This is a genomic window from Streptomyces roseolus (assembly GCF_014649855.1).
Lineage (GTDB): Bacteria > Actinomycetota > Actinomycetes > Streptomycetales > Streptomycetaceae > Streptomyces > Streptomyces roseolus.
Genome location: NZ_BMTV01000012.1, coordinates 1 through 55,124 on the forward strand (window position 1 = coordinate 1; position 55,124 = coordinate 55,124).

Annotated in this window: 54 protein-coding genes (1 of these 54 running past the window's edge); 23 read left to right on the forward strand and 31 right to left on the reverse strand. The window is 73.1% G+C overall.

All coding sequences use genetic code 11. From position 1 onward, the window contains the following. Positions 1–265: 265 nt before the first annotated feature. Together IE245_RS15980 and IE245_RS15985 are read right to left on the reverse strand one after the other, a co-directional pair. Positions 266–1,195: a DeoR/GlpR family DNA-binding transcription regulator gene (locus IE245_RS15980; RefSeq protein WP_229851323.1), complete on the reverse strand. Its 930-nt coding sequence runs from the start codon at positions 1,193–1,195 to the stop codon at positions 266–268. 225 nt (positions 1,196–1,420) lie between these two features. After that, positions 1,421–2,860 (reverse strand): NAD(P)H-quinone dehydrogenase, encoded by a 1,440-nt coding sequence (locus IE245_RS15985; RefSeq protein WP_189947908.1) that lies wholly within the window; start codon positions 2,858–2,860, stop codon positions 1,421–1,423. 230 nt (positions 2,861–3,090) lie between these two features. On the opposite strand from IE245_RS15985, the gene IE245_RS15990 reads away from it, so the two are divergent. The 3 genes from IE245_RS15990 (at position 3,091) to IE245_RS16000 (ending at position 6,622) form a co-directional block, all read left to right on the forward strand. Beyond that, positions 3,091–3,528 carry a gamma-glutamylcyclotransferase family protein gene (locus IE245_RS15990; RefSeq protein WP_189947910.1) on the forward strand — a complete coding sequence of 146 codons (438 nt, stop codon included), beginning with the start codon at positions 3,091–3,093 and terminating at the stop codon, positions 3,526–3,528. A gap of 163 nt (positions 3,529–3,691) precedes the next feature. Beyond that, positions 3,692–4,495: a purine-nucleoside phosphorylase gene (locus tag IE245_RS15995; protein WP_189947911.1), complete on the forward strand. Its 804-nt coding sequence runs from the start codon at positions 3,692–3,694 to the stop codon at positions 4,493–4,495. Between the two features lie 474 nt (positions 4,496–4,969). After that, positions 4,970–6,622 carry a phospho-sugar mutase gene (locus IE245_RS16000; RefSeq protein ID WP_189947913.1) on the forward strand — a complete coding sequence of 551 codons (1,653 nt, stop codon included), beginning with the start codon at positions 4,970–4,972 and terminating at the stop codon, positions 6,620–6,622. Between the two features lie 274 nt (positions 6,623–6,896). Here the strand turns inward: IE245_RS16000 and IE245_RS16005 are convergent, their stop codons facing one another. From IE245_RS16005 to IE245_RS16015, 3 genes are all read right to left on the reverse strand, one after another. Continuing rightward, positions 6,897–7,553 carry a PH domain-containing protein gene (locus IE245_RS16005; protein ID WP_189947915.1) on the reverse strand — a complete coding sequence of 219 codons (657 nt, stop codon included), beginning with the start codon at positions 7,551–7,553 and terminating at the stop codon, positions 6,897–6,899. A gap of 68 nt (positions 7,554–7,621) precedes the next feature. Continuing rightward, positions 7,622–8,242, reverse strand: coding sequence for a class F sortase (locus tag IE245_RS16010; RefSeq protein ID WP_189947917.1), 621 nt, complete (start codon positions 8,240–8,242; stop codon positions 7,622–7,624). 191 nt (positions 8,243–8,433) lie between these two features. Beyond that, positions 8,434–9,951 carry a hypothetical protein gene (locus tag IE245_RS16015; protein ID WP_189947919.1) on the reverse strand — a complete coding sequence of 506 codons (1,518 nt, stop codon included), beginning with the start codon at positions 9,949–9,951 and terminating at the stop codon, positions 8,434–8,436. A gap of 266 nt (positions 9,952–10,217) precedes the next feature. Between IE245_RS16015 and deoC the strand changes: the two genes are divergently transcribed. From deoC to IE245_RS16035, 4 genes are all read left to right on the forward strand, one after another. After that, a complete protein-coding gene (gene deoC / locus IE245_RS16020) occupies positions 10,218–11,177 on the forward strand; it encodes a deoxyribose-phosphate aldolase (protein WP_189947920.1) in 960 nt (319 codons plus the stop codon). Between the two features lie 5 nt (positions 11,178–11,182). After that, positions 11,183–12,619 carry an aldehyde dehydrogenase family protein gene (locus IE245_RS16025; RefSeq protein ID WP_189947922.1) on the forward strand — a complete coding sequence of 479 codons (1,437 nt, stop codon included), beginning with the start codon at positions 11,183–11,185 and terminating at the stop codon, positions 12,617–12,619. Further along, the gene (locus tag IE245_RS16030) at positions 12,612–13,502 is read left to right on the forward strand and encodes an aldehyde dehydrogenase family protein (protein WP_189947924.1); all 891 of its coding nucleotides are present in this window, start codon (positions 12,612–12,614) and stop codon (positions 13,500–13,502) included. The genes IE245_RS16025 and IE245_RS16030 overlap by 8 nt, the downstream gene beginning before the upstream one ends. A gap of 75 nt (positions 13,503–13,577) precedes the next feature. Further along, a complete protein-coding gene (locus IE245_RS16035; protein WP_189947926.1) occupies positions 13,578–14,978 on the forward strand; it encodes a TerD family protein in 1,401 nt (466 codons plus the stop codon). A 10-nt stretch (positions 14,979–14,988) separates the two neighbouring features. On the opposite strand, the gene IE245_RS16040 is transcribed toward IE245_RS16035, so the two are convergent. Further along, the gene (locus IE245_RS16040) at positions 14,989–15,393 is read right to left on the reverse strand and encodes a hypothetical protein (RefSeq protein WP_189947928.1); all 405 of its coding nucleotides are present in this window, start codon (positions 15,391–15,393) and stop codon (positions 14,989–14,991) included. Positions 15,394–15,445: 52 nt separating this feature from the next. Between IE245_RS16040 and IE245_RS16045 the strand changes: the two genes are divergently transcribed. After that, positions 15,446–16,147, forward strand: coding sequence for a uridine kinase family protein (locus IE245_RS16045; protein WP_189947930.1), 702 nt, complete (start codon positions 15,446–15,448; stop codon positions 16,145–16,147). Positions 16,148–16,265: 118 nt separating this feature from the next. Here the strand turns inward: IE245_RS16045 and IE245_RS16050 are convergent, their stop codons facing one another. After that, on the reverse strand, positions 16,266–16,982 hold the full coding sequence (locus tag IE245_RS16050) for a SigE family RNA polymerase sigma factor (RefSeq protein WP_189947932.1): 717 nt from the start codon (positions 16,980–16,982) through the stop codon (positions 16,266–16,268). A 171-nt stretch (positions 16,983–17,153) separates the two neighbouring features. Between IE245_RS16050 and afsQ1 the strand changes: the two genes are divergently transcribed. The 5 genes from afsQ1 (at position 17,154) to IE245_RS16075 (ending at position 20,871) form a co-directional block, all read left to right on the forward strand. Next, positions 17,154–17,831: a two-component system response regulator AfsQ1 gene (gene afsQ1 / locus IE245_RS16055; RefSeq protein WP_189947934.1), complete on the forward strand. Its 678-nt coding sequence runs from the start codon at positions 17,154–17,156 to the stop codon at positions 17,829–17,831. Then, positions 17,828–19,381, forward strand: coding sequence for an ATP-binding protein (locus IE245_RS16060; RefSeq protein WP_229851324.1), 1,554 nt, complete (start codon positions 17,828–17,830; stop codon positions 19,379–19,381). Before afsQ1 ends, IE245_RS16060 begins: the two co-directional genes overlap by 4 nt. Further along, positions 19,378–19,977, forward strand: coding sequence for a hypothetical protein (locus IE245_RS16065; RefSeq protein WP_189947938.1), 600 nt, complete (start codon positions 19,378–19,380; stop codon positions 19,975–19,977). Before IE245_RS16060 ends, IE245_RS16065 begins: the two co-directional genes overlap by 4 nt. Before the next feature lie 39 nt (positions 19,978–20,016). Next, positions 20,017–20,577, forward strand: a complete 561-nt coding sequence (locus IE245_RS16070; protein ID WP_189947940.1) for a VanZ family protein — start codon at positions 20,017–20,019, stop codon at positions 20,575–20,577. Between the two features lie 90 nt (positions 20,578–20,667). Then, the gene (locus IE245_RS16075) at positions 20,668–20,871 is read left to right on the forward strand and encodes a PspC domain-containing protein (protein ID WP_189947942.1); all 204 of its coding nucleotides are present in this window, start codon (positions 20,668–20,670) and stop codon (positions 20,869–20,871) included. Between the two features lie 81 nt (positions 20,872–20,952). Here IE245_RS16075 and IE245_RS16080 read toward each other — a convergent pair whose 3' ends face one another. Continuing rightward, a complete protein-coding gene (locus tag IE245_RS16080) occupies positions 20,953–21,327 on the reverse strand; it encodes a hypothetical protein (protein ID WP_189947945.1) in 375 nt (124 codons plus the stop codon). Positions 21,328–21,513: 186 nt separating this feature from the next. After that, on the reverse strand, positions 21,514–22,668 hold the full coding sequence (locus IE245_RS16085) for an adenosine deaminase (RefSeq protein WP_189947947.1): 1,155 nt from the start codon (positions 22,666–22,668) through the stop codon (positions 21,514–21,516). 105 nt (positions 22,669–22,773) lie between these two features. Here IE245_RS16085 and IE245_RS16090 point away from each other — a divergent pair, with 105 nt between their 5' ends. Both IE245_RS16090 and IE245_RS16095 read left to right on the forward strand, forming a co-directional pair. Continuing rightward, positions 22,774–23,571: a GNAT family N-acetyltransferase gene (locus IE245_RS16090; RefSeq protein WP_189947949.1), complete on the forward strand. Its 798-nt coding sequence runs from the start codon at positions 22,774–22,776 to the stop codon at positions 23,569–23,571. A gap of 88 nt (positions 23,572–23,659) precedes the next feature. Then, on the forward strand, positions 23,660–24,439 hold the full coding sequence (locus tag IE245_RS16095; RefSeq protein ID WP_189947952.1) for an alpha/beta hydrolase family protein: 780 nt from the start codon (positions 23,660–23,662) through the stop codon (positions 24,437–24,439). Here IE245_RS16095 and IE245_RS16100 read toward each other — a convergent pair. Beyond that, a complete protein-coding gene (locus tag IE245_RS16100; protein WP_189947954.1) occupies positions 24,425–25,414 on the reverse strand; it encodes a LysR family transcriptional regulator in 990 nt (329 codons plus the stop codon). The genes IE245_RS16095 and IE245_RS16100 overlap by 15 nt on opposite strands. A 62-nt stretch (positions 25,415–25,476) precedes the next feature. Between IE245_RS16100 and IE245_RS16105 the strand changes: the two genes are divergently transcribed. From IE245_RS16105 to IE245_RS16115, 3 genes are all read left to right on the forward strand, one after another. Next, the gene (locus IE245_RS16105) at positions 25,477–26,751 is read left to right on the forward strand and encodes an MFS transporter (protein WP_189947955.1); all 1,275 of its coding nucleotides are present in this window, start codon (positions 25,477–25,479) and stop codon (positions 26,749–26,751) included. Between the two features lie 101 nt (positions 26,752–26,852). Next, positions 26,853–27,560 carry a L,D-transpeptidase family protein gene (locus IE245_RS16110; RefSeq protein WP_189947958.1) on the forward strand — a complete coding sequence of 236 codons (708 nt, stop codon included), beginning with the start codon at positions 26,853–26,855 and terminating at the stop codon, positions 27,558–27,560. A gap of 82 nt (positions 27,561–27,642) precedes the next feature. Beyond that, a complete protein-coding gene (locus tag IE245_RS16115; protein ID WP_189947960.1) occupies positions 27,643–28,614 on the forward strand; it encodes a sigma-70 family RNA polymerase sigma factor in 972 nt (323 codons plus the stop codon). Here the strand turns inward: IE245_RS16115 and IE245_RS16120 are convergent. Further along, positions 28,611–28,910: an STAS domain-containing protein gene (locus IE245_RS16120; RefSeq protein ID WP_229851325.1), complete on the reverse strand. Its 300-nt coding sequence runs from the start codon at positions 28,908–28,910 to the stop codon at positions 28,611–28,613. The two genes, IE245_RS16115 and IE245_RS16120, sit on opposite strands and share 4 nt — an antisense overlap. An 18-nt stretch (positions 28,911–28,928) precedes the next feature. Here IE245_RS16120 and IE245_RS16125 point away from each other — a divergent pair, with 18 nt between their 5' ends. Then, positions 28,929–29,582, forward strand: coding sequence for an HAD family hydrolase (locus IE245_RS16125; protein WP_189947962.1), 654 nt, complete (start codon positions 28,929–28,931; stop codon positions 29,580–29,582). On the opposite strand, the gene IE245_RS16130 is transcribed toward IE245_RS16125, so the two are convergent. The 12 genes from IE245_RS16130 to IE245_RS16185 all read right to left on the reverse strand — a co-directional run bounded on the left by IE245_RS16130 (position 29,575) and on the right by IE245_RS16185 (position 43,048). Beyond that, on the reverse strand, positions 29,575–29,790 hold the full coding sequence (locus IE245_RS16130) for a hypothetical protein (protein WP_229851326.1): 216 nt from the start codon (positions 29,788–29,790) through the stop codon (positions 29,575–29,577). The genes IE245_RS16125 and IE245_RS16130 overlap by 8 nt on opposite strands. A 107-nt stretch (positions 29,791–29,897) precedes the next feature. After that, positions 29,898–31,175, reverse strand: a complete 1,278-nt coding sequence (locus IE245_RS16135) for a thymidine phosphorylase (RefSeq protein WP_189947964.1) — start codon at positions 31,173–31,175, stop codon at positions 29,898–29,900. Positions 31,176–31,259: 84 nt separating this feature from the next. After that, entirely contained in the window at positions 31,260–31,664 is a 405-nt protein-coding gene (locus tag IE245_RS16140) for a cytidine deaminase (protein WP_189947966.1), read from the reverse strand. Beyond that, positions 31,661–32,923: an ABC transporter permease gene (locus tag IE245_RS16145; RefSeq protein ID WP_189947968.1), complete on the reverse strand. Its 1,263-nt coding sequence runs from the start codon at positions 32,921–32,923 to the stop codon at positions 31,661–31,663. Before IE245_RS16145 ends, IE245_RS16140 begins: the two co-directional genes overlap by 4 nt. Next, positions 32,920–34,038: an ABC transporter permease gene (locus IE245_RS16150; protein ID WP_189947970.1), complete on the reverse strand. Its 1,119-nt coding sequence runs from the start codon at positions 34,036–34,038 to the stop codon at positions 32,920–32,922. Before IE245_RS16150 ends, IE245_RS16145 begins: the two co-directional genes overlap by 4 nt. Further along, positions 34,035–35,663 (reverse strand): ABC transporter ATP-binding protein, encoded by a 1,629-nt coding sequence (locus IE245_RS16155; RefSeq protein ID WP_373305336.1) that lies wholly within the window; start codon positions 35,661–35,663, stop codon positions 34,035–34,037. The genes IE245_RS16150 and IE245_RS16155 overlap by 4 nt, the downstream gene beginning before the upstream one ends. Positions 35,664–35,877: 214 nt before the next feature. Beyond that, on the reverse strand, positions 35,878–36,930 hold the full coding sequence (locus tag IE245_RS16160) for a BMP family lipoprotein (protein ID WP_189947972.1): 1,053 nt from the start codon (positions 36,928–36,930) through the stop codon (positions 35,878–35,880). A gap of 240 nt (positions 36,931–37,170) precedes the next feature. Then, on the reverse strand, positions 37,171–38,391 hold the full coding sequence (locus IE245_RS16165; protein ID WP_189947974.1) for an amidohydrolase: 1,221 nt from the start codon (positions 38,389–38,391) through the stop codon (positions 37,171–37,173). 116 nt (positions 38,392–38,507) lie between these two features. Then, positions 38,508–39,650 (reverse strand): hypothetical protein, encoded by a 1,143-nt coding sequence (locus tag IE245_RS16170; protein WP_189947976.1) that lies wholly within the window; start codon positions 39,648–39,650, stop codon positions 38,508–38,510. Beyond that, positions 39,647–40,540, reverse strand: coding sequence for an N-acetylneuraminate synthase family protein (locus IE245_RS16175; protein WP_189947978.1), 894 nt, complete (start codon positions 40,538–40,540; stop codon positions 39,647–39,649). Before IE245_RS16175 ends, IE245_RS16170 begins: the two co-directional genes overlap by 4 nt. 13 nt (positions 40,541–40,553) lie before the next feature. Further along, the gene (locus IE245_RS16180; protein WP_189947980.1) at positions 40,554–41,759 is read right to left on the reverse strand and encodes an acylneuraminate cytidylyltransferase; all 1,206 of its coding nucleotides are present in this window, start codon (positions 41,757–41,759) and stop codon (positions 40,554–40,556) included. Continuing rightward, on the reverse strand, positions 41,759–43,048 hold the full coding sequence (locus tag IE245_RS16185; RefSeq protein WP_189947982.1) for a DUF6716 putative glycosyltransferase: 1,290 nt from the start codon (positions 43,046–43,048) through the stop codon (positions 41,759–41,761). The genes IE245_RS16180 and IE245_RS16185 overlap by 1 nt, the downstream gene beginning before the upstream one ends. Before the next feature lie 219 nt (positions 43,049–43,267). Between IE245_RS16185 and IE245_RS16190 the strand changes: the two genes are divergently transcribed. Beyond that, positions 43,268–44,299 (forward strand): glycosyltransferase family 2 protein, encoded by a 1,032-nt coding sequence (locus IE245_RS16190; protein WP_189947985.1) that lies wholly within the window; start codon positions 43,268–43,270, stop codon positions 44,297–44,299. Next, a complete protein-coding gene (locus IE245_RS16195) occupies positions 44,296–45,621 on the forward strand; it encodes a polysialyltransferase family glycosyltransferase (RefSeq protein ID WP_189947987.1) in 1,326 nt (441 codons plus the stop codon). The genes IE245_RS16190 and IE245_RS16195 overlap by 4 nt, the downstream gene beginning before the upstream one ends. Positions 45,622–45,672: 51 nt before the next feature. Here the strand turns inward: IE245_RS16195 and IE245_RS16200 are convergent, their stop codons facing one another. The 4 genes from IE245_RS16200 to IE245_RS16215 form a co-directional block, all read right to left on the reverse strand. Further along, the gene (locus tag IE245_RS16200; protein WP_189947989.1) at positions 45,673–46,494 is read right to left on the reverse strand and encodes a MerR family transcriptional regulator; all 822 of its coding nucleotides are present in this window, start codon (positions 46,492–46,494) and stop codon (positions 45,673–45,675) included. A gap of 12 nt (positions 46,495–46,506) precedes the next feature. Next, complete coding sequence (locus tag IE245_RS16205; protein WP_229851327.1) at positions 46,507–47,832, reverse strand: RNA-guided endonuclease InsQ/TnpB family protein; 1,326 nt, start codon at positions 47,830–47,832, stop codon at positions 46,507–46,509. Positions 47,833–47,914: 82 nt separating this feature from the next. After that, on the reverse strand, positions 47,915–48,571 hold the full coding sequence (gene leuE / locus IE245_RS16210) for a leucine efflux protein LeuE (RefSeq protein ID WP_189947991.1): 657 nt from the start codon (positions 48,569–48,571) through the stop codon (positions 47,915–47,917). 58 nt (positions 48,572–48,629) lie between these two features. Further along, the gene (locus IE245_RS16215; protein ID WP_189947993.1) at positions 48,630–50,210 is read right to left on the reverse strand and encodes an acyl-CoA mutase large subunit family protein; all 1,581 of its coding nucleotides are present in this window, start codon (positions 50,208–50,210) and stop codon (positions 48,630–48,632) included. 200 nt (positions 50,211–50,410) lie between these two features. Here IE245_RS16215 and IE245_RS16220 point away from each other — a divergent pair, with 200 nt between their 5' ends. Further along, the gene (locus IE245_RS16220) at positions 50,411–51,286 is read left to right on the forward strand and encodes a L,D-transpeptidase family protein (protein ID WP_189947995.1); all 876 of its coding nucleotides are present in this window, start codon (positions 50,411–50,413) and stop codon (positions 51,284–51,286) included. A 156-nt stretch (positions 51,287–51,442) separates the two neighbouring features. Here IE245_RS16220 and IE245_RS16225 read toward each other — a convergent pair whose 3' ends face one another. Then, positions 51,443–52,528, reverse strand: a complete 1,086-nt coding sequence (locus IE245_RS16225) for a hypothetical protein (protein ID WP_189947997.1) — start codon at positions 52,526–52,528, stop codon at positions 51,443–51,445. Continuing rightward, positions 52,528–53,226 (reverse strand): RNA polymerase sigma factor, encoded by a 699-nt coding sequence (locus IE245_RS16230; protein ID WP_189947999.1) that lies wholly within the window; start codon positions 53,224–53,226, stop codon positions 52,528–52,530. Before IE245_RS16230 ends, IE245_RS16225 begins: the two co-directional genes overlap by 1 nt. A gap of 445 nt (positions 53,227–53,671) precedes the next feature. Between IE245_RS16230 and IE245_RS16235 the strand changes: the two genes are divergently transcribed. Next, positions 53,672–54,412: a Clp protease N-terminal domain-containing protein gene (locus IE245_RS16235; protein WP_189948001.1), complete on the forward strand. Its 741-nt coding sequence runs from the start codon at positions 53,672–53,674 to the stop codon at positions 54,410–54,412. 3 nt (positions 54,413–54,415) lie between these two features. On the opposite strand, the gene IE245_RS16240 is transcribed toward IE245_RS16235, so the two are convergent. Both IE245_RS16240 and IE245_RS16245 read right to left on the reverse strand, forming a co-directional pair. Next, positions 54,416–54,952, reverse strand: a complete 537-nt coding sequence (locus IE245_RS16240; protein WP_189948003.1) for a hypothetical protein — start codon at positions 54,950–54,952, stop codon at positions 54,416–54,418. 66 nt (positions 54,953–55,018) lie between these two features. Continuing rightward, positions 55,019–55,124, reverse strand: the 3' portion of a protein-coding gene (locus IE245_RS16245) for a DUF4328 domain-containing protein (RefSeq protein ID WP_189948005.1). It continues 527 nt past the right edge of the window; only the last 106 of its 633 coding nucleotides appear in the window; its start codon lies beyond the right edge, outside the window — the gene reads right to left on this strand; the stop codon is at positions 55,019–55,021.

Genomic DNA, 55,124 nt, shown 5'->3' on the forward strand with positions numbered 1-55,124 from the left:
CCATCACCGGACTCAACGCCGAGGTCGGCGCGTCCGTCACCTCCGGCGCCGGCATCTGCGACATCAAGGCCTGACGGTCCGAAGCAGACAGGGAAGGGCCCGCAGGCAGCCGCCTGCGGGCCCTTCGCCGTTCACGGCAGCCGGCTGTTCGCGGCAGGAGGGGCGGGGCGGCTCACTGCGTACGGGCACGCACCCGGGATCGTACGGTGCCGTGCCCGGCGTCGTACCGGATCGCGCCCGGCGTCGTACGGCGTCGTGCCCGGGTTCAGCGGCGGCGGAGGTCCGCGACGCGGGCCGTGCGCTCCATGGGTTCGGCGCCGAGGGCGCCGGGACCGGGGCCCCGGAACTGTCCGGCGGGCATCCGGCCGCCGCGCTGCACCGGCAGCGGCATCTCGCGGCGGCCCCGGACACCCGGCGGCAGCTGCTCGGCGGCGGGGGCGGCGCTCTGACCGGTGCCGGCCACGGCGATCTGCACGCCCTGGTCGGCGAGGGCCTGGAGTTCGGAGGCGGCGCGCTCGTCGTGCGGCGGCGGCTCGTCGGTGACCAGGCGGGTGATCACGTCCGTCGGCACCGTCTGGAACATGGTGTCGGTGCCGAGCTTGGTGTGGTCGGCGAGGACCACGACCTCGGCGGCCGCCTGCACCAGGGCCCGGTCCACGCTCGCGGAGAGCATGTTGGAGGTGGAGAGGCCGCGTTCGGCGGTGAGACCGCTGCCGGAGAGGAAGGCGCGGGAGACCCGCAGCCCCTGGAGCGACTGCTCGGCGCCGCTGCCCACGAGGGCGTAGTTGGAGCCGCGCAGGGTGCCGCCGGTCATGACGACCTCGACGCGGTTGGCGTGCGCCAGCGCCTGGGCGACGAGCAGCGAGTTGGTGACCACGGTCAGGCCGGGGACCCGGGCGAGCCGGCGGGCCAGCTCCTGGGTGGTGGTTCCGGCGCCGACGACGATGGCCTCGCCCTCTTCGACCAGACTCGCGGCGACGTCGGCGATGGCCGTCTTCTCCGCGGTCGCGAGATGGGATTTCTGCGGGAAGCCGGATTCTCGCGTGAATCCGCCCGGCAACACCGCACCGCCGTGCCGGCGGTCGAGGAGTCCTTCTGCCTCCAGGGCCCGTACGTCACGGCGCACGGTCACTTCGGAGGTCTGGACGACGCGGGCGAGCTCGCGGAGCGACACGGCCCCATTGGCTCGCACCATTTCGAGGATCAACTGGCGACGTTCTGCAGCGAACACGAAACTGACAGTAACGTGCACTGCCGCGGGTTTTCAGCACTATGCGCCGGATTGCGGAACATACACACAGGCGGGGCTCCCAAGTGGTATGGAGAGCCCCGCCTTTGATCGATCTATGCCCCGTCTTGCCGGGGGTTGTCCGAGTCGGCGAACCGTTCCCGCAGGCGGGGAGCGTGATCGCCGCCGGCCCTACGCCTCGCCCGAGGTCTTTCGGGTGTGCAACTGCCGTGCCACTTCCGCGATCGAGCCCGACAGGGAGGGGTACACGGTGAAAGCATTTGCGATCTGTTCGACCGTCAGATTGTTGTCGACCGCGATCGAGATGGGGTGGATCAGCTCGCTCGCCTTGGGGGCGACGACACAGCCGCCGACCACGATGCCGGTGCCGGGGCGGCAGAAGATCTTGACGAAGCCGTCCCGGATGCCCTGCATCTTGGCGCGCGGGTTGCGCAGCAGCGGCAGCTTGACGACCTTGGCGTCGATCTTGCCCGCCTCCACGTCGGCCTGGGTGTAGCCGACGGTGGCGATCTCGGGGTCGGTGAAGACGTTCGAGGAGACCGTCTTCAGGTTGAGCGGGGCCACCGCGTCGCCGAGGAAGTGGTACATCGCGATCCGGCCCTGCATGGCGGCGACCGAGGCGAGCGCGAAGACGCCGGTGACGTCGCCCGCCGCGTACACGCCGGGGGCGGTGGTGCGGGAGACCTTGTCGGTCCAGATGTGCCCGGAGTCCTTCAGCTTGACCCCGGCCTCCTCCAGGCCCATGCCGGCGGAGTTCGGGATCGCGCCGACGGCCATCAGGCAGTGGGTGCCGGAGATGACCCGGCCGTCCGAGAGGGTGACCTCGACCCGGTCGCCGACCCGCTTGGCGGACTCGGCGCGGGAGCGGGCCATGACGTTCATGCCGCGGCGGCGGAAGACGTCCTCCAGGACCGCGGCGGCGTCCGGGTCCTCGCCCGGGAGCACCCGGTCGCGGGAGGAGACCAGGGTGACGCGGGAGCCGAGGGCCTGGTAGGCGCCGGCGAACTCGGCGCCGGTCACGCCGGAACCGACCACGATGAGCTCCTCCGGGAGCTCCTTGAGGTCGTAGACCTGCGTCCAGTTCAGGATCCGCTCGCCGTCCGGCTTGGCGTCGGGCACCTCGCGCGGGTGACCGCCGGTGGCGATCAGCACCGCGTCGGCGGTCAGCGTCTCCTCGGTGCCGTCGGCGGCGGTGACGACCACCTGGCGGGAGCCGTCCATGGCCTGCCGGCCGGAGAGCCTGCCGCGGCCGCGCAGCACCCGGGCGCCCGCCCGGGTGACCGAGGCGGTGATGTCGTGCGACTGGGCGAGCGCCAGCCGCTTCACCCGTCGGTTGACCTTGCCGAGGTCCACGCCGACGACGCGGGCGGCCTGCTCGACGTGCGGGGTGTCGTCCGCGACGATGATGCCCAGCTCCTCGTAGGAGGAGTCGAAGGTGGTCATCACCTCGGCGGTGGCGATCAGGGTCTTGGAGGGGACGCAGTCGGTCAGGACGGACGCGCCGCCGAGGCCGTCGCAGTCGACGACGGTCACCTCCGCGCCGAGTTGGGCGCCCACCAGGGCCGCCTCGTATCCGCCGGGTCCGCCGCCGATGATCACGATCCGGGTCACTGGGATCTACGCCTCGCGTCTCGTTCTGCCGGGGGTGTGCGGCCCCCGTGGGGTGCAGTGCGTACGCCATTGTCCCGCACGCCTCAAGTGCGTACTCCATTGTCCCGTACGCCGCCCGGTCCCTCGCGCCGGGGGCGGAAAAAGCCCGTCCGGGGCGCCGCGGGAGCACCCGGGCGCCCGCCACCTCGGGTTTCGCCCTCCGCCCCCGCCCCTCCCGTACCCTCGGTCCCATGTCGCTCTACGCCGCGTACGCCGGCAACCTCGATCCGCGGCTGATGAGCCGCCGCGCCCCGCACTCACCGCTGCGCGGCACCGGCTGGCTGAACGGCTGGCGGCTCACCTTCGGCGGGGAGCAGATGGGCTGGGAGGGGGCGCTCGCCACCCTCGTGGAGGCCCCCCGCCAGCAGGTCTTCGTGGCGCTGTACGACATCGCCCCGATGGACCAGGACTCGATGGACCGCTGGGAGGGCGTCGGCCTCGACATCTACCGGCGGATGCGGGTGCGGGTGCACACCCTCGACGGCGAGGAGCCGGCCTGGGTGTACGTGCTCAACGCCTACGAGGGCGGGCTGCCGTCCGCGCGCTACCTCGGCGAGGTCGCCGACGCGGCGGAGTCGGCGGGCGCGCCGCACGACTACGTGATGGAGATCCGCAAGCGCCCCTGCTGAGGCGACCGGCCGGACGCGCGTTCGTCGGAAACGACAAGACAACGATCGCATGTCCGTCCGCGCCGTCATCTACGCGCGTAGGAATTCTCCGGCTAGGCTTCCTGGCGAATGAAATCCGTCCGGGGTGACCGTCCTCGGACCCCTCCCCGAGGCGAGAGAGCCAGTGAACGCTACTGCCACCCCGTACGAGGCCGCCGAGGCCGCAGCCGCGCGACTGCGCGAGCTGACCGGAGTCGAGAACCACGACGTCGCCCTGGTCATGGGCTCCGGCTGGGCGCCGGCCGTGGACGCCCTCGGCGCCCCCGAGGCCGAGTTCCCCGTGACCGAGCTCCCGGGCTTCCCGCCGCCGGCCGTCGAGGGCCACGGCGGCAAGGTCCGCTCGTACAAGATCGGCGAGAAGCGCGTCCTGGTCTTCCTCGGCCGCACCCACTTCTACGAGGGCCGCGGCGTCGCCTCCGTCGCCCACGGCGTCCGGACGGCCGTCGCCGCCGGCGTGAAGACCGTCGTGCTGACGAACGGCTGCGGCGGCCTGCGCGAGGGCATGCGCCCCGGCCAGCCGGTCCTCATCTCCGACCACATCAACCTGACGGCCGCGTCGCCGATCGTCGGCGCGAACTTCGTCGACCTGACGGACCTGTACTCGCCGCGGCTGCGCGCGCTGTGCAAGGAGGTCGACGAGACGCTGGAGGAGGGCGTGTACGTCCAGTTCCCCGGCCCCCACTACGAGACCCCCGCCGAGATCAACATGGTCCGCGTCATGGGCGGCGACCTCGTCGGCATGTCCACCGTCCTGGAGGCCATCGCCGCCCGTGAGGCCGGCGCGGAGGTCCTCGGCATCTCCCTGGTCACCAACCTCGCGGCGGGGCTGTCGGGCGAGCCGCTGAACCACGAGGAGGTCCTTCAGGCGGGGCGCGACTCGGCGGCCCGGATGGGCGAACTGCTGACGCGGGTCCTCGACCGGATCTGATCCCTCCCGGCGCTCCCCGCGACGACGGTCGGCCCCGGGGCCGCGCCGGTTCTCCGGGGCGCCGCGGCGGCCTCCGCCTCCGACCGTCGGGGCGTCCTCGCCGGGGGCGCCCGCGGGCCGGCCGGTGCGGCCCGCGGGCGCGGGCGTGCCGTGTGCGGGCGGGGCGGGCGAGGGCGGGGCCGTGTCGGGCGTGGGGCCGGGGCCGCTGCGCGGAGCCTCACCCCGCCCCGCCCCTTCCCGAGACCGGGGGCTCAGTCCCGATCCCAGGCCGTCCGGCGCTCGAGGGCCCGGCCGAAGGCCGCACGGGGTCCGGGGCGGAGCCCCGGTTACGGGAAGGGGCGGGGTGGGGAAGGCTCCGCGCAGCGGCCCGCCCCCCGCGCACCACCGACCCTCACCCGCACCCAGCCACCGCCCCGCACCACTCCCACCTCACCCCACCCCCACCCCCACCCGCTCTCCGAAAGGCGCATCACCGTGACGCAGGACGACCTCCTCGCCCGGGCCCAGGCGTGGCTCGCCGAGGACCCCGATCCCGAGACCCGTGAGGAGCTCGGCGCGCTCCTCGACCGGGGGGACACCGACGAGCTGGGGGTCCGGTTCGCCGGGACGCTGCAGTTCGGCACCGCGGGGCTCCGCGGGGAGCTGGGCGCCGGGCCCATGCGGATGAACCGGTCCGTGGTGATCCGCGCCGCCGCCGGGCTCGCCGCGTACCTGCGGAAGAAGGGGCAGGCCGGCGGCCTGGTCGTCATCGGGTACGACGCCCGCTACAAGTCCGAGGACTTCGCCCGGGACACCGCCGCCGTGATGACCGGCGCCGGGCTGCGCGCCGCGCTGCTGCCGCGCCCGCTGCCGACGCCCGTCCTCGCCTTCGCCATAAGGCACCTGGGCGCCGTCGCCGGCGTCGAGGTGACCGCGAGCCACAACCCGCCCCGCGACAACGGCTACAAGGTGTACCTCGGTGACGGCTCGCAGATCGTGCCGCCGGCCGACGCCGAGATCGCGGCCGAGATCGAGGCCGTACGGGCCCTGGCCGACGTGCCGCGCCCGGACGACGGGTGGGAGGTGCTCGGGGACGAGGTCCTGGAGGCCTATCTGGCGCGGACCGACGCCGTGCTGACGCCCGGGTCGCCGCGGAGCGTGCGGACCGTGTACACGGCCATGCACGGCGTCGGGAAGGACGTGCTCACCGCCGTCTTCGCCCGGCACGGCTTCCCGCCGCCGGCGCTCGTCGCCGCGCAGGCCGAGCCCGACCCGGCGTTCCCGACCGTGGCGTTCCCGAACCCGGAGGAGCCGGGGGCCATGGACCTGGCCTTCGAGGCGGCCCGGGCCGTGGACCCCGACATCGTCATCGCCAACGACCCGGACGCCGACCGCTGCGCCGTCGCCGTGCCGGACGCCTCCGTCGAGGGCGGCTGGCGGATGCTCCGCGGCGACGAGGTCGGCGCGCTGCTCGCCGCGCACCTCGTGCGCAAGGGGGCCCGGGGCGTCTTCGCGGAGTCGATCGTGTCGTCCTCGCTGCTGGGGCGGATCGCCGCGGCGGCCGGGGTCGGGTACGAGGAGACCCTGACGGGCTTCAAGTGGATCGCCCGCGTCGACGGGCTGCGGTACGGGTACGAGGAGGCGCTCGGCTACTGCGTGGACCCGGAGGGCGTCCGCGACAAGGACGGCATCACCGCGGCGCTGCTCGTCGCCGAGCTGGCCTCGGAGCTGAAGGAACGGGACCGGACGCTGACCGACCTGCTCGACGACCTGGCGGTCGCGCACGGGCTGCACGCCACGGACCAGCTGTCGGTGCGCGTGGAGGACCTGAGCGTCATCGCGAACGCGATGGCGACGCTGCGCGCGACCCCGCCGGCGCGGCTGGCCGGGCTCACCGTCGTCTCGGCGGAGGACCTGACCAAGGGCACGGAGTCGCTGCCGCCGACGGACGGCCTGCGCTACCACCTGGAGGGCGACTACAAGGCCCGGGTGATCGTCCGCCCCTCGGGCACGGAGCCCAAGCTGAAGTGCTACCTGGAGGTCGTGGTCCCGGTCGCCGACGCGAGCGGGCTCGCGTCGGCCCGCGCCACCGGCGCCGAGGTGCTGGGCGCGCTGAAGAAGGACCTGGCGGCGGCCGCGGGGCTGTAGCCGGACGGCGGAGGGCCGGTACGGGAAACCCGTACCGGCCCTCCGCCGTGTCGCCCTCCGCCGTGTCGCCGGCCGGAGCGGCCGTCGGCGTGGTCCGCGGTCTGCGACGCGCGTGCGCGGGACGGGCCACGCCCGTCGTCCCGGCACGGCCGCCGGACGGGAGCCGGTGGCGGGGCGGCGGAGGGGCCGCCATGGCCCTCGCCGCCGGCGGCCGCGGGGACCCGCGCTCCCGGCCGGGCCGGGGGCTCCTCACCCCGTCGGCGCCCCGGGGGGCTCAGCCGGTCGCGCCGAGCACCACGAGGAGGAGCAGGCCGACGGCGGCCGGCGCGATGATCTCGTACGCCCAGCGGACCGTCGGCGTGCCCTGCGCCCCGGCCCTGCCCTGGTGGCGCTCGGCCATCTCCCGCAGGTCGGCGACGTTCTGGTCGCCGGCCGCGACGCGCGCGGCGGAGTCCCGGACGTCGGCGGTCACGGAGGTGCGCCCGTGGGGGTCGTCCTGGGAGGCGCGGGCGGCCTGGCGCGCCGCCCTCTTCCGCTGGCGCAGCGAGACGGGCATGGCCCACAGCTGGTACTTGGCGCCCTCGTGCGTGAAGACCTCGCTGGAGTAACCGGCCCGGACGTCGGCGACGGCGGCCCAGGGCAGCACGATCGAGCGGAACGGGTTGCGGATCCGGAGCCGGTCCTCGTTGGCCTGGACGGCGGGCCGGAGCGTGAAGGCGGTGATCAGCGGCACGGCGAGCAGCAGTCCGGCCAGCGCCAGCCAGGGCGTCCGCCCCTCGCCGCGCACCAGCGCGTCGCCCGCGAAGACGAGTGCCAGGGCGAGCAGGAAGACGCCCCCCGCGATCCCGAAGTTGGAGCGGTAGACGCGATCGGGGGAGGTCGGCTCGGGGTTCGACCCGGAGTTCGGCTCGGAGGGCGTGGGGCTCGTCATGCCGCCGATTCTGCCTCAGGACCCCCCGTGGGACTCGGGCGCCCCGCAGGCCACCGCCGCCACGGGGGTCAGCCCCGTCGGACCTCGGCCAGGTCCGCGTACAGGATGATGTTGTCCGGCCGGTGGCCGTCGGCGAGTTCGCCGCCGCAGGTGATCAGGCGCAGCTCGGGCCCGCGGGTGTCGCCGTAGACCTTCCCGGTCGGGAAGGCGTCCTTGTCGACCTGCTCCAGCTCCCGGATCCGGAAGACGGCGACGCTGTCGTCGGCCCGGGTCACGGTGATCGTGTCGCCGACCCGGACCTTGGCGACGTCCTTCAGCACGGCGGGCCCGCGCTCGGTGTCGAAGTGCCCGATGAGGACGGCGGGGCCGGTCTGGCCGGGCGTGACGCCCTTGCCGTACCAGCCGATCCGCTCGGCCTGGGCGACCGACGGCACCTCGACGGTCCCGTCGGCGTTCAGCCCGAGCTCCGGGATCCCGCGCGCGTCCACGCCGGCCGACGGCAGTTCGACCCGCACGGGCAGCGAGCGGGCGAGCGGCTTCACGGGCGCGGCGGAGGGCGCCGGCGCGGCCGACTCCACGATCCGGGCGGGCGGGGTGACCGCGTCGGGCGCGCCCCCGGCCGAACAGCCGACGAGGGCGGCCGCGAGCAGGACGGCGGCGGTGGCGGTGGCGGTACGACGGCGGCGCATGCGAGGGCTCCCGGGAGGACGGGGTGCGGCCGGCCGCCGCGTGGGACGCGACGGCCGGCCGGGGGTGGGGTGGAACGCTCCTGGCTCGGGTCAAGGGGCGGGGAGCGGGGCACGACGGTACGGCTCCGCCGCGGGGCGACGGGACGTACGAGGGGGCGGCACGGGCCCGCGGGCGGCGGGCCCGTACGGGGTCAGCCGCGGACGGCGGCGGTGCGGCGGCGCATCGCCAGGAAGCCGAGCCCGGCGGCGGTCAGCGCGGCGGCACCGGCGCCGGCGGCGACCAGCGTGCCGGAGCCCTCCTCGGCGGCGAGCTCGGCGCCGGCCGCGACGCCGCCCCGCGGGACGACGGAGGTCTGGCCGCCCTGGGCGGAGTTCTGCGGCGCGGAGGCGGAGGGGGCCGGGGCGGCGGGCTCGTCGCAGCCCTCGGGCAGGGCGGGGAAGGCGTTGTAGCGGTAGGGCGAGGCGCCGTCGTGACGCTGGCCGAGGCGCGGGGCGGCGGTGTCCGCGCCGTCGATGCGCAGACCGTTGGCCGCGTCGACGGGGTGGGCGCGGTCGACCCGGGACACCACGTCGTGCCGGGGGTCCTTGAGCACGGCCCAGGGGCCCTTCTCCAGGTCGTTGGTCATGACGAGGAGCCAGTCCGTGCCGTAGGAGGAACGGATCTCCTGGGTGACGGTGCACTTCCCGATGACGTGCGGCCCGTCCACGACCTCCGCCGGCGGCGGGGTGACCGGCTGGGCGGCCACCGGCACGGGCGCGGCCTGCTTCGCGGAGCCCGGGATGTACGCGGCGAAGGTGCCGGGCGACTCCAGGACGACGACGGCCTTGCCGAAGAAGTAGACCTTGCGGTCCCCGGCGCGGAGGTAGATGAAGGTGTCGCCCGGGGCGGTGGCGGAGCGAAGGCCGTAGTGGCCGTCCTTCTCGTCGACCTCGACGAGCGTGCCGTCCGCGAGGCGGTAGCGGCCGGGCTTGGCGTCGGTGGCGTTGCCGATCCAGTTGTGGATCGAGCCGTCGGGGTTGAGGACGAGGTACTCGCCGTTGTCCTGGCCCGCGACGGCGCGGGTCACCGCGTGGAGCTCGCCGACCTGGCGGCCGTCGCGGAAGAGGACCGCGAAGTGGTTCTCCTCCTTGAGCTTGTAGATCCTGGCGACGGTGCCGGTGAGCAGCGTCTCGGTGCGGACCAGCGTGCCGTGCTCGGGGCCGGCCTCGACGGCGGTGACCTCGCCCTCGGCGTCCAGGGTCACGGCGTACCCGGCGAAGACCCCGGTGTCCGTGGCACCGTGGCCGCCGCCGGCCTTCAGCTCGCCCAGCACGCTGGTGCCGCGCAGGACGGTCGCGGTGAAGTACCGGTGCTGGGTGCCCTTGGCGTGGACCTTCGCCGTCAGACCGCCGTCGAGCTCCACGGTGCGGACCGGGGCGTCGGCGTCGGAAGCGGCCTCGGCGGCCGGGGCGGTGGTGGCAGGCGCCTCGGTGGCCGGGGCCTTGGTGGCCGGCGCGGTGGTGGCGGCAGCCGGCGCGGCGGTCTTCGCGGGGGCGGTCGCGGCGGCCTTCGCGGGCGTGGGCGCGGCGGCCTTCGCGGGAGCACTCGCGGCGGCCGTCGGCGCCGGGGCCGTACCGGCGGCGAAGGCGCTGCCCGCGGTGAGGACCGGAGCGGCGGCGACGCCGGCGACGAGCGCGGAGGCGAGGGCGGTGCGAAGAACGGTGCGCATAACGACTCCCGAGAAGGTTCGGTGGCGGACGAAGAAGAGCCGCATGCCTGGCTGATGTCTCGATCGGGGAGGGCCGGTGAGTTCTCGCTGGCTGCTGAGAAAGAATCTAGTGATCTTGTATGAGGGATCAGTCCGCTCCGTGTCACGGGCGCGTGACAGCCCCCGCGCACCCGACGGGCGTGACGGCGCGAGACGCACGACACCCCTCCCCCGGCGCCCTCCCCTGTACAGTTCGCTACGCGCGTAGATATGCTGGACTGGTGACCATGCCCACCACTGCATCCGCAGCAGCAGCTTTCGCCGACGTGACCGCGTCCGAGAGCACGCTGCGCCGCTTCCTCCACGGGCTGCCCGGCGTCGACGCCGTGGGCTTGGAGGCGCGCGCCGCGTCCCTCGGCACCCGCTCGATCAAGACCACGGCCAAGGCCTACGCCATCGACCTGGCCATCTCCATGATCGACCTGACGACGCTCGAAGGCGCGGACACCCCGGGCAAGGTCCGGGCCCTCGCCGCCAAGGCCGTCCACCCCGATCCGACCGACCGCACGACCCCGACGACCGCCGCCGTCTGCGTCTACCCCGACATGGTGGCCACCGCCAAGGCCGCCCTCGCGGGCTCGGACGTCAAGGTCGCCTCGGTCGCCACCGCCTTCCCGGCGGGCCGCGCCGCCCTCCCCGTGAAGCTGGCCGACACCGCCGACGCGATCGCCGCGGGCGCGGACGAGATCGACATGGTCATCGACCGCGGCGCCTTCCTCGCCGGCCGGTACCTGGAGGTCTTCGAGCAGATCGCCGCCGTCAAGGCGGAGTGCGGCGACAGGGCCCGCCTCAAGGTGATCTTCGAGACCGGCGAGCTGTCCACCTACGACAACATCCGCCGCGCCTCCTGGCTCGGCATGATGGCCGGCGCCGACTTCATCAAGACCTCGACCGGCAAGGTCGCGGTCAACGCCACCCCGGCGAACACCCTCCTCATGCTGGAGGCGGTGCGCGACTTCCGCGCCCAGACCGGCGTGCAGATCGGCGTGAAGCCGGCCGGCGGCATCCGCAACACCAAGGAAGCCATCAAGTTCCTGGTGCTGGTCAACGAGACCGCCGGCGCGGACTGGCTGGACAGCCACTGGTTCCGCTTCGGCGCCTCCAGCCTGCTCAACGACCTGCTGATGCAGCGCCAGAAGATGGCCACCGGCCACTACTCCGGCCCCGATTACGTGACGGTGGACTGATCGACATGACCTCCCCCTTCGAGTACGCCCCCGCGCCCGAGTCGCGCGCGGTCGTCGACATCGCCCCGAGCTACGGCCTGTTCATCGACGGCGAGTTCACCGACGCGGCCGACGGCAAGGTCTTCAAGACCGTCTCCCCCTCCACCGAGGAGGTCCTCTCCGAGATCGCCCAGGCGGGCGAGGCGGACGTGGACCGCGCGGTGAAGGCGGCCCGCCGGGCCTTCGAGAAGTGGTCCGCGCTGCCCGGCTCCGAGCGCGCCAAGTACCTCTTCCGGATCGCCCGGATCATCCAGGAGCGCAGCCGCGAGCTGGCCGTCCTGGAGACCCTGGACAACGGCAAGCCGATCAAGGAGACCCGCGACGCGGACCTCCCCCTGGTCGCCGCGCACTTCTTCTACTACGCGGGCTGGGCCGACAAGCTCGACCACGCGGGCTTCGGCGCGGACCCGCGCCCGCTCGGCGTGGCCGGCCAGGTCATCCCGTGGAACTTCCCGCTGCTCATGCTGGCGTGGAAGATCGCCCCGGCGCTCGCGACCGGCAACACGGTCGTCCTGAAGCCCGCCGAGACGACCCCGCTCTCCGCCCTGTTCTTCGCGGACGTCTGCCGCCAGGCCGGCCTGCCGAAGGGCGTCGTCAACATCCTCCCCGGGTACGGCGACACCGGCGCCGCCCTCGTCGCGCACCCCGACGTGAACAAGGTCGCCTTCACCGGCTCGACCGCCGTCGGCAAGCGGATCGCCCGCACGGTCGCCGGCACCGACAAGAAGCTCACCCTGGAGCTCGGCGGCAAGGGCGCCAACATCGTCTTCGACGACGCGCCGATCGACCAGGCCGTCGAGGGCATCGTCAACGGCATCTTCTTCAACCAGGGCCAGGTCTGCTGCGCGGGCTCCCGCCTCCTGGTCCAGGAGTCGATCCAGGACGAGCTCCTGGACAGCCTCAAGCGCCGCCTGTCGACGCTCCGCCTCGGCGACCCGCTCGACAAGAACACCGACATCGGCGCCATCAACTCCGAGGAGCAGCTGAGCCGCATCACCTCGCTGGTGGAGCAGGGCGAGGCGGAGGGCGCCGAGCGCTGGACCGCCGCCTGCGACCTCCCGGAGGCCGGCTACTGGTTCGCCCCGACGCTCTTCACGAACGTCACGCAGGCGCACACCATCGCCCGCGACGAGGTCTTCGGCCCGGTCCTCTCCGTCCTCACCTTCCGCACCCCGGACGAGGCCGTCGCCAAGGCCAACAACAGCCAGTACGGCCTCTCCGCCGGCATCTGGACGGAGAAGGGCTCCCGCATCCTGGCGGTCGCGAACAAGCTCCGCGCCGGTGTCGTCTGGGCCAACACGTTCAACAAGTTCGACCCGACCTCGCCCTTCGGCGGCTACAAGGAGTCGGGCTTCGGCCGCGAGGGCGGCCGCCACGGTCTGGAGGCCTACCTCGATGTCTGAGCAGACCCGACTCTCCGTCTTCAAGACCTACAAGCTGTACGTCGGGGGCAAGTTCCCCCGCTCCGAGAGCGGCCGGGTGTACGAGGTGACCGACTCCAAGGGCAACTGGCTGGCGAACGCCCCCCTCTCCTCCCGCAAGGACGCCCGCGACGCGGTCGTCGCCGCCCGCAAGGCGCAGGGCGGCTGGGCGGGCGCGACCGCGTACCTGCGCGGCCAGATCCTCTACCGCGTCGCCGAGATGCTGGAGGGCCGCCGGGACCAGTTCGTCCGGGAGGTCGCGGACGCCGAGGGCCTGTCGAAGTCGAAGGCGGCGGCCCAGGTGGACGCCGCGATCGACCGCTGGGTCTGGTACGCGGGCTGGACCGACAAGATCGCCCAGGTCGTCGGCGGCGCCAACCCGGTCGCGGGCCCCTTCTTCAACCTCTCCACCCCGGAGCCGACCGGCGTCGTCACCGTGATCGCCCCCCAGGAGTCGTCCTTCCTGGGCCTGGTCTCGGTGATCGCCCCGGTCATCGCGACCGGCAACACGGCCGTCGTCATCGCCTCGGAGAAGGCCCCGCTCCCCGCCCTCTCCCTGGGCGAGGTCCTGGCCACCTCCGACCTTCCCGGCGGCGTGGTCAACATCCTCTCCGGCAAGGCCTCCGAGATGGGCCCGCACCTCGCGGCCCACCTGGACGTCAACGCGATCGACCTGACGGGCGCGGACGCCGACCTGGCCCGCGACCTGGAGATCGCGGCGGCGGAGAACCTGAAGCGCGTCCTGCGCCCCCGCACCGAGGACTTCGCCGAGTCCCCCGGCACGGACCGCATGACCGCCTTCCTGGAGACGAAGACCGTCTGGCACCCCACGGGTTCGCTGGGCGCGAGCGGCTCCTCGTACTAGCACCGCTCCGCAAGGCCCCCGGGTTCCGCACCCGGGGGCCTTGCGCGTCCCCGCGATCGATCGCAAGATCCGGTCATGCTGAGGGGATTGATCAAGGGGGACAACGCCTTCGTCCCGACGGCCGCGCTGCGCGTCGCCGTCCGGGGCGGGGTGGACGTCGCGGCGCTGCTCGTGACGGAGCGGGGCAGGGTCCGCGGGGACGCCGACATCGTGTTCGACGGCGCGCCGGCGCACGTGTCGGGCGCGGTACGGCTGTCGCGCGGCGCGGACGGCGACGAGGAGGGCACGGTCCGGCTGGACGCCGACCTCACGGCCGTCGAGGAGGGGATCGCCCGCGTCCTCGTCGTCGCGTCGACGGAGGAGGGCACGCTGCGGGACGCGCGCGGCCTGGCGGTGGAGGTCTTCGGGCCGGACGGCGGGACGGTCGTGGCGTACGAGGTCACCGACGCGGGCTCCGAGACGGCGATGGTCGTCGCGGAGCTGTACCGCCGCTCGGGCGGCTGGAAGTTCCGCGCGGTCGGCCAGGGGTACGCGGACGGGCTGACGGGCCTCGCGGTGGACCACGGGGTGGACCCCGGCGAGGAGCCGCAGGAGGTCGTGGAACGGCCCCCGGCCCAGGCCGCCCAGGCCCCGGCGGAGGCCCCGGCGGAGGCCCCGGCCGAGGGCGCGCGCCTCACCCGGGACCAGCTCCTGGACATGACTCCGGAGCAGATCCGGGCCCTGGCGCAGGCCCGGACGCAGGCGCGGGCCCAGGAGCCCGGGACGGCGCCCGTCCCGCCCGTGCCGTCACCCGACCCGTCGGCCTGGGCGTGCGGGCCCGTCTTCGCGCCGAGGACCGTCACCGGCCGGCACAACGACGTGATCACCGTGAACGGCCTGCCGCCCGGTCCCGTCCTGGTCGAGCTGTCCGTGAAGGGCGACGGTTACACGGGGCTGTGGCCCCTCGACGACTCCAACGCCAAGGGGCGTTACCTCGTCAACAGCGGCGAGAAGGACTTCCGGGGCCGGGTGATCGCCACCGTCCCCGCGCACGGGCGGCTGCGCCTGCGGTTGGAGGCCGGCGGCTCCTGGGAGGTGCGGATCCTGCCCCTGGCGGAGGCCCGGCTCCTGTCGGAGGACCGGCTGGAGGGCTGGGGCCCCGACGTCCTGCTCCACACCCGGGGGACGGCCGACCTGACCTTCCGCTACAAGGGGAAGGACAACTTCATCGTCCACCTCCACCGGCTGGCGGGGCACACCGACCCGACCACGCTTCCGGATCCCGGAAGGGTCGCGGTCAACGAGATCGGAGCCCGCAAGGAGACCCTGCCGCTGCCGGAGGGCCCGCTCCTCGTCCGTCTGTCGGCCGCCGACGGCCTGTGGGACGCGCGCCTGAAGGACGTGCGTCCCCACAGCGGCGGCCGGGACGCCGGCGTCCCGGCGAAGCTGCCCGCGGCGCGCAGGGCGCGGGGCTGGCTGCGCCGGGCGAGGGACTGAGCCCGCCCGGCTACGGCAGCAGCTTCTGCGTCAGCGGACCGGCGACCGGCAGGTCCGCGACCGCGCCGCCCTGGGTGACGTGGTCGGTGACGAGGTGCGTGCCGACCGGCTTGAAGTCGGCGACCTGGGTGCCGATGCCGTTGGCGAGCGGGTCGACGCCGGTCTTGGCCAGGGGGTCCAGCTGGAGCCGGGTCAGCGGGCCGACCCCGTGGGTGACGCCGGACAGCGCGCCCGCCCCGGCCGCCGCGGCGTCCGTGCGGGTCAGCGAGTCCACCGGCAGCGGCACGGCGGCGCCCGGCACGGCCTGGGCGGCGGCGGCCGCCCCGAACACGGCGGCGCCGGCCGCGGTGACGCCGAGGCCTGCCTTGAACAGGAGGCCGCGACGGGGGTGCTTCGGCTCTGCGTGACGCGCCATGGAGTTCCTTCCGGGGGGTGAGCGGGCGGCCACCGACAGTAGTGGAGGTGTGATGCTCGATACCAACGGACCTCCTCGGTGGTCCCCTGGACGGGGTAATGCCTCACACTGGTGTCCCGTGAGTTCCCAACCGATCCCGACCCGGGTCGTCCTGCTCGCGGGCCCCTCCGGCTCCGGCAAGTCGTCCCTCGCCGCCGTCACCGGCCTCCCGGTCCTGCGCCTCGACGACTTCTACAAGGAGGCCGGCGACCCGTCGCTCCCGCTCGTCGAAGGAAGCGGTGACGTCGACTGGGACTCCCCCCGCTCCTGGGACGCGGACACCGCCGTCGCCGCGATCGTCGAGCTGTGCCGCACGGGCCGCACCGACGTCCCGGTGTACGACATCGCCAGCAGCTCCCGCACCGGCAGCGAACGCCTCGACATCGGACGGACCCCGCTCTTCGTCGCCGAGGGCATCTTCGCCGCCGAGATCGTCACCCGCTGCCGGGAGCTCGACGTGCTCGCCGACGCGCTCTGCCTGCGCGGCCGCCCGTCCACCACCTTTCGCCGCCGCCTCCTGCGCGATCTGCGGGAGGGCCGGAAGTCGGTGCCGATGCTGCTGCGCCGCGGCTGGCGCCTGATGCGCGCCGAGCGGGCCATCGTCGCCCGCCAGACCGCGCTCGGCGCCCACCCGTGCGCCAAGCCGGAGGCCCTCGGCCGCCTCGCCGCCGCGGCGGCGGGCCGTCACCGGACCCCGGCGGGCAGCACCACGTGACACGACGGAGCGGGCCGCACGAGACCCCCCGGACTCGTACGACCCGCTCCGCTTTCCTTCAGGCCCCTGTTTCCCCCCGCGGGGCCTCCCCCGTGCTTCCCCCGTGTCCCCCCGATCCTCAGGCGACCAACTCGCCGAAGGACTCCTCCTGGTCACGGCCGAAGCTCAGCACCTCGTCCTCGCGCAGCCGCCGCAGCGACCGCCAGATGCTCGACTTCACCGTGCCGACACTGATGTCCAGGATCTCCGCGATCTCCGGATCGGTCCGGCCCTCGTAGTAGCGGAGCACCAGCATGGTCCGCTGGAGCTCGGGCAGCCGGGCCAGCGCCTGCCACAGCACCGCGCGCAGCTCGGTGCCGCGCATCGCGTCCGTCTCGCCGACCGTCTCCGGCAGCTCCTCGGTCGGGTACTCGTTGACCTTGCGCCGGCGCCAGGCGCTGATGTGCAGGTTCGTCATCGTGCGACGCAGGTAGCCGCCGACGGCGGCCTTGTCGCTGATCCGGTCCCAGGCGCGGTACGTGGAGAACAGCGCGCTCTGGAGCAGGTCCTCGGCCTCGAAACGGTCACCGGTCAGGTGGTAGGCGGTGGCGTACAGGGAGGCCCGGCGCTCCTGGACGTAGGCCGTGAACTCGGCCTCCGACCCGGAACGCTCCCCCGTGGCCTCCCCGTACACCGCTCCCCCGTCAGCGACGGCGACCATGTACGGCGCCTTGCGCTGACGCCCGACGGTACGAACGCACCCCCGTCCGTTCACACCCCCGGACTTCTCGGTGCTCCGCACGTCGTGGAGACGCGTGACAACTGCGCTGTTGGTGGTGCCGTGCAGTGTGTTCATCTCGCGCCCCCCGTCGTTCGGAGTGAGTGTTTCGGTCCGTGTGCCAAGAAGCTTGCCCGGCGGACTTCATGGCGTTGTCCGCCGACTGTCACAGACGTGTCACAGGGGCGGCGACGGAAGCGCGCCTCCGGGCGGTCGAACTCGGACGGCACATGAGCCAGAATGACGTCCGTGCCTTTTCTGTTGCTGATCGAGGACGACGACGCCATCCGCACGGCCCTCGAACTCTCCCTGTCCCGGCAGGGCCACCGGGTGGCCACCGCCGCGTCGGGCGAGGACGGCCTGCAGTTGCTCAAGGAGCAGCGGCCCGACCTGATCGTGCTCGACGTCATGCTGCCCGGCATCGACGGCTTCGAGGTGTGCCGGCGGATCCGCCGCACCGACCAGCTGCCGATCATCCTGCTCACCGCGCGCAGCGATGACATCGACGTCGTCGTGGGCCTGGAGTCCGGCGCCGACGACTACGTCGTGAAGCCGGTGCAGGGGCGCGTCCTCGACGCCCGGATCCGGGCGGTGCTGCGGCGCGGCGAGCGGGAGTCGACGGATTCGGCGAGCTTCGGATCGCTGGTGATCGACCGGGCCGCGATGACGGTGACGAAGAACGGCCAGGACCTGCAGCTGACCCCGACCGAGCTGCGGCTGCTGCTCGAACTGAGCCGGCGGCCCGGACAGGCGCTGTCCCGGCAGCAGTTGCTGCGGCTGGTGTGGGAGCACGACTACCTGGGCGACTCGCGCCTGGTGGACGCGTGCGTGCAGCGGCTGCGGGCGAAGGTGGAGGACGTGCCGTCCTCGCCGACCCTGATCCGTACCGTGCGGGGCGTCGGTTACCGGCTGGACGTCCCTGCGTGACCCGGGGGAACAGGGGGGTCTTCGCGCGGCTGCGGCTGTCCAGCCTGCGCCTGCGGCTCGTCGTGGTGTTCGCGCTGGTGGCGCTGACGGCGGCGGTCTCGGCTTCGGGGATCGCGTACTGGCTGAACCGGGAGGCGGTCCTCGGGCGCACCCAGGACAGCGCGCTGAACGACTTCCGGCAGGAGATGCAGAACCGGGTGGCGACGCTGCCGCTGCGGCCGAACCAGGAGGACCTGCGGCGCACCGCCGAGGAGATGACGGCGGGCAGCGCCGGCTACCAGGTGCTGCTGCTCGGTGAGCGGGCCGTGGGCAAGCCGATCGTGGCCGCCTCGGACCCGGACGTGTTCACGCTGGCCGACGTGCCGGTGTCGCTGCGGGAGGCGGTGGACACCCGGCGGCCGGTGACGGACGCGAACCCGTATCCGTACCACCTGTTCTGGCAGCGGATCGAGCGGGGCGGGACGCCGTACCTGGTGGGCGGGACCCGGATCGACGGCGGCGGTCCCGCCGGTTACATGATCAAGTCGCTGGCGGCGGAGAAGGCGGACCTCGACTCGCTGGCGTGGTCGCTGGGGATCGCGACCGGCCTCGCGGTGATCGGTTCGGTGCTGCTCGCGCAGGTGGCGGCGACGACCGTGCTGCGGCCGGTGCGCAGGCTCGGCGAGGCGGCCCGGCAGCTCGGCGAGGGCAAGCTGGACACCCGGCTGCGGGTCTCCGGCGCGGACGAACTGTCCGATCTGTCGCGGACGTTCAACAGCGCGGCGGAGAACCTGCAGAAGAAGGTGGCGGACATGAGCGCCCGGGAGGAGTCCTCCCGGCGGTTCGTCGCCGACATGTCGCACGAGCTGCGGACGCCGCTGACCGCGCTGACGGCGGTGACGGAGGTCCTGGAGGACGAGCAGGACTCCCTGGACCCGATGATCGCCCCGGCGGTCGCCCTCGTGGTGTCCGAGACCCGGCGGCTCAACGACCTGGTGGAGAACCTGATGGAGGTGACCCGCTTCGACGCGGGCACCGCCCGGCTGGTCCTGGACGACGTGGACATCGCCGACCAGATCACCGCGTGCATCGACGCGCGGGCCTGGCTGGACGCGGTGGACCTGGACGCGGAGCGCGGCGTCGTCTGCCGGCTCGACCCGCGCCGGCTCGACGTGATCCTGGCGAACCTGATCGGGAACGCGCTGAAGCACGGCGGCTCCCCGGTGCGGGTCTCGGTCCGCACCGAGCCGGCCGCCGAGGGCGAGGAGGACCTGGTCATCGCGGTGCGCGACCACGGACCCGGCATCCCGGAGGAGGTGCTGCCGCACGTCTTCGACCGCTTCTACAAGGCGAGCGCGCAGCGGCCCCGCTCCGACGGCTCGGGCCTCGGTCTGTCGATCGCCATGGAGAACGCGCTGATCCACGGCGGGACGATCTCCGCCGCCAACTCGACGGACGGGGACGGCGCGGTGGACGGCGCGGTGTTCGTGCTGCGACTGCCCCGGGACGCGTCGGCGGTCGCCCGCGACCTGGGCACCGGCACCCGGCAGGGCGAAGGGGTGGACGCGTGAGGCTGCGTACGGTGGCGGTGGCGGCGCTCGCGGTGCTGGCGGTGCCGGCCACGGGCTGCGGGATCCGGACGACCTCGGTGCCGGTGGACGCGGGCGCGGCCCCGTCCCGGGTGCCGTGCAACGTGGCGGAGGCCGCGACGCCCGCGACGGGCGTGCCGGTGCGGGCGTTCCTGGTGTGCGGTTCGCAGCTGGAGCCGGTGGACCGCAGGTCGCCGCAGCCGGAGGACAAGGCGAGCGGCGATCCGGTGCGGACGGCGTCGGCACTGCTCGCGCAGCTCCTCGCGGAGCCCTCGGACGCCGAGCGGCAGGCCGGTTTCACCACGGCGGTACGGGCTCCGCTGAAGGTGGCGGGCGGCCGGGCCGGCGATCCGGCGGGCACGCTGCGGCTGAGCCGGCAGCCGGAGGACCTGGCGCCGGCGGCGCTGTCGCAGCTGGTGTGCACCTTCGCGGAGAGCTCGGCGGGCGCGGGCGGGCACACGGTGCTCCTCGCGGGCCCGGGGGCGTACCCGCCGAAGCGCTACCGCTGTACGACGGAGCTGCGGGAGCGGCCGGAGTCGGCCCCGCCGACGGCCCCCGCTCCGACGCCGGCGGGCTGAACCGGAACCGTTCGCGGCGCGGGCGGCGTCTAGGGGGGCGTGCAGCGTCAAGGTTCGGGCGGGAACGCCGCCGTGGTCGTCCGCGTGATCGGGTTCGTGCTCCTGGTCGCGCATCTGCTGCTCGTCGCCTGGGGCGGTCTGCTCCCACGGGACGTGGCCTGGGTGACCGCCCCGAACACGGTGCCGCTGGCCGGGCTCCGGGCCGATCTGGCCCTCGGGCCGGCCGAGGCGGCCCGGCTGATCGCCGAGGGACTGCTGCTGCTCGCCCCGCTGGGGGTGCTGCTCCCGATGTGCGAGGGGCGCCTCGACGTCTCGGGGTGGGGCTCGCTGGTCCGGACGACGGCGGCGGGGGCCCTGGTGTCGCTGGCCCTGGAGCTGTTGCAGACGGCGGTGCCGGGACAGGTCGTGGACGTGGACTCGGTGCTCCTGAACACGCTCGGGGTGGCCCTCGCGCATCTCCTGGTGGTGCCGGTGGCGCGGAGCCGGATGCGGCGTCGGCGGGCGGCCCGGGAGGCGCGTCCTCAGGGGCGTGTCGTGACCGGGAACGAGAGGGCTCAGGGTCGTACCCCGAGGATTCCCAGGGTTCCGATCGCCCGGTAGGCCGACGTCGAAGGGCGGGGCGGGGCGGCACCATGGAGTCATCGGGAGGCCCGACGGAGCGGCCGCCCGGATCCGACGAAGGAGCCCACCATGGCCGCACTTGTCCGCCCCCGTGAAGGCCGGATGATCGGCGGGGTGTGCGCGGCGCTCGCCCGGCGCTTCGGCACCTCCGCCCTGACGATGCGGGTGATCTTCCTGGCCTCGTGCCTGCTGCCCGGCCCGCAGTTCCTGCTCTACCTGGCGCTCTGGCTGCTGCTGCCGAGCGCGTCGCGGACGAAGGCGGCGGCCTGGTAGCCGTCACGACCCCGCCGCACGCCGAAGGGGCGCGGACCCGGTGGACCGGGTGCGCGCCCCTTCGGCATGGGGTGGTGCGGGTCAGCCGATCGGCAGGCCGCCGGCGCCGAGCGGGAGGCCGCCGAGCAGGCCGGTGACCTGGCCGAGCGGGGTGGCGCCGAGGGCGCCGGTGGCGGCGTCGGTCGGCAGGTTCTGGGTGGCCTGGCCGGCCGCCCCGGGGAGGGTCTTCACACCCTGGTCGAGGCCCTGGCCGAGGGCGCCCTGACCGGCGGCGAGGGACTCTCCGGCGCCGTCGGGGAGCTGGGTGAGGCCCTCGCCCAGCGGGGCGACCTGGCCCACGGTGGACAGGGCGTCCACGCCGTCCAGCGGGGCCGCGGAGGCCGTGCCGGCGGCGGCGGCGGCGAAAGCGGCGCCGAGGGCGGCGACACCGAGCTTCTTGGCGGCAGACTGCTTCATCTGAAAATCATCCTTGGCTTGGAGGGCGGAGCTTCGGGCCATCAGGAGAACGAATCCGGAATTGGGGAATCCGGACATGCAGAGCAGCTCCGCAAACTAACCGCCCCGCCTCCGCTCCGCAAACACCGGAAAGCCGCCGGGTGTCGTGCGCCCCGGCGGCCTCCGACCCCTCCCTCGCGCCTTCGCTCAGCCCTCCTGACCGGAAGAAGCGCTGGTCGTGGCGGTCTGCCGGAAAAGCCACTCGGATTTCAGTTCGGCATATCCGGGCTTGATCACGTCGTTGATCATGGCCAGTCGTTCATCGAAAGGAATGAACGCTGATTTCATCGCATTGACCGTGAACCACTGGATGTCGTCGAGCGTGTAGTCGAACGCGTCGACCAGGAGCTCGAATTCCCGGCTCATGCTGGTGCCGCTCATCAGCCGGTTGTCGGTGTTCACCGTCGCCCGGAAGTGGAGCCGGCGGAGCAGCCCGATGGGGTGCTCGGCGTACGAGGCGGCGGCGCCGGTCTGGAGGTTGGAGGTGGGGCACATCTCCAGCGGGATCCGCTTGTCGCGGACGTACGCGGCGAGCCGGCCGAGCCGCACCGAGCCGTCCTCGGCCACCTCGATGTCGTCGATGATCCGGACGCCGTGGCCGAGCCGGTCGGCGCCGCACCACTGGAGCGCCTGCCAGATCGAGGGCAGGCCGAAGGCCTCGCCGGCGTGGATGGTGAAGTGGTTGTTCTCCCGCTTCAGGTACTCGAAGGCGTCGAGGTGACGGGTGGGGGGATAACCGGCCTCGGCGCCCGCGATGTCGAAGCCGACGACGCCGTCGTCCCGGTAGCGGTTGGCGAGTTCGGCGATCTCCAGGGCGCGGGCCGCGTGCCGCATCGCGGTCAGCAGGGCGCCGACCCTGATCCGGTGCCCGGTCTCGCGGGCCCGCCGCTCGCCCTCGCGGAAGCCCTCGTTGACCGCCTCGACGACCTCCTCCAGGGTCAGGCCGGCCTCCAGGTGCTGCTCGGGGGCGTACCGCACCTCGGCGTAGACGACGCCGTCCTCGGCGAGGTCGACGGCGCACTCGGCGGCGACGCGGAAGAGCGCCTCGCGGGTCTGCATGACGGCGCAGGTGTGCGCGAAGGTCTCCAGGTACCGCTCCAGGGATCCGGAGTCGGCGGCCTCGCGGAACCAGACGCCGAGCTTGTCGGGTTCCGTCTCGGGCAGCTTCGAGTAGTCCTGCTCCCGGGCGAGTTCGATGATCGTGCCGGGGCGCAGTCCACCGTCGAGGTGGTCGTGGAGCAGCACCTTCGGGGCACGGCGGACCTGGTCCGCGGTGGGGACGTGGGATGTCTGGCTCGTCATTGCCGCACTCTAGCCCCTACGCGCGTAGAACGCGCCCCGTCGGCGCCGGGGACGACGCGGCTTTCCCGGGTGCGCGGCCGGACCCCGGCTGCCTACCCTGACCGCATGAGCACCGCGTCCGAACCCGCCGCGACCTCCTCCGCCGATCCCGCCGAACTCCGGCGCGTCCACGACTTCGTGTCCGCCTTCACCCGCCGACAGGCCGCCAGGACCGTCGACTTCCCCGGCGGCTTCGCCGCGCTCGACGACGCCTACGCCCACTCCCACGGCAACAACCACCTCCTCGTGGACGGCCCGACCGACCCCGGGGCCCTGCCCGGCCGCGCCGAGGAACTCCTCGCGCACCTTCCCCACCGGGCCGTGTACGTGCTCGACGGGCCCACCGCGGCCACCTGCGCGGAGCCGCTGGCCCGGGCCGGGTACACCCGCGCCACCGTCCTCCTCATGCGCCACGAGGGTCCGGTGCCGGAGCTCGGCGGGGCGCGCGAGGTGGACCTGCCGGCCCTGGAGGGCCCGGTCGCCGAGAGCTGGCGCCGCTTCCTGCCGGAGGCGGCGGACGAGGTGATCCGGCACCTGGTCGACCGCCGGGCCGCCCGCCTCCGGGGCGCGCCCGACGTCCGCTTCCTCGCCTCCCACGACGAGTGGGGCGAGGTGGCCGCCTGGGGCGACCTGTACCTGGACCCGGCCTCGGGGGTGGCCCAGATCGAGGACCTGGTGACGGCCGCCTCCCACCTGCGCCGGGGCCACGCCGGAGCGGTCCTGGACACGGCACTGCGCACGGCCGCGGCCGCCGGCTGCGGCACCGTCTTCCTCACCGCGCTCGCGGACGACTGGCCGCGGCACTGGTACGAGCGGCGGGGCTTCGTCCCCGTCGGCGCCGTGCACTGCTTCGAACGGGCATAGGCCGGAGGGAAGTTCGCCGCGGCGGCGATACGCAACAGAGACCGCGCGTACGACTGCCGTACACCTCGGCTTCTGAGACTGTTCTGTCATGGCGCAGTACGCACTCGTGGGGACTGCCGACGGCCGGAGACCCCGGCTCGGTCGGCCTGTCGGGGTTTCGCGGTCCGCGACGGCGGTGGGGGGCGTGGTGCTGCTCCTCCCCGACGGCGAGCCGGTGTCGGGCCGCCGGGCCTCGGTCCGGGCGCGCACGGCCGTGCTGCCGCTGGGGCGCGAACTCGCCCGCGCGGGACGGTCGGAGGGGCTGGTCGCGCAGGTGGTGCGTTACCGGGGGCGGGGCTGGAACGGCGCCGACGCGGAGCTCGCGGCGGACGCCTCCTGGGCGGTCGCCGAGGCGGTGCGCCGCTACGGCGACGTCCCCGTCTGCCTGATCGGCCACGGCATGGGCGCCCGGGCGGCGCTCCGGGCGGCCGGGCACCCGGCGGTCGGCGCGGTCCTGGCGCTCGCGCCCTGGCTGCCCGAGGACGACGTGGCCGCCGAACCCGAGCCCGTACGACAGCTGGTGGGGCGGCGGGTCCTCATCGTGCACGGCACCAACGACGCCCGCACCGACCCCGAACTCTCCTTCCGCTTCGCGGCCCGCGCCAAGAAGGCGAACCGCGAGACCTGCCGCTTCGAGGTGCACACGGACGGGCACGGGCTGCGCCAGTACGCCGACGAGGTGCGGGCGCTGGCCGCCGACTTCGTGCTCGGCGCGCTCTTCGCCCGCCCGGTCGCTCGGCCGCTCACGGACGCGATGGCGGCCCCGCCGCCGATCGGGCTCCGGATGCCGCTGGCGGCCGGCTTCGGCGCCGGTTCACGCCGGCGCTGACTCCTCCGGCGGCGGCTGGGACCCCTTCGGGAGGAGGTGGCCCCGACGGCTCAGGAGGAACTTCTTGAAGGCGGCCACCGGGGGCGTGTCCGGGTGGCCGTCCAGCCAGGCCACGCCGATCTCGCGGACCGCGCGCGGGGCGGTCACGGTCAGTTCCACGACGCCGGGGCGGGCCACGGCCGGCGGCGGCAGGAGCGCCACCCCGAGCCCGGCTGCGACCAGGCCGCGCAGGGTCTCGGCCTCCTCGCCCTCGAAGGCGACCCGGGGCGCGAAGCCGGCCTCCGCGCACAGGTCGTCGGTGATGCGGCGGAGCCCGTAGCCGGGTTCGAGGGTCACGAAGGTCTCCTCGGCGGCCTCGGCGAGCCGGATCCGGCGACGTCCGGCGAGCCGGTGGTCGTCGGGCACGACGAGCCGCAGCCGCTGCTCGTCCAGCCGGCGGCCGACCAGGTCGGGGGCGTCCGGCACCGGCGAGGTCAGACAGAGGTCGAGCTCGCCGGCGCGGAGCCGTTCGATCATCGCCTCCCCGTAGTTCTGGACGAGGGTGAAGCGGATCTTGGGGTGGTCCACCCGGAAGGCCCGGATCAGCGCCGGGACGGTCTCCGAGCCCATGGTGTGCAGGAAGCCGAAGGCGACCCGGCCCGCGGTGGGGTCCGCGTCGGCCCGTACGGTGTCGGCGGCCCGCTCGACCTCGGCGAGGGCCCGCTCGGCGGCGGTGAGGAAGCGGCGGCCGGCGGGGGTGAGCGCCACGGTCCGGCCGCGCCGGGCGAACAGCGCGACGCCCAGGTCCGCTTCGAGCCGGACCATCGCCCGCGACAGCGTCGACTGCGGCACGCCCAGCTCCGCCGCCGCCCGGGTCACGTGCTCGTGCCGGGCGACCGCGGCGAAGTACGCGAGCCGCGGAGCCAGTACCGGCCCCATGTCTTCTTCGTTACTGTTCGGTGACAGCCACGGCTGTGACCTGTACTCATGCGCCACGGGAACGATTACAGCAGATCCATGCATTGGACGCATGAAACCGGGCGACCTAGGTTCGGGGCATGCCTTCCGCCAGTACCAAGGCGGACGCCGCCACCCCCGCGTCCGCCGACACCGCAGCCGACACCCGTCTCGCCCCCGGCGCCCCCGGCCACCGCCGGATGAGCCTCGCGCTCTTCGCCGCCGGACTCGCCGCCTTCGCGCTCCTCTACTCCACCCAGGCCCTCCTCCCGGCGATCTCCGCCGAATTCGGCGCGACCGCCTCGGCCGCCTCCTGGACCGTCTCCGCCGCGACCGGCGCGCTCGCCCTGTGCGTGCTGCCGCTCAGCGCGCTGTCGGAGCGCTTCGGCCGGCGCACGATGATGACCGCCTCCCTGGCGGTCGCGGTCGGCGTGGCGCTCCTGGTGCCGTTCGCGCCGAGCCTGGAGGTGCTGATCGCGCTGCGGGCGCTGCAGGGCGCGGCGCTGGCCGGACTGCCGGCCTCGGCGATGGCGTACCTGGCCGAGGAGGTACGGCCCCGGGCGCTGATCGGCGCCATCGGCCTCTTCGTCGCGGGCAACTCGATCGGCGGCATGAGCGGCCGGATCGTCACCGGCTGGATCGCCCAGCTGTGGGGCTGGCGGGCGGGGCTCGCCGCGGTGGGCCTGACCTCGCTGCTGTGCGCGCTCGCCTTCCGGGCGCTGCTGCCGAAGGCCCGCCACTTCACCCCGGGCACGCTGAACCCGAAGGCGCTCGCGGCCACGGTGAAGGGGCACCTGGCGGACCCGCTGCTGATGCGCCTGTACGGCATCGGCGCGCTGTTCATGACGGTCTTCGGCGCCGTGTACACCGTGATCGGCTACCGGCTCGCGGAGGCGCCGTTCTCGCTGCCGCAGGGCGTGATCGGCTCGATCTTCCTGGTCTACCTGGTGGGCACGGTCTCCTCGGCGGCGGCCGGGAAGCTGGTCGGCCGGCTCGGCCGGCGCGGGGCCCTGTACCTGGCGGTCTCCACGACCGCGGCGGGGCTGCTGCTCTCGCTCTCCGGCTCCCTCGCGGCGGTCCTCGCGGGCCTGGTCCTCATCACGGCCGGCTTCTTCGCGGGCCACGCGGTGGCGTCCTCCGCGGTGAGCCGGACCGCGAGGACGGGCCGCGCGCAGGCCTCGGCGCTGTACCAGTCCGCGTACTACCTGGGCTCCAGCGCGGGCGGGACGCTCGGCGCGATCGCCTTCCACGCGGGCGGCTGGGCCGGGACCGTCGGCATCGGTCTGGTGGCGGTGCTCGGCGTCGTCTCGATCACCCTGTACGGCTCGCACAGCGCGCGCGTCGAGGCCCGCCGGATCCGTCCGGCAACGGCCTGAGCACGCCCGGGTGACCATACGGTCACGAGGCCGGTCGCGGTGCAACCACCGGGCTCCCCCGCCCGTCCCCCATGTCAGGACTCTAGGGGGAGTTGACGATCATGATCCGATTCGCGCACCGGGCGGGGAAGAGAGCCGGCATAGCCGCCGGCCTCACCTCGCTGCTCGTACCGGCCGCCCTCGTGCTGGGCGCCGCACCGGCCCAGGCCGCGTCGTGCAACGTGACGACGGGGCCGCACCAGAAGCAGGTCGAGAAGTTCCTCGGCCGCACCGTCGACGGGCGCCAGTCGGCCGCCGACTGCAAGGCGATCCAGGACTTCCAGCGCAAGCACGGCATCACCCCGACCATGGGGTACGCGGGCCCGCTGACCTGGCGCACCATGAACACGATGATCCAGCAGAAGGCGGCCGGGACCAACCCGAACAAGGACCGCAAGTGCCCGACGAACAAGGGCCGGATCGCCTGCGTGGACCTCACCCGCCAGCTCAGCTGGATCCAGGACGGCTCCCGCCTGAAGTACGGCCCGGTGCCGGTGCGCACCGGCAAGGACGGCACCGAGACGCGTACCGGCCTGAAGAAGGTCTACTGGCGGAACATCAACCACTGGTCGACGCTCTACAACGTCTCCATGCCGTACGCGCAGTTCTTCGACGGCGGCCAGGCCTTCCACTCGACGACCAAGTCGATGTGGAACCCGCCCGGCTCGGGCGGCTGCGTCAACATGCGCTCGGCCGACGCCAAGGCGTACTGGAACCTCCTGCGCAACGGCGACGACGTCTACGTCTACGGACGCAAGCCGGGAACCTGACCCCGGCTGTCGGTGCGCTGCGGTAGCTTCGCTCTCACCGGTGCCGAACGCCGGCGCCGGTGAGGGGTGAGTGGGGAACGCGATGGGCGAGACCGCCGTGGTGACGACCGATGAACTCGACAAGTACCGGCGCGAGCTGACCGGTTACTGCTACCGGATGCTGGGGTCCTCCTTCGAGGCGGAGGACGCGGTGCAGGACACGATGGTGCGGGCCTGGAAGGCGCTCGACTCCTTCGAGGGGCGCTCGTCCCTGCGGTCCTGGCTCTACCGGATCGCCACCAACGTCTGCCTCGACGCGCTGAACGCGGGGAACAAGCGGGCCAGGCCGATGGACCTCTCCGGGCCGACGCCGGTCGCGCAGGCGCAGCTCGTGAAGCAGCCGGAGATCACCTGGCTGGAGCCGATCCCGGACGGGCGCGTCCTGCCGACCGCCGGGGACCCGGCGGAGGCGGCGCTGCACCGGGAGACCGTGCGGCTCGCCTTCGTCGCCGCGCTCCAGCACCTGGCGCCCAAGCAGCGGGCCGTGCTGATCCTGCGCGAGGTGCTCGCGTGGAAGGCCGCCGAGGTCGCCGAACTGCTCGACACCTCGGTCGCCTCGGTGAACAGCGCGCTCCAGCGGGCCCGGGCGACCATCGCCGAGCAGGCCCCCGCCGAGTCCGACGCGGCGAACCCGCTCGACGAGGAGCAGCAGGCGCTCCTGGAGCGGTACGTGGCGGCGTTCGAGGGCTACGACATGCGGGCCCTGACCGCGCTCCTCCACGAGGACGCGACCATGACCATGCCGCCGTTCGACCTCTGGCTCCGGGGCCACGACGACATCGTGGGCTGGATGCTGGGCGTCGGCGACGTGTGCCGCGGCTCGAAGCTGGTCCCGACGGTCGCCAACGGCTCGCCGGCCTTCGCGCACTACCACCCGGACCCGGAGGGCGGTTACAGCCCGTGGGCGCTGATCGTCCTGGAGCTGCGGGACGGCAAGGTGGCCGGCATGGACTTCTTCCTGGACACCCCGCGCTGGTTCCCGCTCTTCGACCTGCCGGAGCGGCTGGAGGCCTAGAGGACCTCGTCCAGGCCGGTGAGGCGGAGCAGGGCCGTGAGGTCGGGGCCTGCTCCGTCGAAGGTGAGCCGGTGGCCGTGGCGGCGGGCGGTGAGCGCGAGGCGGGCCAGGGCGTCGACGGCCCCGAGCCCGCCCGCCTCGGCGTCGACCAGGCACCGCACGTCCCCGGGCGGGGCGGCGGCCAGGTCGGCGCAGAGCCGGGCGACCTCCTCGCGGGTGGGCGCGGCGGGCAGGGTCACGACGAGCGGCTGACTGGTGTCCACGAGGGGGTGACCGCCCGGGGGGCCGGAACTCATCGCGCTAGGCTCGCGATCATGACTTCTCACCCCGTCGAACTGGTGATCTTCGACTGTGACGGTGTTCTGGTGGACAGCGAGCGGCTCTACTGCCGGGTGGACCGGGAGGTCTTCGCGGAGCTGGGGGCCGAGTTCTCCGAGGCGGAGCTGGTGGAGCGCTTCGTGGGCTCCCCGCACGAGATCTGGACGGCGCTCGTGGAGGAGCGCCGGGGCCGCCCGCTGGAGCCGGGGTGGCAGGAGCCGTACCGCGTCCGGTACGAGACGGTGCTCGACGCCGAGCTGACGGCCGTCGAGGGCGTCACGGAGGTCCTGGACGCGCTGGCGGTGCCGTACTGCCTGGCCTCCAACGGCAGCCACGCCGAGATCCGCCGCAACCTCACCCGCACGGGCCTGCTCGACCGCTTCGAGGGCCGCGTCTTCTCCGCCCGCGACGTCGCCCGCGGCAAGCCCGCCCCGGACCTCTTCCTGCACGCCGCCGCCACGATGGGCGTCCCGCCGGAGCGGTGCGCGGTGGTGGAGGACAGCCCGTACGGCGTCCGCGCGGCGCGGGCGGCCGGCATGCGCGCGTACGGCTACACGGGCGGCCTGACCCCGGCCCACCGCCTGGAGGGCCCCGGCACGGTGGTCTTCGCGGACATGCGGGAGCTGACGGGGCTGCTGGGGGTCAGCTGACGGGGAACTCGGCGGTGTCGAGGGTGAGGCCGAAGGGGGCGGGGAGGTGGATCTTCCCGCCGAACGGGGCGGCGCTCAGGACCCGGTGGACGGAGTCCTTCGGCTCGCCGTAGAGGGTGACGGTGGGGCCGCCGGGGGCCCAGCGACGGACCAGGTCCTCCCAGCCGTTGCCCGCGTCGGCGTGGGGCTCGGCAGCGAGTGCGCTCATGGGGTGCTCCTCATTCGGTCGTCACCGATCCCAGCATGCCGAACGGGACCGGTGGGGGTCCACCGGTCCCGTTCGCCCGAAAGTGTCATCGGCACATGCCAGGGCCGTTACGCGATGCGGTCCAGGACGATCGGGGTCGGGGTGAAGTCGGTGCCGGCCGGGGCGATGTCCCAGGCGGCGTCCAGGGACTTCAGGGCGTAGTCGAACTTCTCCGGGGTGTCCGTGTGGAGGGTGAGGAGGGGCTGGCCCGCCGTCACCGTGTCGCCGGGCTTGGCGTGGAGCTCGACGCCCGCGCCGGCCTGCACCGGGTCCTCCTTGCGGGCGCGGCCGGCGCCGAGGCGCCAGGCGGCGATGCCGATGTCGTACGCGTCGAGGCGGGTGAGGACGCCGGAGGCGGGGGCCGTGACGACGTGCTGCTCGCGGGCGACCGGGAGGGCCGCGTCCGGGTCGCCGCCCTGGGCCGCGATCATCCGGCGCCAGACGTCCATCGCCGAACCGTCCTGGAGGGCCTTCGCCGGGTCGGCGTCCTTGATGCCGGCCGCGGCGAGCATCTCGGCGGCGAGGGCGACGGTCAGGTCGACGACGTCCTTCGGGCCGCCGCCCGCGAGGACCTCGACGGACTCGCGGACCTCCAGGGCGTTGCCGGCGGTGAGGCCGAGCGGGGTCGACATGTCGGTGAGGAGCGCGACCGTCTTCACGCCGCTGTCGGTGCCGAGCGCGACCATGGTGGAGGCCAGCTCGCGGGCGTCCTCGATGGTCTTCATGAAGGCGCCGGTGCCGACCTTGACGTCGAGGACGAGGGAGCCGGTGCCCTCGGCGATCTTCTTGGACATGATGGAGGAGGCGATGAGGGGGATCGCCTCGACGGTGCCCGTCACGTCGCGGAGCGCGTACAGCTTCTTGTCCGCGGGGGCCAGGCCGTCGCCGGCCGCGCAGATGACCGCGCCGGTGGTGTCGAGGACGTGGAGCATCTCCTCGTTGGAGAGCAGGGCGCGCCAGCCGGGGATGGACTCCAGCTTGTCGAGGGTGCCGCCGGTGTGGCCGAGGCCGCGGCCGGAGAGCTGCGGGACGGCCGCGCCGCAGGCGGCGACGAGCGGGGCGAGCGGGAGGGTGATCTTGTCGCCGACGCCGCCGGTGGAGTGCTTGTCGGCGGTCGGGCGGGAGAGCGCGTCGAAGTTCATGCGCTCGCCGGAGGCGATCATGGCCGCCGTCCAGCGGGCGATCTCGTCGCGGTTCATGCCGTTGAGCAGGATGGCCATCGCCAGGGCGGACATCTGCTCGTCGGCGACCGTGCCGCGGGTGTAGGCGTCGATGACCCAGTCGATCTGCTCGGGGCTCAGCTCGCCCTTGTCCCGCTTGGTGCGGATGACGGAGATGACGTCCATGTCGTGGTGCCTCTTTCTACGCGCATAGAGGGGGGAACGGGAGGAGCGGCCCTTCCATCGTGCCGGAAGGGCCGCTCCGGTGTGCTACTTCGCCAGGTGGTCGGGGCCGAAGGCCTGCGGCAGCATCTCCGCCAGGGTGAGGAACCCGGCGGGCGTCTCCAGGACGAGCTCGGGGCCGCCGAACTCGTACAGGAGCTGGCGGCACCGGCCGCAGGGGACGAGCGACTCGCCCCGGCCGTCCACGCACACGAAGTGGGTGAGCCGGCCGCCGCCGGTGGCCTGGAGCTGGGAGACCAGGCCGCACTCGGCGCAGAGGCCGAGCCCGAAGGAGGCGTTCTCGACGTTGCAGCCGGAGACCGTCCGGCCGTCGTCGACGAGGGCGGCCGCGCCGACCGGGTAGCCGGAGTACGGGGCGTACGCGCGGGCCATCGCCTCGCGCGCGGCGACCCGCAGGGCCTCCCAGTCGGGCTCGGTGGCGGGCGTCGTCACTTGCCCTGGCCCTTCCGGTAGGGCAGGCCGTCCGCCTTCGGCATCCTCAGCCGCTGCGCGGACAGGGCCAGCACGAGCAGGGTGGTGACGTACGGGGCGGCGTCGACGAACTGGCTCGGGACCTCGTCGGTGAGGGCGTACCAGAGGAAGAAGCCGACCGCGAAGACGGCGGAGAGCACGGCGGGCACGTACTTCTTCTTGTACAGCTGCCAGGCGGCGGCGAGCACGAGGAGGATCGCGACGAGCAGCAGCAGCGCGTGGACGTTCTCGGCGCCGCCGCGGATCTTGAGGCTGTCGGTGAAGCCGAAGAGGCCGGCGCCGAGCGCCATGCCGCCGGGCATCCAGTTGCCGAAGATCATCGCGGCGAGACCGATGTAGCCGCGGCCGCCGGTCTGGCCCTCCTGGTAGATGCCGGTGGCGACGATCGCGAGGAAGGCGCCGCCGAGGCCGGCGAGGGCACCGGAGGCGGTGACCGCGATGTACTTGTACTTGTAGACGTTGACGCCGAGGGACTCGGCGGCGACCGGGTTCTCACCGCAGGAGCGCAGCCGCAGGCCGAAGGCCGTGCGCCACAGCACCCACCAGGTGGCCGGGATCAGCAGGATCGCGACGACGGTGAGCAGCGACAGGTTCGTGACCAGACCGCCGAGGATGCCGGCGACGTCGGAGATCAGGAACCAGTGCTTCTGCTGGAGGTCCTGGAGCCAGTCCGAGAGCCCCGGGACGGTGATCTGGGTGATCTGGTCGATGCGCGGGGACTGCTTGGAGGAGCCGCCCTCGGCCTCGCCGAACGTGAAGTTCGACAGGTACATCGTGAAGCCGGCCGCGAGGATGTTGATCGCCACACCGGAGACGATGTGGTTCACGTTGAACGTGACCGTGATGACCGCGTGCAGCAGACCGCCGAGGGCGCCGCCGAGCAGACCGAAGAGGACGCCCACCCAGGGGCCCCACTGGTAGCCGGCCCAGGCGCCGAACCAGGTGCCGAGGATCAGCATGCCTTCGAGGCCGATGTTGACGACGCCCGCGCGCTCGGACCACAGGCCGCCGAGGCCGGCGAGGCCGATGGGGACGGCGAGCTGGAGCGCGCCGGAGACCTGGCCGACGGAGGTCAGGTCGTCGGCGCCGGAGATGACGCGGACGAGCGAGAAGAGGACGAGGCCGGCCGCGACGATCAGCAGGATCCACGGCCAGGTGAGCTTGCGGCGCCCGGTCTTCTTCGGTGCGGCGCTCGGCTTGGCGGCGGTGGCGGTGCTCATGCCGAGACCTCCTTGTCGGTCTTGAGGGCACCACCGGCGGCGAGCTCCTCGCCGACCTTCTGCTGCTGGCGGCGGGTGCCGTAACGGCGGACGAGTTCGTAGGAGACGACCACGGCGATCACGATGATGCCCTGCATGATCTGCGTGATCTCCTTCGGGTAGCCCGAGACGTCCAGGTTCGAGGACGCCTTGTCGAGGAACGCGAAGAGCAGGGCGGCGAAGAGGATGCCGACCGGGTGGTTGCGGCCGAGCAGCGCGATCGTGATCGCGGTGAAGCCGACGCCGACCGGGAAGGAGAGGCTGTACGTGTGGGTGTCGCCGAGCAGCGTCGGCATGCCGGAGAGGCCGGCGAGGGCGCCCGAGATGAGCATCGAGGTGAGGATCATCCGCTTGGCGTCGACGCCGCTGGCCTGGGCCGCCGACTCGCTCTCGCCGGTGGCGCGCAGGTCGAAGCCGAAGCGGGTGCGGTTGAGGACGAACCAGTAGACGACGCCGAGGGCGAGCGCGACGAAGGTGAAGCCGTAGATCACGCCGTTGCCCTGGCCCATGTCGATGCCGGGGAACCAGCCGGACTCGGCGATCTCACCGGTGGTGAGGTCGTTGGAGCCCTCCGGCTGGACGCCGAAGTTGGCCGGCAGGATCAGCCAGGCGATCAGGGAGGTCGCGATGGCGTTCAGCATGATCGTCGAGACGACCTCGGAGACGCCCCGGGTGGTCTTCAGGATGCCGGCGATGCCGGCCCAGAAGGCACCGGTCAGCATCGCGACGACCACGATCAGCAGGATGTGCAGCGGACCGGGCAGCTCGACGGCGGCGCCGACCACGGCCGAGACCATCGCGGCGAGGCGGTACTGGCCGTCGACGCCGATGTTGAAGAGGTTCATCCGGAAGCCGATGGCGACGGCCAGGGCTGCCAGGTAGTAGATCCCCGTCTGGTTGACGATCAGGACCTGGATGTCCGAGTACCCGGCGTTCTCGATCATCAGCTGGATCGGCTCGATCGGGTCGAGGCCCGTCGCGAGCAGCACCAGCATGGTGAGCACGAACGAGGAGACGAGCGCGAGCACCGGGCCGGCGGCCCCGATGATCAGCTTGTCCTTGTCGATCTTCATCATCGGGCGTCACCGTCTTCGGACTGCTCGGTCTGCTCGGGCTGCTCTTCGCCGCCCTCGAGGTGGCCGCTGGCCGCGCCGGTCATGGCGGAACCCAGCTGCTCGGGCGTGATGGTGGCGGGGTCCGCGTCCGCGACGAGCTTGCCGCGGTACATGACCCGGAGGGTGTCGGAGAGGCCGATCAGCTCGTCGAGGTCGGCCGAGATCAGCAGGACGGCCAGGCCCTCGCGGCGGGCGTCCCGGATCGCGTCCCAGATCTGCGCCTGCGCGCCGACGTCCACACCGCGGGTGGGGTGGGCGGCGATCAGGAACTTGGGGTTGTGGCTCATCTCGCGGCCGACGATCAGCTTCTGCTGGTTGCCACCGGAGAGGGAGGCCGCGGTCACGTCGATGCCCGGGGTGCGGACGTCGTACTCGCGGACGATCCGCTCGGTGTCCTGGCGGGCGGCCTTCGGGTCGAGGATGCCGCGCTTGGAGTTGGGCGCCTCGGTGACGTGGCCGAGGATGCGGTTCTCCCAGAGCGGGGCCTCCAGGAGCAGGCCGTGGCGGTGGCGGTCCTCGGGGATGTAGCCGATGCCGCCCTCGCGGCGCTTGCGCACCGGGAGCGCCGAGATGTCCTCGCCGTCCAGGCTGATGACGCCGCCGTCGGGCGAGCGCAGGCCCATCAGGGCCTCGATCAGCTCGGTCTGGCCGTTGCCCTCGACGCCCGCGATGCCGAGGATCTCGCCCTTGTGAATGGTGAGCGAGACGTCGTCGAGCAGCTTGCGGCCGGCCGCGACCTCCGTGACGACCGTCGTGCTCGACGGGTCGGCGGGAGCGGCGGTGGTCAGCGGGGCACCGGTGGAGCCGCCCTCCAGGAGGGTGAGGCCCTTCACCTCCAGCATGGCGACGTCCGTGACGGTCGACTCGCGGGTCTCCGGGGAGGGCAGCTCGCTGCCGACCATCAGCTCGGCGAGCTGCTTGGTGGTGGCGGTCTTGGGGTCGGCGGTGCCGACGGTGGTGCCGCGCCGGATGACGGTGATGTCGTCGGCGACCTTCAGGACCTCGCCCAGCTTGTGCGAGATGAAGATGACGGTCAGGCCCTCGGCCTTGAGCTCGCGCAGGTTGTCGAAGAGCGCGTCGACCTCCTGCGGGACGAGCACGGCGGTCGGCTCGTCGAGGATGAGGATCTTGGCGCCGCGGTAGAGCACCTTGAGGATCTCGACGCGCTGCCGGTCGGCGACGCCGAGGTCCTCGACGAGGGCGTCGGGGCGGACGCCGAGGCCGTACGCGTCGGAGATCTCCTGGATCTTCCGGCGGGCCTTGGCGCCGATCCCGTACAGCTTCTCGCCGCCGAGGACGACGTTCTCCAGGACGGTGAGGTTGTCGGCGAGCATGAAGTGCTGGTGCACCATGCCGATGCCGCGCGCGATGGCGTCACCGGGGCTGGAGAAGCTGACCTGCTCCCCGTCGATGGCGATGGTGCCCTCGTCCGGCTTCTGCATGCCGTAGAGGATCTTCATGAGGGTCGACTTGCCGGCGCCGTTCTCGCCGATCAGAGCATGGACCGTGCCCTTGCGGACGGTGATCGCGATGTCCTTGTTGGCGACGACGCCGGGGAAGCGCTTGGTGATGCCGTGGAGTTCCACGGCAGGGGGGCTGGACGCGTTGATGACGCACTCTCCTTGGCCGAAAGGAGTGGGAGCGGAGGGCAGGGCGGGGCGAAGCTATCGTGCCAGTGCGACATCTACACGCGTAGCGCTGCCGAAAAGTGAAAACCCGTACGGGAATGGGCCCGGGGCCCGGTCCTGGTGGGAGACCCACCGGGGCCGGGCCCGCGGACGACTGGTCGTGAGCCGCGCCTTACGGGGCGGTCTTGACCGTGATCTTGCCGTCGATGATGTCCTGCTTCGCCTTGTTGACCGCGGCGATGAGGTCGGTCATCTCCTTGTACTTCGGGTTGGAGTCGGAGAGGCCGACGCCGTCGGTGGCGAGGCCGTAGCGGACCTCACCGGTCTGCGGCTTGCCGTCCTTGACCGACTTGATCAGGTTGTAGACGGAGTCGGAGACGTCCTTGGTGACCGAGGTCAGGATCGAGTCCTTGTACGCGGCGAGACCGGCCTGGTTGTACTGGTCGGAGTCGACGCCGATGGACCACTTGCCGGCCTTGGAGGCGGCCTCGATCGCACCGGAGCCGGCGAGACCGGCGGCGGCGTAGATCACGTCGGCGCCCTTGTCCAGCTGGCCCTGGGCGGCGGCCTTGCCGAGGTCGGGCTTGGCGAAGCCGTCGAAGTTCGGCGGCTGGGTCAGGTACTGGGTGAGCACCTTCGCCTTGGGGTTGGTGTCCTTGACGCCCTGGACGTAGCCCGCCTCGAACTTCTTGATCAGCGGGACCTCGACACCGCCGATGAAGCCGACCGTGCCGGACTTGGACGCCTTGGCGGCGGCGACGCCGGCCAGGTAGGAGCCCTGCTCCTCGTTGAAGACGAGGTTGGCGACGTTCTCACCGGTCACCGAGGTGTCGTCGATGATGCCGAAGGTCGTCTTCGGGAACTGCGCGGCGACCTTCTTGATGGCCGGGGCGTAGGCGAAGCCGACGCCGATGACCGGGTTGTTGCCGGCGCGGGCCAGCGAGGTGAGGCGCTGCACCTTGTCGGCGTCGCCCTCACCGGACGACGGCTCGGCCTCGGCACCCTTGACGCCGAGGTCGTCCTCCGCCTTCTTCAGGCCCGCGTAGGCGGCGTCGTTGAAGGACTGGTCGCCGCGGCCGCCGATGTCGTACGCGATGGCGGCCTTGGCCGCCTTCGAGTCGGTGCCGGAGCCGCCGTCGGAGGAGGACTTGCCACAGGCGGTGGCGGAAAGCGCGAGCGCCGCGGAGGCGATGCCCACGGTGGTGATCCTGGTGATCCGGCGCAAGAGGAGGGTCCCTTCAAGACTGACCGAAAGCGCCTCTTCCGGCGCTGGCTTTGCGGCGATCGTAACGCGCGTAGATGTCAGTTAAAGACCCGTTCATGAGTCGTTACCGTATCGACGCGAACCCACGGATCACAGTACCCGTACACGCTTCGCGATCAAGGCGCAACCCCGTGTCATCAGCCGAGATGGGACGCCGCCCCCCCTCCCGGCGGGAGGGGGGCGGCGCGCGTCGGGCCGGTGTCAGCGCCCGCCGTCGGCGTCGATGAGGGCGGCGGCGGTGAAGAGTTCCACGGCGGTCCGGATGGACCGCTCGTCCACGTCGAAGTCGCCCGAGTGGAGGTCGCGGACGTGGGGGTCGCCGGGGGTGCGGACGCCGAGCCGGGCCATCGCTCCGGGCACGTGCTCCAGGTACCAGGAGAAGTCCTCGCCGCCCAGGCTCTGCTCGGTGTCCTCGACGGAGTCGAGGCCGCGGCGGGCGGTCATGGCGTCCCGGAGCAGCTCCACGATCACCGGGTCGTTGACGACCGGGGGGACGCCGCGGACGTAGTTCACGGTGGACTTGGCCCGGTGCAGGGCGGCGACCTCGTCGACGGCGGCGTGCACCAGGTCGGGCGCGTCGTGCCAGGCGGGCAGGTCGAGGCAGCGGACGGTGCCGGAGAGCTCGGCGTGCTGCGGGATGACGTTGGGCGCGTGGCCGGCCTCGATCCGGCCCCAGGTGACGGAGAGTCCGGAGCGGGCGTCGACCCGGCGGGCGAGGACGGCGGGCACGTCGGTGGCGATCCGGGCGGCGGCCGTCACCAGGTCGGTGGTGAGGTGCGGGCGGGCGGTGTGGCCGCCGGGGCCGTCGAGGGTGATCTCCAGCCGGTCGCAGGCCGAGGTGATGGGGCCGGTGCGGATGCCGATCTTCCCGGCGTCGACCTTCGGGTCGCAGTGGACGGCGATGATGCGGCCGACGCCGTCGAGGACGCCGGCCGCGACCGCGTCGGCCGCGCCGCCGGGCAGCACCTCCTCGGCGGGCTGGAAGATCAGCCGCACCGGGCGCGGCAGCCGTCCCTCGCGCGCCAGCTCGGCGAGGACGAGCCCGGCGCCGAGGACGGTGGTGGTGTGCACGTCGTGGCCGCAGGCGTGGGCCCGGTTGGGGACGGTGGAGCGGTACGCGACGGTCTTGACGTCCGGGATCGGCAGGGCGTCGAGGTCGGCGCGGACCGCGAGCATGGGGCGCCCGCCGTCCCAGGTGCCGATGTCACAGGTGAGTCCCGTGCCGCCCGGGAGCACGCGCGGCGCCAGGCCGGCCGCCTCCAGGCGGGCCTTGAGCGCGGCGGTGGTACGGAACTCCTGGTTGCCGAGCTCGGGGTGCATGTGCAAGTCCCTGCGGAAGGCGATCAGTTCGCCGCGCAGGGAGGAGGACAGCGTTCCGGGCAGGGTGACGGATCCGGGCTCACGGGACTTCAACTGGTTCACCCTTTGAAGCGTAGGCCCAACCGGTGATCAACTTCCCGTTGATCACGAAAAGTTCAGCCCGTTAGGGTAAAGAATCTCGGTTTACCGCGCATGGGACACACTCCGTATGGGTATGGTCACCCGAATTCGAGCCGGTCGACCGCGGAAGCGTTCCGCGGAGTGAGACGGTCCGCCCCCGACGCCGTGCCGGCGACGCCCGCGAGGAATCCCTGCGCGCGCGGCGAGGCGGTGGCCCTCAGCCACTCGGGCGCGATCTCGCAGACCGCGACCTTCACCCCGGTGCCCGCCAGGGCCAGCGGCAGGGTGTGCACCACGGTGGACGGGAAGCTGACGACGGTGGCGCCGATCGGGCCGCGCCGGGCGATCAGCTCGAGCGGCAGCTCGGGACGGACCACCTGGAGCCCGGCCTCGACCGCGATCCGGTGCAGCTTCTCCGGGGTCTCGCGGCGGTGCGCGAAGTAGCGGGTGGCGCCGTGGGCGCGGGCGAGCTCCCCGACGACCCGCAGATAGTGGTCCGCGTCGACCACGCCGGTCTCGACGAGCGAGGTGCCCACGAGGTCGGCGCCGCCGGTGAGCGGCGGCGGGCCGAAGCGCTCCCGCGTCCACGCGTAGGCGTTCTCGGTGACCTCGGTGCCGGGCGGCGCCTGCACCGGCAGCGAGGTGAAGATCTCGACGGTCCTGCCGGGGCCCGGGGCGAGCCGGCGCCGGGCCAGCGAGGTGACCGGGGCGAGCAGCAGCTCGCGCGGCCCCAGGTCGCCCTTGCGGTGCCAGCGGACCAGCCGCTCCCCGCCCGCGAGCTGGGCGGCGAACTCCATCGTCGCGGTGCCGTCGTCGACGACCGTGACGTGCCGGGGCCCGAAGAGCGTCAGCAGCAGCTGGACGTAGCGGGAGAAGGGATCGCCGACGATCACCCGCTCCGCGGCGCGCAGCGGCCCGCCCAGCTCCCGCAAGGTGCGCACCAGCGCGCCGCGGCCGGCCCGCGCCTCCTGCCAGTGCACCTCGAAGCCCTCGTCCCGGGCGAGCTGGGCCATCCGGCGCAGCTGGCCGCGTGACATGGGGTCGGTCGGCGAGAGGACGACGATCCGGAGGCCGTCGGGGGCGCCGGGGTCCGGCGCGGGCACGGGGGAGGCGGCCGGCGCCGGGGAAGGAGCGGGCGCGGGGGCGGCGGCCGGGGCGGGGCCCCGGCCGCGCGCGTGCGCCCACTCCAGGACGTTCAGGAGCTGGACGGGGCTCTCGACGAACGCCAGGCGGCCGGTCATGCGGAGACGGGCTCCATGACGCGGCGGAGCTTCTTCATCGGGCCGAGCTCCGACTCGTACACCTTCTTCACGCCGTCGCCGAGGGCGGTCTCGATGGTGCGGATGTCACGGACGAGGCGCTCCAGGCCCTGGGGCTCGACGGAGGCGGCCTGGTCCGAGCCCCACATGGCGCGGTCGAGGGTGATGTGGCGCTCGACGAAGGCGGCGCCGAGGGCGACGGCCGCGAGGGTGGTCTGGAGGCCGGTCTCGTGGCCGGAGTAGCCGATCGGGACGTTCGGGTACTCCTCCTGGAGCGTCTGGATGACGCGCAGGTTCAGCTCCTCGGCCTTGGCCGGGTAGGTGGAGGTGGCGTGGCAGAGCAGGATGTTGTCGCTGCCCAGGACCTCGACCGCGTGGCGGATCTGCTTCGGCGTCGACATGCCGGTGGAGAGGATGACGGTGCGGCCGGTGGCGCGCAGCTCGCGCAGCAGCTCGTCGTCGGTGAGGGAGGCGGAGGCCACCTTGTGGGCGGGGACGTCGAACTTCTCCAGGAAGGCGACGGCCTCGGTGTCCCACGGGGAGGCGAACCAGTCGATGCCGCGCTTCTTGCAGTGCTCGTCGATCTGGCGGTACTCGTCCTCGCCGAACTCCACGCGGTGGCGGTAGTCGATGTACGTCATCCGGCCCCAGGGGGTGTCGCGCTCGATGTCCCACTGGTCGCGCGGGGTGCAGATCTCCGGGGTGCGCTTCTGGAACTTGACGGCGTCGCAGCCGGCCTCGGCGGCCACGTCGATCAGCTTGAAGGCGTTCTCGAGGTCGCCGTTGTGGTTGATGCCGATCTCGCCGCAGATGTAGACGGGCTGACCGGGGCCGGCGGTCTTCGGGCCGAGGGTGCGCAGGCGGGTGCTCATGGTGGTGCTTCCTTCAGTTCGGGAGAGGGGTGGGGGTGTTCAGCTCGGGTCCGAGGAGCCAGGCGGCGATCTCGCGGATCGCTCCGAAGCCGCCCGGGGTGGCGGTGACCGCGCGGGCGGCCGCCCGGACGGAGTCGTGGGCGCTGCTCACCGCGACGGGCCAGCCGACGAGGTGGAAGCAGGGCAGGTCGTTGACGTCGTTGCCGGCGTAGAGGACGCGCGCGGGGTCGATGCCCTCGGCCTCGCACCACTCCTTGAGGGCGAGGTCCTTGCGGTCGATCCCGTGCAGGACGGGGATCTTCAGCTTCCGGGCGCGGGCGGCGACGACGGGGTTCTGCTCGGTGGAGAGGATGAGGACGGGCAGTCCGGCGCGGCGCAGGGCCGCGATGCCGAGGCCGTCGCCGCGGTGGGCGGAGACGAACTCCCGTCCCTCCGCGTCGAGGTGGACCCGGTCGTCGGTCTGGGTGCCGTCGAAGTCGAGGACGACCGCGTCGACGTCGGCGAAGGACGGGGTGGCCGGCTCGTCGAGGAGCGGGGCCAGGGCCTTGGCGCGGGCCAGGTCGTGCGGGTCGTCGATCTCCAGGACGCGGGCCGGGTCGGTGACGACGAGCGCGGTGCGGCCGAAGAAGCGGTGCCCGTGGGTACGGAACCCGGCCGCGTCCATCGCGTAGACGGCGCCGGTCTCCAGGTACTCGGCCTCGCGGTCCTGGCGGCGCGGGCGGTGCGCCTTGTCGTGGTTGACGCCCGTCGCGCCCTCCGCCGTCCCGCGCCACAGGAAGCCGTGCGAGGGGGCGGCGGTGAAGGCCGTGTCGGCCTCCCCGTCGACGATGCGGGCGACGGCCTCGGCGACCTCGGCGGAGGTCAGGAAGGGGCTGGTGCACTGGACGAGGAGGACCACGTCGGCGGTGCGGCCCGCGCCGGCCTCGAAGGCGTCCAGGGCGTGCAGGACGGCGGACTCGCTGGTGGCGGTGTCGCCGGCGAGGGCCGCGGGGCGCTGGACCGCCTCGGCGCCGAAGGAGCGGGCGGCGGCGGCGATGGCGTGGTCGTCGGTGGAGACGACGACGTCGGTGACGCCGACCGCGCCGAGGCAGGCCCGGACGGCCCGGCCGACCAGCGGGATCCCGGCGACCGGGGCGAGGTTCTTGGCGGGGACGCCCTTGGAGCCGCCCCGGGCGGGGATGACGGCGAGCACGGTGGGGCTCGGCTTCTTCTCGGGCATCACAGTTCTCCCAGGCGTCGGACGACGGGGGCCACGCGCTGCACGCCGTGGCGGTAGGCGCCGCGCGCCGCCTCGCGGACGATCCGGCGCAGGCCGCTGTCGCGGACCGGCGGCGCGGTGACGTCCAGGCGGTGGCGGGCGAGGATCCCGGGCAGGTAGCCGGGGGCCGTCTCCGCGGTGTAGTAGGGGCTGATCGGGGGCAGTTCGGGCAGCGCGAGGAGCTTCGCGACCCGCTCGCGGGCGGCGTCGAAGGCGGAGTCGTACCCGCCGTCGGAGGCGACGCCCTGCCGGGCCAGCCACTCCTCGTCCGGCTCGGGGGCGTGCCCCGCGTCGAGCCGGTCGAAGGAGGTGAGGAGGCCGGAGCCGATGAAGTGGTGGTTGCCGTTCACCTCGCGGACCCCGCAGTCGGTCAGGATCGCCGTGGGGATCCGGCGGTGCAGGGCCTCCAGGGCGGCCGTGGAGGAGACGGTGACCAGCAGGTCGGTGCGGTCCAGGACCTCGCCCATGTGCCCGTACACCAGGCGGAAGTTGGCGGGCGGGTCGAGGTCGCGCACCAGCCTCTGGTACGGGTGCTCCTCCAGGTGCGTGGTGTGCTCGCCGGGCTTGGAGCGGAGCTTGAGGAGGACCTCGCGCTCCGGGTGCAGCCGGGCGTGCCGGACCAGGCGCTCCAGGACGTACGCCCGCTCGTTCCGGGTGACCGGGACGGACGGCTGGGCGGCGAACACCAGGGTGTCGCGGCCCTCCTCGCGGCGGTGCGGGGCGCCGCCGAGGAACGGCAGGGCGGCCTCGACGACCGACCCGGCGTCCGCGCCGACCCCTTCGTACACGGCGCGGAAACGCTCCGCGTCGTGACGGGAGTTGGCGAGGACCACGTCGGCGCCGTGGCGGAGGAGGAGCCCGTCGGCCAGCTTCTCGTAGACGACCCCGACATAGCCGGTGACGATCACCGGCCGGCGGTCGAGACCGAGGTCGGCGAGGCCCTGGAGGACGGCCCGGACGGTGCCGCCGACCAGCGCGAGGACCACGACGTCGTACCGCTCGCCGCGCGCCTCCGCGTCCCGCACCTCGCGCAGGAACTCGGCGCCGGTCACCTCGCGCGGGACGGCCGTGGAGGCGCCCGTCTCGGCGAGCTGGCGGGCGGTGGGGGTGGCCCGGCCACGGAGCACGAACCCGGTGGGTTCGGTATCCGCCGCGGTGATGCGGCGCGCGGTGAGCGCACCCCATTTCCACCGGGTGTCGGAATCCGCGAGTACGGCGATCCGTACCGCTTCACTGGAACTTGCTGGCACGTCGAGGACGCTAGAAGTCCATTCCGGTCGGCGGCCCAACTGAGTCACAACAAACGGTGAACAGCACCTCTCCGTGAACTGAAGCGGCCCGGGATTCAGCCGTTGGACGGCCCGAAATCCCCTCGGGTAAAGGCGGTTAATCAGCCCGCCGCTTCGTGTTCACCGAAAATCCCCCGGCCGGTCGGCGGAGCGGCCGGGGCGGCGCCTAGCGTCGGCCGCGTGGTCAAGCTCTCCGTCGTCGTGCCGTTCTTCAACGTGCAGACATACGCCCCCGACACCCTCGCCAGTCTGCGCGCCAACGCCCGCGAGGACGTCGAGTTCCTCCTCGTCGACGACTGCTCGTCCGACGACACCCCCGACATCCTCGAACGGGCCGCCCGCACCCTGCCCGGCGCCGTCCTGATCCGGCACGAGCGGAACGAGGGCCTGGCGACCGCCCGCAACACCGGCCTGGACGCGGCCCGGGGCGAGTACCTCACCTTCCTCGACGGCGACGACTGGCTCTCCCCCGGCTACTACGGCCGGCTGCTCGCCGCCGCCGAGGGCCTCGGCTGCGACTTCCTGCGCACCGACCACACCTCCGTCACCGGCCGCGCCCGCTCGGTCCGCCGGGTGCCCGTGCCGCGCCGGGGCGAGGTCCTCGACCCGCGCGAGGCGATCCTCCCCGCCCACCGCACCACCTCCGTCGACTACCCCTTCGCCTGGGCCGGGGTCTACCACCGCCGGCTCCTCGACCGGGGCCTGCTGCACTTCCCGCACGGGCTGCGCACCGCGGAGGACCGGCCCTGGATCTGGCGGCTGCACCGCGAGGCGAAATCCTTCGCCGCCATCGGCGAACTCGGCGTCTTCTACCGGCGCGGAGTCACCACGTCCCTCACGCAGATCGGCGACGTCCGGCAATTGGATTTCATCCGTGCCTTCGACCAGGTCGTCGAGGAGACCGCCGAGGACAAGGACGCGGACCGCTTTCTCCCGAAAGCCGTCCGCACCTATTGCGCGGTCATCGCCCACCACGTCGGCTCCATCGAGAAGTTCGAGCCCGACGTGGCGAAGCAGCTGAAGGCGATGAGCGCGGGCGCGCTGCGCCGCATGCCGCAGGACGTCCTCGACGCGGCGCTGACCGCGATGGGCGGCGACCGGGCCGCCGTCCTGCGCAAGCTGCGCCGCCGGCGCCCCGCACCGCCGCCGCCGGCCCCGCCGGGCGGCCGGGGCCCCGCGGCCGGCCCGACCCCTTCGGAGGTGGCCGCGTGAGCACGGCCCGTACGACCCAGATCTTCGCCGCGTCCACCCTGTACGGCGCGGTCACCCTGGCCGCCGCCATAGACAGCGGCTGCTTCGGCTCCGCCGCCCGGCGGATCCTCCTCGTCACCCACAACGCGCCCATCCCGGAGACCACCCCCGCCTTCGTCGAGGCCGAGGGCTTCGCCCGGATCCGCGGCCGCTTCGACGAGGTGATCTCCTGGAACGAGACCATCTCCCCGCTCCACCCCGGCGGCTGGACCCCGCGCGGCCAGGACGTGCCGATGCTCCAGCGCCACCTCCACAAGCTGTGGCGGCTCGGCGACGACCGGATCGAGCTCGTCCTGGAGTCCATCCAGGTCACCCCGGCGCTCGCCGTCGCCACCCTCCTCCCGGAGGCGGCGATCACCGTCTACGCCGACGGCCTGATGAGCTACGGACCCACCCGCAACAAGATCGACCCGCTGATCGGCGGGCGCGCCGCCCGCCTCCTCCACCTCGACCTGGTGCCGGGCCTGCGGCCGCTGCTGCTCGGCGAGTTCGGCGCGGTGCCGGAGACCGTACCGGTGGAGGCCTTCACCAAGGCCGTCGAGGAGCTCGCCGGCACCGACGCGCCCACCGGCGACGGCGAGGGGCCCGCCCTCCTCCTCGGCCAGTACCTCGCGGCCATCAACCTGATGACGGCCGCCGAGGAGGAGGAGCTGCACCTGGGCATGGTGCGCGGCGCGATCGCCCGCGGCCACCGGCGCCTCGTCTTCAAGCCGCACCCCAACGCCCCCGACTCCTGGACGGCCTCGCTCACGGAGGAGGCGGCGCGGCTCGGCGCCGCGCTGGCCGTCGAGACCCGCCCGGTGCTCGCCGAGGTGCTCTACCGCGAGCTGCGGCCCGCGCTGGTCGTCGGCTGCTTCTCCACGGCGCTGATGACCGCCCGCACCTTCTACGGCCTGCCGGTCGCCCGGGTCGGCACCCGGGAGCTGCTCCAGCGGCTCACCCCGTTCCAGAACAGCAACCGGATCCCGCTGACGGTCGTCGACGCGGTCCTGCCGCCGCTGCTGCCGGGCCCGGACGACGAGGAGCCGGTGACGGACCCCGCCCGCCTCGACGACCTGGTCGCCGCCGTCGGCTTCGCGATGCAGCCGAACATAAGGGCCGACCTGCGGGAGGCGGCGGTGCGCCACCTGTCCGGGCCGTACGCCGAGCGCACCCGGCACCACTTCACCCGCCGCCGGCTCACCGTCCTGGACCTCCCGGGAGGCCTCCCGGTCCCCCGCCACCCGAAGGTCCGCCGGCTGGCCCGCCGGGCCCTGCGGCTGCGCAAGGCCCTGAAGAAGTAGGCGTACGAGACCGGCCCGGGACCTGTGCGGAGGTCCCGGGCCCCGCCGCCGTCAGGAGCGGTGGATCGGCTCCTGGATCTCGGTGACCCAGCCGGCCGGGTCCTCCGGACACTCCAGGTACAGCTCGCGGGCGTAGCCGGCGGAGGCGTACCCGTGGGTGTCGATCCAGGCTGCGAGGGCCTGCGCGGTCGGCAGGACGTCGTCCATGGAACCGCGGTGCACGACGGTCGCGGCCTCCTCGAACCCCTCCAGCACGTGCACGAGCACGCCCTCCGCCTCGGTGCCCTCCGGCACGGTCGTGCCGGCGTGCACGACGACCGAACCGTCGCCCTTCCCGGCGTCCTCGTAGTAGGCGATCCCCGGCCCGAACCCGGTGACCCCGGCCGCTTCGAGCCGGCCGCACAGCTCCTCGTACAGCGGCCCGATGACGGGCCCGATGGCCCCCGGCTCGAAGCCGGCGGCCGACGCGCTCAGCTCGGCGATCCGGACGGCCGGGATCTTCTTGACGACGACGTCCTGCGTGGACATGCGTCCCTCGCTCTCGATGGCTCGGAGCCGCGCCCCGACCTGGGCGAGCCGGGCCCGCGCCGCCTCCAGGGCCGCTTCCAGCTCGGTCCGGCGCAGCCGCAGCATCCCCCGCAGCTCGTCCGCGCCGATCTCGTCGTCGAGGATGGCCCCCACCTGTTCCAGGGTGAAGCCGAGCTCCTTGAGCGCGATGACGCGGTTGAGCCGCGCGAGCTGGCCTGCCGTATAGAAGCGGTAGCCGCTGTGCGGGTCGACGTGGGCCGGGCGCAGCAGTCCGATGCTGTCGTAGTGACGCAGCATCCGGACCGACACGCGCCCGTGCCGGGCGAAGTCTCCGATGGCAAACATGACGCCCCCTACTCAAGACTCTGACACGGAGAGAGAGTCAAACGCAGAGCTCGCTGCCGCAGACATCCGGTCCGGTCTCGACCTCACACCGTTTGAATGCTCCCATCCCTGCTCAGGGAGAGGATTCCTGGCTCGGGTCGCCTCCTGGAGCCGCGCTCCAGGAGGTCTCACGCCCTCGGCACCAGCCGGGTCCAGACCTGCCCGGACGAGCATCACGCGGGCGGAGTTCTTGTCCCTCGGGGACTTCGCTCCGCACGCGTTGCACGTATACGTACGTTCCGACAGCGGCAGAGCGTGCTTGGCTCTCGCTCCGCACCGCGCGCAGTCCATGGTGGTGTGGGCCGGGTGCACAAGGCGGATGTCCCGCCCGTGTTTGCGGCCCATCTCGATCAAGGCACTCTTGGTCGCGCCGATCGCCGCGTCAGCGGCCTTCCGCGCCATCGTCGTCCTGGCGAGGAACCGGGGACGGAAGTCCTCCACCGCGACGATGTCATGGTCGCGCACGACCTTCTTGGCCCACTTACGGCCCGTGTCCACACGCTGCCTGGCGACCTTCTGGTACGCCTTCGCCCGCAGCCGCTTCGCCGCCCGATACCCCTTCGAAGCCGCCTTCCCCCGCTCGGGCCTGCGGCGAGCCATCATCCGGTCGTACCGGGACAAACGCTCCTTCGCCTTCCGGCCGAACTCCGGGTGCGGAAGGTCGTGGGCATCGCTCGTGGTGGTGGCGATCTCCGTCACGCCCCAGTCGATCCCGAGCACCGCCCCGGTCTCGGGCAGGGGCTGGGCCGTGACAGGAACCACGAAGGAGGCGTACCAGTGCCCGACGGCGTCGCGGTGAACACGTACGGACGTCGGGTCGGCAGGCAACGCCCGTGACCACACCACCGACAATACGATCCCGCCCGCGAGGTGAAGTCGTCCGTCCTTCAGACGGAATCCGTTCCGCGTGTAGTTGAGCGTCGGATCGGCCCCACGCTTCGTCTTGTACGTAGGGAGTCCTGCCCGCCGCCGAACGGGCAGGCGGTCCTTGATGTCCTGCAACGCCTTCGTGCGGGCCCTGCCGAAGTCGCGGATGAGTTGTTGCTGTGGCACCGACGATCCCTGGGCGAGCCAGGGGGTGATGGCCCGCGCCTCGGTGAGCATCCGGTCCAGCCTGGCCGGTCCACACTTCTCACCTGCGGCATGCGCCTTCTTCGACCGCGCGACGCACTCGTTCCAGATCCACCGGCATCGATCCCACTCCCCGAGCAGCGCGGCCAGCCCCGTGGACGACAGACGAAGCCGGTACGAGTACCGGGCATACGCCGTGCCACCGGCTGCTGCGGAGGAGATCGCCATGATGCGACGGTATTACCGACTTCGGCCGTTCCTTCGAGTATCCAGAGGCTTCACACGAACGGGCGAACGGACGACGTCAAAGTCAGGCGGCGCTGCTCAGGGAGAGCTTCACGGCGAAGCCGAGGAAGAGGGCGCCGGCGGCGGAGGTGGCGCCGGCGGAGAGGCGCTTGCGGCGGCGGAAGGCGGCGGAGAGGCGGGTACCGCCGAAGATCAGGGTCGTCAGGTAGAGGAAGCTGCCGAGCTGGAGCAGGGTGCCGAGGACCAGGAAGGAGAGCGCCGGGTAGGCGTAGGAGGGGTCCACGAACTGCACGAAGAAGGAGATCAGGAAGAGGATCGCCTTCGGGTTGAAGAGGCTGATGATCAGCGCCCGGCGGTAGGGGTGCTCGGACGGGCCCGTCTCCGGCGCGCCGGCGGCCTCCGCGACCGTCTCGTGGCGGGTGCGCCACAGGGCGAGGGCGGCGCGGAGCATCCCGTACGCCATCCAGGCCAGGTAGCCGGCGCCCGCGTACTTGACGACGGTGAAGAGCAGCGGGGTGGTCTGGAGCAGGGAGGCCGCGCCGAGGGCGGCCAGGGTCATCAGGATCGTGTCGCCGGTGAAGACGCCGGCGGCGGCCTTGTATCCGGTCCGGGTGCCCTTGCGGGCGGCGACGGACAGCACGTACAGCGAGTTCGGCCCCGGGAGGAGGATGATGAGGACGAGCCCGGCGAGATAGGTCGGCAGATCGGTGACACCCAGCATGAAGCGGAGTGTCGCACACCGGTACGACACTCCGCTTCAAGTTTCAACGAGCGGACGTTCAGAAGACGTCACTGGGCGTGTAGGTGCCCCAGACCTCGCGGAGGGCGTCGCAGACCTCGCCGACGGTGGCGCGGGCCCTGAGGGCGTCCTTCATCGGGTAGAGGACGTTGTCGGTGCCCTCGGCGGCCTTCTTCAGGGCGGTGAGGGCGGCGTCGACGGCCGCCTGGTCGCGCTCGGCGCGCAGCTTGGCGAGGCGGTCGGCCTGCTGGGCCTCGATGGCCGGGTCGACGCGCAGGGGCTCGTAGGGCTCCTCGACGTCGATCGTGTAGCGGTTGACGCCGACGACGACCCGCTCGCCGGAGTCGGTCTCCTGCGCGATCCGGTACGCCGAGCGCTCGATCTCGTTCTTCTGGAAGCCGCGCTCGATGGCGTTGACCGCGCCGCCCAGCTCCTCGACCTTCGCCATCAGTTCGAGGGTGGCGGCCTCGACGTCGTCGGTCATCTTCTCGACCACGTACGAGCCGGCGAAGGGGTCGACCGTGGCCGTCACGTCGGTCTCGTAGGCGAGGACCTGCTGGGTGCGCAGCGCCAGGCGGGCGGACTTGTCCGTCGGCAGCGCGATGGCCTCGTCGAAGGAGTTGGTGTGCAGCGACTGCGTGCCGCCGAGGACGGCCGCCAGGCCCTGGACGGCGACGCGCACGAGGTTGACCTCGGGCTGCTGGGCCGTCAGCTGCACGCCGGCGGTCTGGGTGTGGAAGCGGAGCATCAGCGACTTGGGGTTCTTCGCGCCGAACTCCTCCTTCATCACGCGCGCCCAGATCCGGCGGGCGGCGCGGAACTTCGCGACCTCCTCCAGGATCGTCGTGCGGGCCACGAAGAAGAAGGAGAGCCGGGGGGCGAAGTCGTCGACGTCCATGCCGGCCGCGACGGCGGTGCGGACGTACTCGATGCCGTCGGCGAGGGTGAACGCGATCTCCTGCGCGGGCGAGGCGCCGGCCTCGGCCATGTGGTAGCCGGAGATCGAGATCGTGTTCCACTTCGGGATCTCGGCCCTGCAGTACTTGAAGATGTCCGCGATCAGGCGGAGGGACGGCTTCGGGGGGAAGATGTACGTCCCCCGCGCGATGTACTCCTTCAGCACGTCGTTCTGGATCGTGCCGGTGAGCTTCTCGGCCGGGACGCCCTGCTCCTCGCCGACCAGCTGGTACATCAGCAGGAGGAGGGCGGCGGGGGCGTTGATCGTCATCGACGTGGAGACCTTGTCGAGCGGGATGCCGTCGAAGAGGACCCGCATGTCGTCGATGGAGTCGATCGCCACGCCGACCTTGCCGACTTCGCCGCTGGCGATCGCCGCGTCGGAGTCGTGGCCCATCTGGGTGGGCAGGTCGAAGGCGACCGACAGGCCCATCGTGCCGTTGTCGATCAGCTGCTTGTAGCGGGCGTTGGACTCCACGGCGGTGCCGAAGCCGGCGTACTGCCGCATCGTCCACGGCCGTCCGGTGTACATCGACGGGTAGACGCCTCGCGTGAAGGGGTACGCACCCGGTTCGCCCAGCTTCTCCGCCGGGTCCCAGCCCTCCAGGGCGTCCGGGCCGTAGACCGGCTCGATGGGCAGTCCCGACTCCGACTCGCGTGCCATGTGCTGTGCCTCCCGTTTGATGTGCTGCCGCGCTCCTGTACCGACCCTCGCGACGGACTGTAGCGGCGGCTGCGCGGTCCGGTGGAGGTCAGCAGGCTGGGACCTTCCTCACAACATCAGCGCTTCGCCCGGCCGGGCGCGCAACCGCGGGCGGGCGGGAAGCATCCCTATGGGCACAGTCGAGTTCCCGGGGGGCCACCATGAAGCGTTCGTCCGTCATACGCAGAGCCGTGCTCGCGACCGCCGCCGTCGCGCTCGTCGCCACGGGCTGTACGGCCCAGGCGGCCGGGCCGGGAAGCGGGGGTCGGACCGGGACTCCGACGCCGTCGGCGACGGGCGCCCCGGTGACCGCGGCGCCCTCGCCCTCGTCCGCACCGGCGCCCGGCGGTTCCGCGTCCGGCGGGTCCGACGCGAAGCCGTCGTCGCCCGCGCCCACGGCCGCCGTGAAGGTCCTCATGAAGGACGGCGACGAGAACGAGCAGGTGCGGGAGCTCCAGGCGCGGCTGCGGCAGCTCGACCACTTCGACCGGGCACCCACGGGCTTCTACGGTTCGATCACGGGGAAGGCGGTCTCGGCCTTCCAGAAGAAGCGGGGGCTGCCCGCGACGGGCTCGGTGGACGAGACGACCTGGCAGCGGCTGCTCGGCCTGTCGCGGAAGCCGACGGCGGACGAGCTGAAGCCGTCGACCACCAACGAGCTGGACACGCCGGCCGCGGCCTGCATGAAGGGCCGGGTGCTCTGCATCAGCAAGGAGAGCCGGACGCTGGCCTGGATGATCGACGGCCGGGTGGTGTCGTCGATGGACGTGCGCTTCGGCTCGGAGAACACGCCGACGCGCGAGGGCACCTTCGCGGTCGGCTGGAAGGCGAAGGACTGGACGTCGACGATCTACCACACGCCCATGCCGTACGCGATGTTCTTCAGCGGCGGCCAGGCGGTGCACTACTCGTCGGACTTCGCGGCCCGCGGCTACGGCGGGGCCTCGCACGGCTGCGTGAACGTCCGGGACCGGGCGAAGATCGCGGCCCTCTTCGACCAGGTGAAGGTCGGCGACAAGGTCGTCGTCCACTGGTAGCGGACGGGAAGGGGAGAAGGGGCGCGGGTGGGGCCGGGGGAACGTGCCCCACCCGCGCCGGGTGCGCGGAGCCGTAGGTACGGGGGGAACCCCGGCTCTCTGCGCGGCCGATGACCAGTCGGCTCACTCAGTACTGCGCCGACGGGCCCGAAAGTGTCACACCCGTGTCGCCGGGGCTCCCGCGAGAGCTCCGGCCGGGGCGGTCGCGAGGACCTTCGCACCCTTCGTGACCTGCGGTTTCGACTGTCCCTGCGACGTCGTCCGGTCCTTCTGCTCCGCCCGCTGCTTGGCCCTGGGCCGGTCCTTCGGGTCGGGCCGGTCCGTGCCGCCGCCGCTCCTGCCGCGCTTGCGGCTGGGGTCGGAGGGGGTGGGGACGGTGCCGCGGCCGATGTCGGTGCCGGTGTCCCGGCTCCCCTCGTCGCCGTCCTTGTCCCGTTCGCCGCTCCCCTCCTTCTTCCCCTCCTTCTCCTTCTCCGCGGCGGAGCCGAGGAGGGCGTCGCAGTAGGCGCGCAGGGACTGGCCGGTGCGCAGGGCGGCGGCGAGCCGCTGGCGGCCGGCCTCGTCGAGGCGGCCGGCGCGGTAGTCGCCGCAGGCCTTGGTCCTGGCCTCGCGGGTGTCGGCGTCCCGGCCCCCCGTGTCGTCGTCCTCGTCGCGGCCGGTGCGCTTGCCGGAGGGGGTGGTGCCGGGGCGGGGGGTCGCGAGGGCGCCGTCCCGGGATCCGGCCGTGGGGGTGGTGCCGGGGGCGGGCGGGGTGGGCCGGTCCGGGTCGCCGCTCCGGGACGGGTCGGGGTGGCGCCGGACCCCGGCGGTGGGTCCGCCCGGGTCGCCGGTCGGGACCGCGGGGTCGGTGGCGGCGGCCGTACGGGACGGTTCCCGGTCGACCAGCGGGAGGACCCCGGTGCCGGCGGCGACGGCGACCCCGCCGACGGTGACGGCGGCGAGCGCGGCGGCGAGCCCGTACCGCAGGGAGCGTCCCCAGCGGCGGGCCGCCCCGGGCGCGGCCGTGCGGGCGGCGGTGGCGGCGCGGGCGGTGGCGGCGGTGCGGAAGGCGACGAGGGCGGCCTCCTCCCCGGCGAGCGGTTCGCCGGGGGCCGGGGCGGCGGGGGCGCGGACCGTGTCGAGGGCGTCGGCGAGGGCGGCGGCGCCGGTGCGGGCGGCCGGGTCCGCGGGGTCGACGGGCTCGCCCCGGAGCAGCCGCTCCGCGGCGTCGGGATCGAGCCACTGGTACCGCTCGTCGGCCATCACATGTCCTTCTGCGTACGCGGACGCCAATGCGTCACACCGCCGGGGGCTATGAACCCGGGATTCCGGCCGCGTTGGGGGGGTACTCCGTCGAGGCCGGGCGCCCCGTCGCCGGCTTCTCCGTCCGGGTCCGCTCCGGCCGCGGCCGCGTCGACGCCGAGGAGTTCGGCGAGCTTCTTCAGTCCGCGGTGCGCGGCGGTGCGGACGGCGCCGGGGCGCTTGCCGAGGGCCTCGGCGGCGGACTTGGCGTCGAGGCCGACGACGACGCGCAGGACGACGGCCTCGGCCTGGTCCTGCGGGAGGCGGGCGATGAGCCGCATGGTGTCGCCGGTGGAGAGTGCCTCCAGGGCCTCGCCGGCGGTGTCGGCGTCGGCGGGCTTGTCGGTCAGTTCGGTCTCGTCGCCGCCGGAGGCGGGGCGGCGGCCGCGCATCCGGATGTGGTCGAGGGCGCGGTTGCGGGCGATCCGGGCCGCCCAGCCGCGGAAGCGGTCCGCGTCGCCGCCGAAGCGGTCGAGGTCACGGGCGATCTGGAGCCAGGCCTCCGAGGCGACGTCCTCGGCGTCGGCCTCTCCGACCAGCGTGCGCATGTAGCCCAGCAGACGGGGGTGCACGGCGCGGTACACAGTACGGAAGGCGTCTTCGTCCCCGTTCTGCGCAGCGAGCACCGCGGCCGTCAGCTCCGCGTCGTCCCCCAGCACTCCCCAAACCCTGTTCGTCGGTCGCGTCCCGCGCGCGCGTCAGCACGTCGCCGGCGGAGTCGGGGCTGGTCATCGCCGCCGGTGTCCGCTTCGTGCTCCAGCACGCTACGTCGATTCCCGGTGTCGCGTCCACGCGGTGCGGGGACCTTGCGCAACTTGCAACCTTCGCCCCGGTGCGGACGGTGTGACAGAAACCGCACGCCCGGCGCTGTATGGAGTACGGAGCCGTGCTGCGGCTCCGTGGACGACGACCGGGGCCTCTCCTGTGGGGGGTGGCGGCCCCGGTCGTCTCCCTTTTCCGGGACGTGTTCCAGGGCGCGGCTCACCCCTCCGGCGCCGGTTCATCCCACTTTCCTGCGATACGACGTATCACCCGAAAGGGTTCACCACCTCCGAGCGTCAACCGACCGTTGACACCCAAGGACTGTCAACCTAAGGTTGCCTCATGACGCAGCCCGTGGTTCCTCAGATCAGCATCCGTCTCGACGAACTCATCGAAGCGATCAAGAAGGTCCACCCCGACACGCTGGACCAGCTCTCCGGCGCGGTCATCGCGGCGGACTACCTCGGCGAGGTCGCCGACCACCTCATCGGCCACTTCGTCGACCAGGCCCGCCGCTCCGGCGCCTCCTGGACCGACATCGGCCGCAGCATGGGCGTCACCCGCCAGGCCGCCCAGAAGCGCTTCGTCCCCAAGGACCCCGACACCGAGAAGATGGACCCGAACGCCGGGTTCGCCCGCTTCACCCCGCGCGCCCGCGCGGTGGTCGTCGCCGCGCAGAACGAGGCGATCGCCGCGCGGAACGCGGAGACCGTCCCCGGCCACCTCGCCCTCGGCCTGCTCGCCGAGCCCGAGGGCCTCGCCGTCCTGTGGATCACCTCGCAGGGCGTCACCGCCGAGCGGCTGCGCGAGGCCGTCACGCCCACGCTGCCGCCGGCCGTCGAGGAGGTGCCGTCGCTCCTCCCGTACGACGCGGCGGCGAAGAAGGTGCTCGAACTGACCTTCCGCGAGGCGCTGCGGCTCGGGCACAACTACGTCGGCACCGAGCACATCCTCCTCGCGCTCCTGGAGCACGAGGACGGCGAGGGCGTGCTGAGCGGCCTCGGCCTGGAGAAGGCCACGGCCGAGCGGCAGATCTCCGAACTCATCGCCTCCGCGACGGTCGAGGTGCCCACCGAGGGCTGAGCCTCAGGCGGAACGGGCCCGGCGGGAGACCACCGCGCGCAGCACCCGGCCGCCCTCGACGGAGAGCTCGCGCGCCCGGCGCAGTCCGGTCGGGCCGTGGGAGACCGCGTCGAGGACGGCCAGCTGCCGCCGGAGCTCCCCGGTGTGCAGCGGGCCGTCCTCGCCGACGTCGTACAGGCGGTGCACGGCGAGCGCCACGGTCGAGCAGCGCTCGGCCCAGGCGCGCAGGGGCCCCTCGGCCCATTCGGCGGGCATCCCGTCGGCCATCGCGCGCACCAGGGTGACGACCCCGCCGTCGTCGGCGGCCCCGCCGCCCGCGCCGTCCAGGCCGACCCGCGCCTTGCCGACGGCCTCGGCCCAGGCGGCGGCGTCCGCGCGCGCGACCGCCGCCCACACCGGCCGCAGCACCTCGGCGCGGTCGGGCGCGAGCAGCGGCAGGCACCGGTCCAGACAGGCGAGCCCGGCGGCGGCGAGGCCGCGCCCGTCGGTCCCGTCGATCAGTTCCGCCAGACTCCGACCCGTACTCGAACTCGACGTCATGGACGCCTCCTCGCCACCCGATGCGGACTCTCTACGTCCACTTCTGCGCCGAAGGGCGCTTTCTCGTCACTTGGCGGCCGAAAGCATGCCAGTGGCCTTGGTGTGCTGCATAGAGGTCAGACGGCGTACGAACAGAATGGCGAGGACGCCGGCGGCAATGGTGAAGAGGTAC

Excerpts from the sequence above, each read along its gene's own strand:
- IE245_RS16040 (WP_189947928.1), bottom strand. The coding sequence starts at position 15,393 with ATGGCGCGTCACGCAGAGCCGAAGCACCCCCGTCGCGGCCTCCTGTTC.
- IE245_RS16005 (WP_189947915.1), bottom strand. The coding sequence starts at position 7,553 with ATGACGAGCCCCACGCCCTCCGAGCCGAACTCCGGGTCGAACCCCGAG.
- IE245_RS16075 (WP_189947942.1), top strand. The coding sequence starts at position 20,668 with ATGGCCGCACTTGTCCGCCCCCGTGAAGGCCGGATGATCGGCGGGGTG.
- IE245_RS16110 (WP_189947958.1), top strand. The coding sequence starts at position 26,853 with ATGATCCGATTCGCGCACCGGGCGGGGAAGAGAGCCGGCATAGCCGCC.
- IE245_RS15990 (WP_189947910.1), top strand. The coding sequence starts at position 3,091 with ATGTCGCTCTACGCCGCGTACGCCGGCAACCTCGATCCGCGGCTGATG.
- deoC (WP_189947920.1), top strand. The coding sequence starts at position 10,218 with ATGCCCACCACTGCATCCGCAGCAGCAGCTTTCGCCGACGTGACCGCG.
- IE245_RS16010 (WP_189947917.1), bottom strand. The coding sequence starts at position 8,242 with ATGCGCCGCCGTCGTACCGCCACCGCCACCGCCGCCGTCCTGCTCGCG.
- IE245_RS16135 (WP_189947964.1), bottom strand. The coding sequence starts at position 31,175 with ATGGACGTCATCTCCGTCATCCGCACCAAGCGGGACAAGGGCGAGCTG.
- IE245_RS16115 (WP_189947960.1), top strand. The coding sequence starts at position 27,643 with ATGGGCGAGACCGCCGTGGTGACGACCGATGAACTCGACAAGTACCGG.
- IE245_RS16125 (WP_189947962.1), top strand. The coding sequence starts at position 28,929 with ATGACTTCTCACCCCGTCGAACTGGTGATCTTCGACTGTGACGGTGTT.
- IE245_RS16175 (WP_189947978.1), bottom strand. The coding sequence starts at position 40,540 with ATGAGCACCCGCCTGCGCACCCTCGGCCCGAAGACCGCCGGCCCCGGT.
- IE245_RS15980 (WP_229851323.1), bottom strand. The coding sequence starts at position 1,195 with ATGGTGCGAGCCAATGGGGCCGTGTCGCTCCGCGAGCTCGCCCGCGTC.
- IE245_RS16145 (WP_189947968.1), bottom strand. The coding sequence starts at position 32,923 with ATGAGCACCGCCACCGCCGCCAAGCCGAGCGCCGCACCGAAGAAGACC.
- IE245_RS16120 (WP_229851325.1), bottom strand. The coding sequence starts at position 28,910 with ATGAGTTCCGGCCCCCCGGGCGGTCACCCCCTCGTGGACACCAGTCAG.
- IE245_RS16220 (WP_189947995.1), top strand. The coding sequence starts at position 50,411 with ATGAAGCGTTCGTCCGTCATACGCAGAGCCGTGCTCGCGACCGCCGCC.
- IE245_RS16200 (WP_189947989.1), bottom strand. The coding sequence starts at position 46,494 with ATGTTTGCCATCGGAGACTTCGCCCGGCACGGGCGCGTGTCGGTCCGG.
- IE245_RS16085 (WP_189947947.1), bottom strand. The coding sequence starts at position 22,668 with ATGACGAGCCAGACATCCCACGTCCCCACCGCGGACCAGGTCCGCCGT.
- IE245_RS16170 (WP_189947976.1), bottom strand. The coding sequence starts at position 39,650 with ATGACCGGCCGCCTGGCGTTCGTCGAGAGCCCCGTCCAGCTCCTGAAC.
- IE245_RS16150 (WP_189947970.1), bottom strand. The coding sequence starts at position 34,038 with ATGATGAAGATCGACAAGGACAAGCTGATCATCGGGGCCGCCGGCCCG.
- IE245_RS16215 (WP_189947993.1), bottom strand. The coding sequence starts at position 50,210 with ATGGCACGCGAGTCGGAGTCGGGACTGCCCATCGAGCCGGTCTACGGC.
- IE245_RS16205 (WP_229851327.1), bottom strand. The coding sequence starts at position 47,832 with ATGGCGATCTCCTCCGCAGCAGCCGGTGGCACGGCGTATGCCCGGTAC.
- IE245_RS16095 (WP_189947952.1), top strand. The coding sequence starts at position 23,660 with ATGGCGCAGTACGCACTCGTGGGGACTGCCGACGGCCGGAGACCCCGG.
- IE245_RS16180 (WP_189947980.1), bottom strand. The coding sequence starts at position 41,759 with ATGCCCGAGAAGAAGCCGAGCCCCACCGTGCTCGCCGTCATCCCCGCC.
- IE245_RS16130 (WP_229851326.1), bottom strand. The coding sequence starts at position 29,790 with ATGAGCGCACTCGCTGCCGAGCCCCACGCCGACGCGGGCAACGGCTGG.
- leuE (WP_189947991.1), bottom strand. The coding sequence starts at position 48,571 with ATGCTGGGTGTCACCGATCTGCCGACCTATCTCGCCGGGCTCGTCCTC.
- IE245_RS16105 (WP_189947955.1), top strand. The coding sequence starts at position 25,477 with ATGCCTTCCGCCAGTACCAAGGCGGACGCCGCCACCCCCGCGTCCGCC.
- IE245_RS16235 (WP_189948001.1), top strand. The coding sequence starts at position 53,672 with ATGACGCAGCCCGTGGTTCCTCAGATCAGCATCCGTCTCGACGAACTC.
- IE245_RS16050 (WP_189947932.1), bottom strand. The coding sequence starts at position 16,982 with ATGAACACACTGCACGGCACCACCAACAGCGCAGTTGTCACGCGTCTC.
- IE245_RS16045 (WP_189947930.1), top strand. The coding sequence starts at position 15,446 with ATGCTCGATACCAACGGACCTCCTCGGTGGTCCCCTGGACGGGGTAAT.
- IE245_RS16030 (WP_189947924.1), top strand. The coding sequence starts at position 12,612 with ATGTCTGAGCAGACCCGACTCTCCGTCTTCAAGACCTACAAGCTGTAC.
- IE245_RS16240 (WP_189948003.1), bottom strand. The coding sequence starts at position 54,952 with ATGACGTCGAGTTCGAGTACGGGTCGGAGTCTGGCGGAACTGATCGAC.
- IE245_RS16225 (WP_189947997.1), bottom strand. The coding sequence starts at position 52,528 with ATGGCCGACGAGCGGTACCAGTGGCTCGATCCCGACGCCGCGGAGCGG.
- IE245_RS16025 (WP_189947922.1), top strand. The coding sequence starts at position 11,183 with ATGACCTCCCCCTTCGAGTACGCCCCCGCGCCCGAGTCGCGCGCGGTC.
- IE245_RS16035 (WP_189947926.1), top strand. The coding sequence starts at position 13,578 with ATGCTGAGGGGATTGATCAAGGGGGACAACGCCTTCGTCCCGACGGCC.
- IE245_RS16080 (WP_189947945.1), bottom strand. The coding sequence starts at position 21,327 with ATGAAGCAGTCTGCCGCCAAGAAGCTCGGTGTCGCCGCCCTCGGCGCC.
- IE245_RS16015 (WP_189947919.1), bottom strand. The coding sequence starts at position 9,951 with ATGCGCACCGTTCTTCGCACCGCCCTCGCCTCCGCGCTCGTCGCCGGC.
- IE245_RS16090 (WP_189947949.1), top strand. The coding sequence starts at position 22,774 with ATGAGCACCGCGTCCGAACCCGCCGCGACCTCCTCCGCCGATCCCGCC.